At 62.1% G+C, this 56,750-nt stretch carries 52 protein-coding genes and 2 tRNA genes; 32 read left to right on the top strand and 22 right to left on the bottom strand.

Annotated features, from left to right (window positions below):
• Positions 1-63 precede the first annotated feature (63 nt).
• Positions 64-2,157 carry a TonB-dependent receptor gene (locus ABDZ98_RS13635; RefSeq protein ID WP_160591243.1) on the top strand — a complete coding sequence of 698 codons (2,094 nt, stop codon included), beginning with the start codon at positions 64-66 and terminating at the stop codon, positions 2,155-2,157.
• A gap of 150 nt (positions 2,158-2,307) precedes the next feature.
• Here ABDZ98_RS13635 and ABDZ98_RS13630 read toward each other — a convergent pair whose 3' ends face one another.
• Genes ABDZ98_RS13630 through ABDZ98_RS13620 form a run of 3 tightly spaced genes read right to left on the bottom strand, consistent with a single transcriptional unit; the run spans position 2,308 to position 3,866 of the window.
• Positions 2,308-2,856, bottom strand: coding sequence for a (2Fe-2S)-binding protein (locus tag ABDZ98_RS13630; protein ID WP_160591241.1), 549 nt, complete (start codon positions 2,854-2,856; stop codon positions 2,308-2,310).
• A 12-nt stretch (positions 2,857-2,868) separates the two neighbouring features.
• Complete coding sequence (locus ABDZ98_RS13625; protein ID WP_160591240.1) at positions 2,869-3,051, bottom strand: hypothetical protein; 183 nt, start codon at positions 3,049-3,051, stop codon at positions 2,869-2,871.
• A gap of 41 nt (positions 3,052-3,092) precedes the next feature.
• Positions 3,093-3,866: a class II aldolase/adducin family protein gene (locus tag ABDZ98_RS13620; protein WP_160591237.1), complete on the bottom strand. Its 774-nt coding sequence runs from the start codon at positions 3,864-3,866 to the stop codon at positions 3,093-3,095.
• Positions 3,867-3,942: 76 nt separating this feature from the next.
• Between ABDZ98_RS13620 and ABDZ98_RS13615 the strand changes: the two genes are divergently transcribed.
• From ABDZ98_RS13615 to ABDZ98_RS13555, 13 genes are all read left to right on the top strand, one after another.
• Positions 3,943-4,488, top strand: coding sequence for a VOC family protein (locus tag ABDZ98_RS13615; protein WP_160591235.1), 546 nt, complete (start codon positions 3,943-3,945; stop codon positions 4,486-4,488).
• A 116-nt stretch (positions 4,489-4,604) separates the two neighbouring features.
• A complete protein-coding gene (locus tag ABDZ98_RS13610; protein WP_160591233.1) occupies positions 4,605-5,150 on the top strand; it encodes a VOC family protein in 546 nt (181 codons plus the stop codon).
• A gap of 68 nt (positions 5,151-5,218) precedes the next feature.
• Complete coding sequence (locus ABDZ98_RS13605) at positions 5,219-6,511, top strand: MFS transporter (protein WP_160591231.1); 1,293 nt, start codon at positions 5,219-5,221, stop codon at positions 6,509-6,511.
• A gap of 44 nt (positions 6,512-6,555) precedes the next feature.
• Positions 6,556-7,485, top strand: coding sequence for a helix-turn-helix domain-containing protein (locus tag ABDZ98_RS13600; RefSeq protein WP_160591229.1), 930 nt, complete (start codon positions 6,556-6,558; stop codon positions 7,483-7,485).
• Positions 7,486-7,629: 144 nt separating this feature from the next.
• The gene (locus ABDZ98_RS13595; RefSeq protein ID WP_160591227.1) at positions 7,630-8,163 is read left to right on the top strand and encodes a 2,4'-dihydroxyacetophenone dioxygenase family protein; all 534 of its coding nucleotides are present in this window, start codon (positions 7,630-7,632) and stop codon (positions 8,161-8,163) included.
• A gap of 11 nt (positions 8,164-8,174) precedes the next feature.
• Positions 8,175-8,717, top strand: coding sequence for a 2,4'-dihydroxyacetophenone dioxygenase family protein (locus ABDZ98_RS13590; RefSeq protein WP_160591225.1), 543 nt, complete (start codon positions 8,175-8,177; stop codon positions 8,715-8,717).
• Between the two features lie 12 nt (positions 8,718-8,729).
• Complete coding sequence (locus tag ABDZ98_RS13585) at positions 8,730-9,287, top strand: 2,4'-dihydroxyacetophenone dioxygenase family protein (protein WP_237437475.1); 558 nt, start codon at positions 8,730-8,732, stop codon at positions 9,285-9,287.
• Positions 9,288-9,289: 2 nt separating this feature from the next.
• Positions 9,290-10,381, top strand: a complete 1,092-nt coding sequence (locus tag ABDZ98_RS13580) for an aromatic ring-hydroxylating oxygenase subunit alpha (RefSeq protein ID WP_160591223.1) — start codon at positions 9,290-9,292, stop codon at positions 10,379-10,381.
• The gene (locus ABDZ98_RS13575) at positions 10,378-11,229 is read left to right on the top strand and encodes an SDR family oxidoreductase (protein WP_160591221.1); all 852 of its coding nucleotides are present in this window, start codon (positions 10,378-10,380) and stop codon (positions 11,227-11,229) included. Before ABDZ98_RS13580 ends, ABDZ98_RS13575 begins: the two co-directional genes overlap by 4 nt.
• 24 nt (positions 11,230-11,253) lie before the next feature.
• Positions 11,254-12,372 carry an NAD(P)-dependent alcohol dehydrogenase gene (locus tag ABDZ98_RS13570; RefSeq protein WP_160591219.1) on the top strand — a complete coding sequence of 373 codons (1,119 nt, stop codon included), beginning with the start codon at positions 11,254-11,256 and terminating at the stop codon, positions 12,370-12,372.
• A 5-nt stretch (positions 12,373-12,377) separates the two neighbouring features.
• Positions 12,378-13,274: an MBL fold metallo-hydrolase gene (locus ABDZ98_RS13565; RefSeq protein WP_160591217.1), complete on the top strand. Its 897-nt coding sequence runs from the start codon at positions 12,378-12,380 to the stop codon at positions 13,272-13,274.
• Positions 13,275-13,286: 12 nt separating this feature from the next.
• On the top strand, positions 13,287-14,288 hold the full coding sequence (locus ABDZ98_RS13560) for an alcohol dehydrogenase catalytic domain-containing protein (protein WP_160591215.1): 1,002 nt from the start codon (positions 13,287-13,289) through the stop codon (positions 14,286-14,288).
• Between the two features lie 22 nt (positions 14,289-14,310).
• The gene (locus ABDZ98_RS13555) at positions 14,311-15,675 is read left to right on the top strand and encodes an MATE family efflux transporter (RefSeq protein WP_160591213.1); all 1,365 of its coding nucleotides are present in this window, start codon (positions 14,311-14,313) and stop codon (positions 15,673-15,675) included.
• Between the two features lie 14 nt (positions 15,676-15,689).
• On the opposite strand, the gene ABDZ98_RS13550 is transcribed toward ABDZ98_RS13555, so the two are convergent.
• The 4 genes from ABDZ98_RS13550 to ABDZ98_RS13535 all read right to left on the bottom strand — a co-directional run bounded on the left by ABDZ98_RS13550 (position 15,690) and on the right by ABDZ98_RS13535 (position 18,951).
• Entirely contained in the window at positions 15,690-16,058 is a 369-nt protein-coding gene (locus ABDZ98_RS13550; RefSeq protein WP_160591211.1) for a winged helix-turn-helix domain-containing protein, read from the bottom strand.
• Between the two features lie 17 nt (positions 16,059-16,075).
• Complete coding sequence (locus tag ABDZ98_RS13545) at positions 16,076-16,870, bottom strand: response regulator (protein WP_160591209.1); 795 nt, start codon at positions 16,868-16,870, stop codon at positions 16,076-16,078.
• Between the two features lie 362 nt (positions 16,871-17,232).
• A complete protein-coding gene (locus ABDZ98_RS13540) occupies positions 17,233-17,664 on the bottom strand; it encodes a response regulator (protein WP_160591207.1) in 432 nt (143 codons plus the stop codon).
• Positions 17,665-17,793: 129 nt separating this feature from the next.
• Positions 17,794-18,951 (bottom strand): N-acetyltransferase, encoded by a 1,158-nt coding sequence (locus ABDZ98_RS13535; protein ID WP_160591205.1) that lies wholly within the window; start codon positions 18,949-18,951, stop codon positions 17,794-17,796.
• A gap of 140 nt (positions 18,952-19,091) precedes the next feature.
• Here ABDZ98_RS13535 and ABDZ98_RS13530 point away from each other — a divergent pair, with 140 nt between their 5' ends.
• Positions 19,092-20,183 (top strand): fatty acid desaturase family protein, encoded by a 1,092-nt coding sequence (locus ABDZ98_RS13530; protein ID WP_160591203.1) that lies wholly within the window; start codon positions 19,092-19,094, stop codon positions 20,181-20,183.
• A 97-nt stretch (positions 20,184-20,280) separates the two neighbouring features.
• Here the strand turns inward: ABDZ98_RS13530 and ABDZ98_RS13525 are convergent, their stop codons facing one another.
• The 6 genes from ABDZ98_RS13525 to ABDZ98_RS13500 all read right to left on the bottom strand — a co-directional run bounded on the left by ABDZ98_RS13525 (position 20,281) and on the right by ABDZ98_RS13500 (position 26,661).
• On the bottom strand, positions 20,281-20,565 hold the full coding sequence (locus tag ABDZ98_RS13525; protein WP_160591201.1) for a hypothetical protein: 285 nt from the start codon (positions 20,563-20,565) through the stop codon (positions 20,281-20,283).
• Positions 20,566-20,676: 111 nt separating this feature from the next.
• Complete coding sequence (gene lptG, locus ABDZ98_RS13520) at positions 20,677-21,777, bottom strand: LPS export ABC transporter permease LptG (RefSeq protein WP_160591199.1); 1,101 nt, start codon at positions 21,775-21,777, stop codon at positions 20,677-20,679.
• The gene (locus tag ABDZ98_RS13515; protein WP_160591197.1) at positions 21,767-23,008 is read right to left on the bottom strand and encodes an LptF/LptG family permease; all 1,242 of its coding nucleotides are present in this window, start codon (positions 23,006-23,008) and stop codon (positions 21,767-21,769) included. The genes lptG and ABDZ98_RS13515 overlap by 11 nt, the downstream gene beginning before the upstream one ends.
• A gap of 122 nt (positions 23,009-23,130) precedes the next feature.
• Positions 23,131-23,544: an ATP-dependent Clp protease adapter ClpS gene (gene clpS / locus ABDZ98_RS13510; RefSeq protein WP_419866768.1), complete on the bottom strand. Its 414-nt coding sequence runs from the start codon at positions 23,542-23,544 to the stop codon at positions 23,131-23,133.
• 232 nt (positions 23,545-23,776) lie between these two features.
• Positions 23,777-24,622 carry a phasin family protein gene (locus ABDZ98_RS13505; protein WP_160591196.1) on the bottom strand — a complete coding sequence of 282 codons (846 nt, stop codon included), beginning with the start codon at positions 24,620-24,622 and terminating at the stop codon, positions 23,777-23,779.
• A 140-nt stretch (positions 24,623-24,762) separates the two neighbouring features.
• Positions 24,763-26,661 carry a PHA/PHB synthase family protein gene (locus ABDZ98_RS13500; protein ID WP_160591194.1) on the bottom strand — a complete coding sequence of 633 codons (1,899 nt, stop codon included), beginning with the start codon at positions 26,659-26,661 and terminating at the stop codon, positions 24,763-24,765.
• Between the two features lie 126 nt (positions 26,662-26,787).
• On the opposite strand from ABDZ98_RS13500, the gene ABDZ98_RS13495 reads away from it, so the two are divergent.
• From ABDZ98_RS13495 to ABDZ98_RS13465, 7 genes are all read left to right on the top strand, one after another.
• Positions 26,788-27,987, top strand: a complete 1,200-nt coding sequence (locus ABDZ98_RS13495; protein WP_160591192.1) for an LL-diaminopimelate aminotransferase — start codon at positions 26,788-26,790, stop codon at positions 27,985-27,987.
• 253 nt (positions 27,988-28,240) lie between these two features.
• Positions 28,241-28,852, top strand: a complete 612-nt coding sequence (locus tag ABDZ98_RS13490) for a winged helix-turn-helix domain-containing protein (protein WP_337190192.1) — start codon at positions 28,241-28,243, stop codon at positions 28,850-28,852.
• Between the two features lie 104 nt (positions 28,853-28,956).
• Positions 28,957-30,363: an MFS transporter gene (locus tag ABDZ98_RS13485; RefSeq protein ID WP_160591190.1), complete on the top strand. Its 1,407-nt coding sequence runs from the start codon at positions 28,957-28,959 to the stop codon at positions 30,361-30,363.
• 25 nt (positions 30,364-30,388) lie between these two features.
• Positions 30,389-32,047 carry a dihydroxy-acid dehydratase gene (locus ABDZ98_RS13480; RefSeq protein WP_160591188.1) on the top strand — a complete coding sequence of 553 codons (1,659 nt, stop codon included), beginning with the start codon at positions 30,389-30,391 and terminating at the stop codon, positions 32,045-32,047.
• 6 nt (positions 32,048-32,053) lie between these two features.
• Complete coding sequence (locus ABDZ98_RS13475; protein WP_160591186.1) at positions 32,054-32,899, top strand: alpha/beta fold hydrolase; 846 nt, start codon at positions 32,054-32,056, stop codon at positions 32,897-32,899.
• A gap of 384 nt (positions 32,900-33,283) precedes the next feature.
• Entirely contained in the window at positions 33,284-33,445 is a 162-nt protein-coding gene (locus tag ABDZ98_RS13470) for a hypothetical protein (RefSeq protein ID WP_160591184.1), read from the top strand.
• A 329-nt stretch (positions 33,446-33,774) separates the two neighbouring features.
• Positions 33,775-34,653, top strand: coding sequence for a GGDEF domain-containing protein (locus ABDZ98_RS13465; RefSeq protein ID WP_160591182.1), 879 nt, complete (start codon positions 33,775-33,777; stop codon positions 34,651-34,653).
• A gap of 123 nt (positions 34,654-34,776) precedes the next feature.
• Here the strand turns inward: ABDZ98_RS13465 and ABDZ98_RS13460 are convergent, their stop codons facing one another.
• Both ABDZ98_RS13460 and ABDZ98_RS13455 read right to left on the bottom strand, forming a co-directional pair.
• Entirely contained in the window at positions 34,777-36,255 is a 1,479-nt protein-coding gene (locus ABDZ98_RS13460) for an FAD-dependent oxidoreductase (RefSeq protein ID WP_160591180.1), read from the bottom strand.
• A gap of 94 nt (positions 36,256-36,349) precedes the next feature.
• Complete coding sequence (locus tag ABDZ98_RS13455) at positions 36,350-37,036, bottom strand: lysozyme (RefSeq protein ID WP_160591178.1); 687 nt, start codon at positions 37,034-37,036, stop codon at positions 36,350-36,352.
• A 189-nt stretch (positions 37,037-37,225) separates the two neighbouring features.
• On the opposite strand from ABDZ98_RS13455, the gene ABDZ98_RS13450 reads away from it, so the two are divergent.
• Positions 37,226-37,299, top strand: a tRNA-Cys gene (locus ABDZ98_RS13450).
• 53 nt (positions 37,300-37,352) lie between these two features.
• Positions 37,353-37,428, top strand: a tRNA-Thr gene (locus ABDZ98_RS13445).
• On the opposite strand, the gene ABDZ98_RS13440 is transcribed toward ABDZ98_RS13445, so the two are convergent.
• Positions 37,399-37,521: a hypothetical protein gene (locus tag ABDZ98_RS13440; protein WP_272916790.1), complete on the bottom strand. Its 123-nt coding sequence runs from the start codon at positions 37,519-37,521 to the stop codon at positions 37,399-37,401. The genes ABDZ98_RS13445 and ABDZ98_RS13440 overlap by 30 nt on opposite strands.
• 240 nt (positions 37,522-37,761) lie before the next feature.
• Between ABDZ98_RS13440 and ABDZ98_RS13435 the strand changes: the two genes are divergently transcribed.
• Positions 37,762-40,374 carry a G8 domain-containing protein gene (locus tag ABDZ98_RS13435; RefSeq protein WP_160591176.1) on the top strand — a complete coding sequence of 871 codons (2,613 nt, stop codon included), beginning with the start codon at positions 37,762-37,764 and terminating at the stop codon, positions 40,372-40,374.
• Positions 40,375-40,604: 230 nt separating this feature from the next.
• Positions 40,605-42,725 carry an ATP-binding protein gene (locus ABDZ98_RS13430; RefSeq protein ID WP_160591174.1) on the top strand — a complete coding sequence of 707 codons (2,121 nt, stop codon included), beginning with the start codon at positions 40,605-40,607 and terminating at the stop codon, positions 42,723-42,725.
• Positions 42,726-42,740: 15 nt separating this feature from the next.
• Here the strand turns inward: ABDZ98_RS13430 and ABDZ98_RS13425 are convergent, their stop codons facing one another.
• On the bottom strand, positions 42,741-44,171 hold the full coding sequence (locus tag ABDZ98_RS13425; RefSeq protein ID WP_237437474.1) for a WecB/TagA/CpsF family glycosyltransferase: 1,431 nt from the start codon (positions 44,169-44,171) through the stop codon (positions 42,741-42,743).
• An 81-nt stretch (positions 44,172-44,252) separates the two neighbouring features.
• A complete protein-coding gene (locus ABDZ98_RS13420) occupies positions 44,253-44,465 on the bottom strand; it encodes a hypothetical protein (protein ID WP_160591172.1) in 213 nt (70 codons plus the stop codon).
• Between the two features lie 43 nt (positions 44,466-44,508).
• On the opposite strand from ABDZ98_RS13420, the gene ABDZ98_RS13415 reads away from it, so the two are divergent.
• The 4 genes from ABDZ98_RS13415 to ABDZ98_RS13400 are packed head-to-tail and all read left to right on the top strand — an operon-like array spanning position 44,509 to position 48,760.
• Positions 44,509-45,747: an oligosaccharide flippase family protein gene (locus ABDZ98_RS13415; RefSeq protein ID WP_237437473.1), complete on the top strand. Its 1,239-nt coding sequence runs from the start codon at positions 44,509-44,511 to the stop codon at positions 45,745-45,747.
• On the top strand, positions 45,744-46,688 hold the full coding sequence (locus tag ABDZ98_RS13410) for a glycosyltransferase family 2 protein (RefSeq protein WP_160591168.1): 945 nt from the start codon (positions 45,744-45,746) through the stop codon (positions 46,686-46,688). Before ABDZ98_RS13415 ends, ABDZ98_RS13410 begins: the two co-directional genes overlap by 4 nt.
• Positions 46,689-46,712: 24 nt before the next feature.
• Entirely contained in the window at positions 46,713-47,708 is a 996-nt protein-coding gene (locus ABDZ98_RS13405; protein ID WP_160591166.1) for a glycosyltransferase, read from the top strand.
• The gene (locus ABDZ98_RS13400) at positions 47,705-48,760 is read left to right on the top strand and encodes a glycosyltransferase family 4 protein (protein ID WP_160591164.1); all 1,056 of its coding nucleotides are present in this window, start codon (positions 47,705-47,707) and stop codon (positions 48,758-48,760) included. The genes ABDZ98_RS13405 and ABDZ98_RS13400 overlap by 4 nt, the downstream gene beginning before the upstream one ends.
• A 163-nt stretch (positions 48,761-48,923) precedes the next feature.
• On the opposite strand, the gene ABDZ98_RS13395 is transcribed toward ABDZ98_RS13400, so the two are convergent.
• From ABDZ98_RS13395 to ABDZ98_RS13385, 3 genes are read right to left on the bottom strand one after another with little or no spacing between them, the layout of a single operon-like run.
• Positions 48,924-50,207 carry an O-antigen ligase domain-containing protein gene (locus ABDZ98_RS13395; protein WP_160591162.1) on the bottom strand — a complete coding sequence of 428 codons (1,284 nt, stop codon included), beginning with the start codon at positions 50,205-50,207 and terminating at the stop codon, positions 48,924-48,926.
• Positions 50,162-51,532, bottom strand: coding sequence for a GumC domain-containing protein (locus ABDZ98_RS13390; protein WP_237437472.1), 1,371 nt, complete (start codon positions 51,530-51,532; stop codon positions 50,162-50,164). Before ABDZ98_RS13390 ends, ABDZ98_RS13395 begins: the two co-directional genes overlap by 46 nt.
• Positions 51,533-51,567: 35 nt before the next feature.
• Positions 51,568-52,746, bottom strand: coding sequence for a polysaccharide biosynthesis/export family protein (locus ABDZ98_RS13385; RefSeq protein WP_160591158.1), 1,179 nt, complete (start codon positions 52,744-52,746; stop codon positions 51,568-51,570).
• Positions 52,747-53,021: 275 nt separating this feature from the next.
• Here ABDZ98_RS13385 and ABDZ98_RS13380 point away from each other — a divergent pair, with 275 nt between their 5' ends.
• Positions 53,022-53,558: a heme NO-binding domain-containing protein gene (locus ABDZ98_RS13380; RefSeq protein WP_160591156.1), complete on the top strand. Its 537-nt coding sequence runs from the start codon at positions 53,022-53,024 to the stop codon at positions 53,556-53,558.
• Positions 53,555-54,970, top strand: coding sequence for a sigma-54-dependent transcriptional regulator (locus tag ABDZ98_RS13375; RefSeq protein WP_202386005.1), 1,416 nt, complete (start codon positions 53,555-53,557; stop codon positions 54,968-54,970). The genes ABDZ98_RS13380 and ABDZ98_RS13375 overlap by 4 nt, the downstream gene beginning before the upstream one ends.
• Before the next feature lie 117 nt (positions 54,971-55,087).
• On the opposite strand, the gene ABDZ98_RS13370 is transcribed toward ABDZ98_RS13375, so the two are convergent.
• The gene (locus ABDZ98_RS13370; protein WP_160591154.1) at positions 55,088-56,515 is read right to left on the bottom strand and encodes an aldehyde dehydrogenase family protein; all 1,428 of its coding nucleotides are present in this window, start codon (positions 56,513-56,515) and stop codon (positions 55,088-55,090) included.
• Between the last annotated feature and the right edge of the window lie 235 nt (positions 56,516-56,750).

Genomic DNA, 56,750 nt, shown 5'->3' with positions numbered 1-56,750 from the left:
GATTGCAAATGACTCTCAATAGAGGCGCTTTTGCAAATCATTCGCAAGAAAATCGAGGGTCACTTGACACATTCCACCACTCTTCGCTCCGCCCTGTTGCTGTCCGCATCGTCCCTGTTCCTGGCAGTGCCGGCGCAGGCGAACGAAGCCGCCCAGCGCGATTACCTGCCGACCCACATCGTGGTGACAGCACAGGTCGACAGCTATGTGGGCGACGATGGATCGACCGCCACCAAGACCCCCACCCCGCTGATCGACGTGCCGCAGACCGTTACCGTGATCACCTCCGACCAGATTGAGGATCAGGGCGTGACCCAGCTGGGCAATGCCTTGCGCTATGTCCCCGGTGTCAGCCTGGAAAGCGGCGAGGGCCACCGCGATGAAGTGTTCATCCGCGGCCAGGAAACCACCGCCGACTTCTACCTCGACGGCCTGCGCGACGATGCGCAATATTACCGCTCGCTGTATAATGTTGACCGGATCGAGGTGCTCAAGGGCGCCAATGCGCTGATCTTCGGGCGCGGTGCGGGCGGCGGCGCGGTCAACCGCGTCAGCAAGATGGCCGAAACCGACATGGCCTTTGGCAGCGGCGCGGCCAGCATCGACAGCTTTGGTGCGTTCAGCGTTTCGGGCGATGTGAACACGCCCGTGTCATCCACTGCGGCGCTGCGCCTGAATGCCACCTATGAGGATTTCGCCAACCACCGCGATTTCTACAATGGCCGCTTCATCGGCGTTACCCCCACGCTGACGATCGAGCCGGGCGCCGACACGCGCTTCATCGCCAGCTACACCTATGACAATGACGAGCGCGTCACCGATCGCGGCATCCCCAGCCTGAACGGCCTGCCGCTGGCGGGCTATGACAAGACCTTCTTCGGCGATCCCGATTACAACAACAGCGAAGTTGAAGTACACATCGCCCGCGCCCGGGTGGAGCATGATTTCTCGCGCGCGATCAGCGTGAATGCCAGCCTGCAATATGCCGATTATGACAAGTTCTATGCCAATCTGGTCCCCAGCAGCGGCACCACCGCCACCACCACGCGGCTGGCCGGATATGAAAGCGCCACCACCCGCACCAATCTGATCGGTCAGGCCAATCTGGTCGGCAATTTCGACACCGGCTCCATTGCTCACACGATACTGGTGGGCGCGGAGTTCACCTCTGGCGATACCGATTCGGTGCGCAATCAGGCCCGGTTCAACAATGGCGCGGATACGTCGATCACCGTGCCGCTGGCCGATGTGATCGTGCCGCCCGCCTTCACCCTGGTGCCGCAGCGCGCCACCACATCCGACCTGTCCACCGTCTCCTTCTACATTCAGGAACAGATGGACCTGGGCATTGTCCAGCTGGTGGCGGGCGTTCGCTATGACGAGTTCGACCTGTCTTCGACCGATCTGGTCGCCAATTATGCCGCTGCCCGCAAGGACAGCCGCTTCAGCCCGCGGCTGGGCGTGATCGTCAAGCCGCAGGACAATATCTCGCTCTATGCCAGCTTCTCGGAGAGCTTCCTGCCGCAGTCGGGCGACCAGTTCACCGTGCTCGATTCGGTCGATGTGGCGCTCAAGCCGGAGACTTTCGAGAACTGGGAAGCCGGTATCAAATGGTCGATCCATCCCGAATTGTTCCTGACCGCAGCCATCTTCCGCCTGACGCGCGACAACACGCAGGCTCCCGATCCGGCCGGATCCGGCCTGACCGTGGCTGCCGGGGAAAGCCAGGTGGAAGGCTTTGAATTCGGCCTTGCGGGGGAACTGGTGGACAATCTGAATGTCAGCCTGGGCTATGCCTATCTGGACGGCGAGATCACCGAAACGACCAGCGCCGCCGTTGCCGGAACCACGCTGCAACAGGTGGCCAAGCACCACATCACCGCCTGGACGCGCTATGACGTGACGGACCGGCTGGGCTTTGGTGCAGGCGTGATCCACCAGTCGCGCCAGTTCGCCTCCATGTCCAACAACGTGGTGCTGCCCGCCTATACCCGGGTGGATGCGGCGATCTATTTCGACGTGACCGACAGCCTTGGCCTGCAGGTCAATATCGAGAACCTGTTCGACGAGGAATATTACCCCTCCGCCCACGGCGACAACAACATCCAGCCCGCCAAGCCGCTGACAGCCACGCTGGGCGCCCGGATGAAGTTCTAGGGCAACAGGCACTTCGTCATTGCGAGGACCTGTAAGGGCCGCGGCAATCCACGGCGATCAAGGGCCGAGGGCAGCGAACATATCCCGCCACTGCGGTTTGGCTTGCACTGCACTGGATTGCTTCGTCGCTGCGCTCCTCGCAATAACGAGTTATTCTTCCTCACCCAGCATCCTGAGTGCCGGCACCGCCTGCGCGGCATCGGCAGGATCGATGCCGGGTGCAGGCGCGGCGCTGATGGTTTCCCGGCGGCGGGCCACGCGCCCTGCCCGCTGGATGGCCCTGACCAGCCGCGGATAGACACCGCAGCGGCACAGATTGGGCACGGCCTGTTTGATATCGGCCTCGCTGGGATCGGGATTGCGGGCGATCAGTGCGGCGGCGGCAATGGCGATGCCCGGCGTGCAGAACCCGCACTGGATCGCCTGTTCGGCCACCAGCGCCTGTTGCACCGGATGGCTGCGATCGCGCGCCAGCCCTTCGATGGTGGTGATGAAGCGCCCCTCCGCCTCTGCCAGCGTGACCAGGCAGGACCGCAGCGCCTCCCCATCGATCAGCACCAGGCAGGCGCCGCAATCGCCCACGCCGCAGCCATATTTGGTGCCGGTGAGATTGGCGGCATCGCGCAGCGCCCACAGAAGGGGCGTTTGCGCGTCCATATCGAAACGGACCGGACGGTCATTGACGGTCATCTGGGTCATGGGAAGCGCCTGTCAGCCCTCAGCGTAATTTTCAAGCAGGCCGCATTTGCCGCAGCGATAGGTGGTGATGGGCAACAGCGATTTGCCCTTTGTCTTGTAACCCGTCCAGATGCTGCGTTCCAAAATGCCTTCGACCCAGTTGCCCACAACCCTGGCGCCGTTGGAATCCTTGGTCAGGGTTGTGCCCTTGGCCATTCTTCCAGCGCATTTGGGACAGGTCCGGGATTCCGGCGCCATCAGTTGCGCCAGCTGGAATCGATCTTGTCGATCCGCCGTGTCCAGGCTTCGAAATCAAGCTTGCCGAAATCATCCACCAGCATCAGGTCGCGGTCGCGCTGGTGCACTTCGATCACTTCGGGCGGCACCACGACCGGATCGCCCAGCGCCCCGGTCTTGACCTGCACCTCGCACGCGCGCTGGAACATGTAATACAGGAAGAACATCTCATAGATGGTCTTGCCCATCACCACCGGGCCGTGATTGCGCAGCATCAGCACCTGCCGGTTGCCCAGATTGCGGACCAGCCGCTCGCCTTCTTCGGCGCGCACGGTGATGCCTTCGAAATCGTGATAGCCGACCAGCCCTTCGAAGAAGCAGCTGTAGAAATTGGTCGGGGTCAGCCCTTCCTTCGAACAGCACACCGCCATCGTATCGGTCGTGTGCGTGTGAACAATGGCATGCGCCCAGTCGAGCGACTTGTGGAAGGTGCCATGCTGGGTGAAGCCCGCCAGATTGACCGGATAGGGGCTGGGCGACAACTTGTTGCCCTGGCCATCGATCTTGATCAGGTTGGAGGCTGTCACCTCATCCCACATCAGCCCGAACGGATTGATCAGGAAAGCATCGCGTTCACCCGGAACGCGCAGGGTGATGTGGTTATAGATCCCCTCGCACCAGCCCATGTGATCGAAAATGCGGTAACAGGCGGCCAGCTCCTGCCGGGCCGTCCATTCCTCATCGCTGCAATCAATCGGCGGCTTGGCCGCATCCGGCTTCAACTGCGTTGCCATCGTCATCTCCCACGCAAACTTTCCTCTTTCGTGCTTGTAGGGATAGGATAGTCTTTCGCCAATGGGGAGAGGCGTGATGCAGACTATGATGGGTTTCGGCCGTCCGACCAAGACGGTGATACAGACCGCCTTCGTGGTGGAGGACCTGGCGGCGGCGCTGCACTACTATACCCGCACGCTCAATATCGGCCCGTTCTTCACCCTGCCGCACCGCACGGCGCCGGGCCGCATCTATCGCGGGATGGAATCGCTTACCGAAAGCAGCCTGGCGATGGGCTTTGTCGGCAATATGCAGATCGAACTGATCCAGCAGCATGACGATGCGCCATCGCTGTTCAAGGAAGCGGTGGAGGCGGAGGGATACGGCTTCCACCATTACGGCGTGGTGCATGATGATGTGGAGGCGGTGCTGCCCGCCTATTATGGTGAGGGGTATGAGCTGGTCGGCTCCACGCCCGTGCCCACCGGCGGCACGGTGGTGTTCCTGCAATCGCCAGACCCTGTGCATCGCGGCTATCTGGAGCTGATCCCTTACACAGAAGCGATGGACGAGATGTTCACCCGCTACTGGCAGGCGGCGCAAGGGTGGGACGGAACCGACCCTGTCCGCGATTTCGGCTGACGCCTTGGCGCGCAATATTCCGGTTCGAGATTGACTTTGCCCCGCCAATTCGCGAGCCAATGCGCCGCGACCGGCCAAAGTCGGCGCACGGCCCGCATTTGGGGGGAGAGGATTCGATGGTAACGCAGCTTGGCTTTGGCCAGCCGATGGGGGGCGTGGCGCAGACGGCATTCATCGTGCCGAACCTGCAGGCGGCGATCCATCACTGGGTTGCCAACATGGGCACAGGCCCGTTCTTCGTGCTGCCCAACCTGCTCAGCCCCGGCCAGACCTATCGCGGCAGCGAAAGCACTGCCGATGTGACATTGGCGATGGGCTTTGCCGGTCACATGATGATCGAACTGATCCAGCCGCTGGATGAAAACCCGTCCGTATACCGAGAGACGATCGAGAAGCGCGGCTATGGCTATCACCACATGGGCATTGCCTGCGATGACGTGGAAGCCGCCAGCGCCGACTATCAGACACGCGGATACCATGAGGCTTACCGCGCCGCCGTGCCGACCGGCGGAGAGGTGATCTACCTCGACAACGGCACTGGTGCCGACATCGGATTTATCGAACTTCTGCCGGTCACCCCCGGCATGAATGAGACCTTCACCCGCTTCTGGGAGGCCTCCCGCAATTGGGATGGCAACGACCCGGCGCGGCCCTTCATGTGAGAGACTGACAGATTATGGCAACTGCAACAGATATTGCCGCTGAGGGCACGACACCCACCGGCAACTGGATGAAAAATTCGCCAAAATATCAGGCGCTGCTGGTATTTCTGCTCAGCCTGAATTTCGGTATCGTGTTCTTCGACCGGCAGGCGCTCAATGCCTTGATGCCGTTCGTTCAGCCCGAACTGGGCCTCACCGGCACGCAAGTCGGCCTGCTGGCCGCAGGGCTGAGCTTTTCCTGGGCCATTGCCGCATTCTTCGTCGGGCGGCTGTCCGATTCGATGGGCAAGCGCAAGATCCTGCTGGTGATTGCCACGGTGGCGTTTTCGCTGTGTTCGTTCCTTTCGGGCATTGCCACCAGCTTCCTGTTCCTGTTCGCCGCGCGCCTGCTGATGGGCGTGGCCGAAGGCGGCGTGATGCCGATCAGCCATGCGATGGTGGCCAGCGAGGTGAACCCGGAGCGGCGCGGACTGGCGCAGGGCGTGGCGCAGAACCTTGGTTCCAACCTTCTGGGCAGCTTTGCCGCGCCGGTGGTGCTGGTGGCCTTTGCGCAAATGTTCAGCTGGCGGGAGGCCTTTTATCTGGCCGCCATTCCCGGCCTGATCAGTGCCGCGCTCATCTGGTTCATGCTGGAAGAGCCGCAGATGCCCGCCAAGGAACCTGCTCCCAAGAAGACGATGGGCCAGACGGTAACAGATTTTCTGGCCGAAACGGGCAAGGCCCTGGCGGTTCGCAACATGTGGATCAGCGTGGTCGTGGGCGTGCTGATGGTGGGGCATTTTGTCACCACCTGGGCGTTTATGCCGCTGTTTCTGGTGCAGCAACGCGGCATGGATGAAACATCGATGAGCTGGCTGATGGGTTCGCTGGGCATTGCCGCAGCCATCTATTCGATCGTCGTGTCCGGCCTTTCGGACAAGATCGGGCGCAAGCCGGTGATGGTGTTCCTGCCATTCCTGTCCGTAGTCGGCCCGCTGGGCGTGCTGCTGCTCGATCCGGCCGGTTTTGCGGGCACGGGCCTGTTCGGCCTGTCCAATTATGCGCTTGTCCTGGTGCCGATCTTCTTCATCGGCTGGATGGTCAACGGCATTTTCCCGATCTTTATGGCCACCATTCCTTCCGAGAGCTTCAAGCCGATCCACCATGCCACCGTGCTGGGTCTGGCCATGGGCAGCTGCGAAGTGCTGGGCGGCGTGTTCGGACCGATTGTGGCGGGCTGGATCAACGATGGCTTTGGCGCTGACAGCTTCCTGTACCTGTTGATGGGGCTGGCCGTGGTCAGCGGATTTGTATCCATGGGCCTTCGCGAAACCGCGCCGGCCGCATTGCGCCGCAAGGGGATCACGCCAGAGTTCGCTTGACCGCACAAGGAGCGCGGCTCTAACTTCCGGTTTCGGAGGCCGTCTTGAGCACGATTGAGCAGTTCAATACCCTCGACGTCGCCCCGGACCAGCGGGCGCGTTACTGGAACGACCTGGCGCAGCAGCACTATGCTGGCAGCCAGGTCGATGCTGCCTATTCGGACTTCAATGGCGAGGTGTCATCGTGGAACCTGGGCCGGCTGCGCCTGCTGCGCCCGCGCACCAATGCGTGCCGCGTCACCCGCACGCCGATCCTCGATGGTGAGCCGCGCCTGATCATGCACCTGCAATGCCGCGGTGTGAGCGATCACGAACAGGGTGGCCGCCGCGTGCGGCTCAACCCCGGCGATGCGGTGCTGTGCCGCACCGATCGCAGCTATCGCATTGACCTGTCACGGCATGAAACGCTGGTGGTGGAATTTCCCCGCCACCTGCTGGCGGGCGAGATCGACGGGCTGAACCAATGGCTGGTCAGCAAGCTGCCCGGCACATCGCCATCGCTGCGCATCCTGCACGATTTCCTGCTGTCGCTGTGGCAGCAGGGCTACCGCGAAACCCACCATGAAGGGTGGGAAGACGAAGTCAGCAGCGTGTTCTCGCAATTGCTGGCGATGGCGTTGCGCGGGGCCGCGTTCGACCACAACCGGCGCAGCGAACCGGCGCTGCTGCAACGCGTGCGCGCGCTGGTGGAAGCGCGCCTGCAGGACCCGCAATTCAGCGGTTCGGCCATTGCGCTGGACTGCCAGATCTCCGTGCGTGCGGTGCAGATGATCTTTGCTGCGATGGGCACCACGCCCAGCGCCTATATCCAGGAACGCCGCCTTGTCCGCGCGGCGGAGAAGCTGGTCACCCATCCCGAGGCGACAATCACCCAGATCGCCTTCGATCACGGCTTCAATGACAGCGCCTATTTCACCCGCTGTTTCCGCCGGCGCAATGGCGTGACCCCGCGCGAGTTTCGCATTCGCAACTGATTGCCCCCAGTTGCGCTTGAGTCGTTGCGCTTGAGTCCCTGCCCGCTTTCGCTTCAGTCCTAGCGTTCGATCAAAGGGAGGCCTATTCTGCCGCGATAGGATGCGGCCAGCAAGGCTGCGCAATTATCGAGAGGACGCTGCATCATGCCTGAAGCACCCACCACAGAACCATGGGCCGGTACCAAGCCTGTTCCCCACGCGCTGCGCCCCGGCGCGAAGCCCGAAGCCTATATGGCCAAGATCGCCGAAGGGGATGAGCGGCTGTGGGTTCCGATCGTGGAAGACGTGTTCTCCAAGCCCGTTTGGATCAGCCCGTCGCTGAACATGTGGGCCGATGTGCTGATGGCCAAGAAGGCCTGCATCGTGAACCGGCATTACCACCCCAAGCCGATCTGGGCCTACACCATCAGCGGCAAATGGGCGTATCTGGAGCATGAATGGACCGCCACGGCAGGCGATTTCATCTTCGAGACTCCGGGAGAAAGCCACACGCTCGTCTCCTATGAGCATCCCGACCCGATGAAGGTATTCTTCGTCGTCTCCGGTCCGCTGATGTGGCTGGATGAAGAGGGCAACACTGTCGGCCATTATGACGTGTTTGACTACATGAAGGCCGCCCGCGAACATTATGACAAGGTCGGCATCGGTGCCGATTATGTCGACACTCTGATCCGTTAAGAGGAAAAACAATGGCTACCAACAAGATGAAAGCCCCCGCGTCCGACACCAAGGAAATCGTCGATGTGCCATGGGCCTACCGCGAAACCGTGGACCGGCTGAGCCCGGGCGGGCGCTATATCGACATGGGCACCGACGTGGACAGCCCGTGGGTTCCGTTTGGCGATGGCGCGGCGATCAAGCACCTGATGTTCGACGTGCGCACCAACACCTATTCCAACATCCTGTGGATGAAGGGCCCCGGCACCATCGGCACGCATCTTCACCGCGGCACGGTGACGATGGTCACGCTGACGGGCAGTGTTCGCTATCTGGAATATGACTGGGTCGGCACGCCGGGCGGGCTGATCCTGGAAGTTCCGGGCGAGGCGCATACGCTGGTGACCGAGCATCCCGAAGGCTGCAAGCTGTTCGGCTGGATGAACGGCCCGATCGATTTCTTCGATGCCGAAGGCGTCTATGCAGACACGGTCGACGTGTGGTGGATGATCACCCACTATGAGACCTACTGCAAGGAAAACGGCATCCCCCTCAATCCCAAGCTGTACCTGTAAGGAGAGACCATCATGGCCACACAGGAAAAATCCAGGCTGGGCGGTATTAAGGCACCCCCATCCGGCGCATTCAAGATCGTTTCCGTGCCGGAACCGCACAGCAACATGCTCGACAAATATTGCGTGTCGGGCACGTATGTCGGCCTGTCGGAGGAGGAGAGCCCGTGGGTTCCCTTTGGCGACAATGCCGCCATCCGCCACCTGGCCTTCGACGTGCGCAACAACGTCTATGCCAATGTGCTGTGGATCAAGTCCAAGGGCGTGATCGGCACGCACAAGCATCGCGGCATGGTGTGGGCCATCGGGCTGGAAGGCACCTTCCGCTATCTGGAATATGACTGGGTCTGCCATCCCGGCGAATTCATCACCGAATTCCCCGGCCATGCGCACACGCTGGTGACCGATGAGGAAGACGGCATGAAGGCCTTCTTCTGGATGCAGGGCGCCAACGAGTTCTATGACGAGAACGGTGAGTTCGTCGAAACGCTCGACGTGTGGTGGTTCATGAACCACTATGAAACCTACTGCAAAGAGAACGGCCTCGAGATCAACAAGCAGCTGTATCTGTAGGGATGACGACCGAAGCCTTCATAGACGCGGTGGGTTGGCAGCACCCGCGCGATGCCTGGTACATGGCCGGGTGGGACAAGGATGTTCCGCCCGGCGAGATTACCGCGATCACCATGCTCGGCCAGCCGCTGGCGCTGGCCCGCGACGAAGCAGGCACGGTGTTCGCGCTGGAAGACCGCTGCCCGCACCGCGCCGCGCCGCTGTCGCTTGGCCGGTGCGAAGGCGGCGGCCTGCGCTGCCTGTATCACGGCATCCGCTTCGCCAGCGATGGACGCGCGGTGGAAGTGCCCGGCCAGGATGTGATCCCGCCCGCCTTGCGCGCCCGCGCCTACCCGGTGGTGGAACGCCACGCCGCGATCTGGGTGTGGATGGGCGATCCGGCGCTGGCTGACGCCGGGCAGATTCCCGAATTTATCGGTTACCGCCATCCCGACTGGGCGATGACGCCCGGACGGCTGGATTACGAAGCGCCCGCAAGGCTGATTCACGACAATTTGCTCGACCTTTCGCACATTGCCTATGTCCACGCGGCGACCTTTGCCGGGGGCAGCGAGGAATCGGCTGATGGCTGGTTGGCGGCGAAGATTTCCAACATCACCCTGCCCAACGGCGTGGCGGTGGAACGCGCCATGGCCGGGATGCCGCCCAACCCGGCCGGTGGCCGTCATGTGGATGAGGCCGACGTGTGGAGCCGCTATGACTTCACCGTGCCGGGCGTGTTCATCCTGCGCACCGAAACCTATCCCCACGGCACGATGGACCGCGCCAGTCAGGGCCGCTGCGAAGGTCTTTCGCAGTTCACCACGTTCACTTGTCAGGCGGTCACCCCGCTGACCGCCGACACCACCTGCTATTTCTTCGCTTTCGGCCCATGGGCGGCAGAAGCCGAAAAGCAGGATTTTTTCGCCGACCTTGGCCTCAGGGCATTCCACGAGGACAAGCGCATGATCGAGGCGCAGTGGCGCACCATGCAGGCAACCGGTACACGTATCATGCCGCTGGCGATGGACCAGGCGGTGCTGAAATATGAAGCGGTAAACAAGCGGCTGCTGGCCGCGCGCAAAGCCGCCATGCAGGAGAAGGAAACAGCGTGAAAACACTCGACCAGTTCGACCTGACCGGACGGTCCGGCATCGTCACCGGCGCAGCTTCGGGCATTGGCCTGGCCTATGCCGAAGTGCTGGCCGAGGCCGGCGCAAAGGTTACGCTGACCGATGTCGATGCGGCGGGCGCAGAGCGGGAGGCGAAGCGGCTGGCGGATCAGGGCTATCAGACGCGCTGGGATGTCTGCGACGTGTCCGATCTGGCGCAGGTGGCGCAGGCGTTTGACAATCACGTGGCAGCATTTGGCGGATGCGATGTCGCCTTTGCCAATGCCGGGCTTGATGTGGGCAATGGCTTCTGGACACCGGAGGGCAACCGCAACCCCGAAGGCCAGATCGACGTCTATGATCCCGAGCGCTGGTACAAGTCCATCGGCATCAACCTCAATGGCTGCTTCCACACCGTGCGCGAAGCAGCGCGGGTGATGAAGGCGAATGAAGCCAACGGCTATCGCCGCGGCGGCTCCATCGTCATCACCAGCTCCAACGCTGCCGAAGTGAATGAGGCCATCGTCGGCGTGCCCTATATGGCTGCCAAGGCGGGGGTGAAGCATTTCATGCGCCATTCGGCCTATGAACTGGCCGCCTATGGCATCCGTGTGAACGCCATCGCGCCCGGCCCGTTCGTCACCAACATCGGCGATGGCTGGGTGAAGAAGAACCCGGCGGCGAAGAAGGCGTGGGACGAGCTGGTGCCGGTTGGCCGCATGGCCGAAACCTACCAGATCAAGCCGCTCGCCCTGCTGCTGGCCAGCGATGCCGGCAGTTACATGACCGGCAGCCACGTGATGATCGATGGCGGCATGCAATTGGGACCGATCAAGCCGCTGAACGACTGACAAGACACATCTCCGGGAGAGACCATGACCACACAGGCACGCGCCGCCATTTGCCAGGGACCGGGCAAGGACTTCACGCTTGAGCATGTGCAGCTGGATGATTTGCGCGGGGACGAAATCCTGGTGCGGATGGTCGCCAGCGGCATCTGCCACACCGATATGGCGGTGCGCGACCGGCAATTGCCCACCCCGCTGCCAGCCGTGCTGGGCCATGAAGGGGCCGGTATTGTCGAGGCGGTGGGCAGCAATGTCACCTCCGTGGCGGCAGGGGACCGTGTGCTGATGAGCTTCAACAGCTGCGGCCATTGCCCCAGCTGCGATGTTTCCGCGCCGACCTATTGCTACAATTTCTTCCCGCATAATTTTGCCGGAGCGCGCGCCGATGGCAGCGCCACCATCACGCAAGGCGGGGAGACGGTGAGCGGCAACTTCTTCGGCCAGTCCAGCTTTGCCAGCCACGCCATCGCGCATCAGCGCAACGTGGTGAAAATTCCCGACAGCGCGAGCGATATCCCGCTCGAACGCCTCGCCCCGATCGGTTGCGGGCTGATGACCGGCGCGGGCGCTGTGCTGCGCAGCATGGACGTGCGCGCGGGCATGCCGATTGCCATTTTCGGCGTCGGCACGGTGGGGCTTGCCGCGGTGATGGCGGCCAAGATTGCCGGCGCAAACCCGATCATCGCGGTCGACATGCATGACAGCCGCCTCGATCTGGCGAAGGAACTGGGCGCCACGCACACGATCAGCGCTCGCGGGGATGCCATGGGGCAGATCGCGCAGCTGGTGCCGCAGGGGCTGGCCTATGCGTTTGACACCACGGGTGTGAAAAAGGTCATCGAAGGCGTGTTCCCGCTGATCGCGCCCAAGGGCATTCTCGGCCTTGTCGGTGCCTCTGCCCCCACGGACGATCTGGTGCTCAACGAAAGCTCGCTGATGGGCGGCGGCAAGCGGGTGATCGGCATTCTGGGCGGGGACAGCGATGTCGGAGCCTTCCTGTGCGAGCTGATCGCCTATCACGCGCGCGGCGAGTTCCCGTTCGACCGGCTGATCCGCTATTTCCCGTTCGAAAAGATCAATGAAGCGATCGAAGCCAGCGAGAGCGGCGAAGTGGTCAAGCCTGTCCTGCGCATATCGGCAGAGTGAAGGCGATGATCCGCAAACTCCTCGCCCTGATCGCGCTCACTCTGGCAACGTCGCTGGCAACGCCGCTGGCCGCACAGGATGAACCCCCGCTGCGGGTGGAAGTGCTGCGCACCAGCGCCGGATCGCTGCATGTCAATTCCGCCCTGATCATGGGCGCGCATGATGCGGTGCTGGTCGATCCGCCCTTTACGCTGGCCGATGCTCACCGGGTGGCGGCAATGGTGCTGGATAGCGGCAAGACGCTGACGCATATTTTCGTCACGCACGATCACCCCGATCATTTCTTCGCGATGGAAGTGCTGGAACAGGCCTTTCCCGATGCGGAGATTGTCGCCCATCCCACGGTGGTGGCCGATATCTGGCGATCCCTGCCGTTCAAGGTCATCCGCTGGAGCCCCGGCCTGGCCGAAAATGGCCCCTCCTACCCCAGCGCCCCGCATGCACTGACCAGCGATGTCATCATGCTGGAAGGGCATGAACTGCGCGTGCTGGGGCCAATGCAAGGCGATCATGTCCACTCCACCGCGCTGTGGGTGCCGGAAATCCGCGCGCTGCTGCCGGGCGACCTGGTGTTCAACGAAGTGCATCTGTGGCTGGGCGAACACGATCCCGCAGCCGTGGCCGAATGGGGCGCTTCGGTGGACCGCCTGATCGCGCTGGACCCTGCCATCGTGGTGGCCGGCCATGCCCGCCCCGGCCTGCCCGATGATGCCAGCGGCCTGGCGTTCACCGCACGCTATCTGGACCAGTGGCCGCAGCTGGTCGCCCGCGCCGCCGATGCCGCCGATCTGCAGCAACTGGTGCGCGCTGAATTTCCCACCACGATAGACGTGCTGGACAATTTCATCCTCGTCAATTCCACCCAGGTGGCAATGGGCGAGCAGCCGATCTGGACCGAATAGGAATATGCCCGCATGAAAGCCGTTACCTTCCAGGGCCTGCACAAGAAGCTCGCCTATGAGGACATTCCCGACCCCACGCCCGGCGAGGGCGAGCTGGTGGTGAAAGTGGGCCGCTGCGGCATTTGCGGCAGCGACCTGCACATGACCGAGGATGCGGCCTACGGCTGCAAGCACGGCGATGTGCTGGGCCATGAATTCGCCGGAGAAGTGATGGCGCTGGGCAAGGGCACCACGCAGTTCAGGCCCGGCGATCTGGTCTCCGTCATCCCGCTGAAGAGCTGCGGGCACTGCGAGCATTGCCGCAAGGGCGCGGTGCAGTGGTGCGCCGAGTTCGGCCTGCAGGGCGGCGGCTATTCCGAATATGCCGTGACCCGCCCCAACCAGTGCATCCCCCTGCCCACCGATCTGACGCTGGCCGATGGCGCGATTATAGAGCCGATGGCGGTGGCGCTGCACGGCGTGAACCTTGCGGCCATGAAGACCGGCGACAAGGTGCTGGTGCTGGGCGCAGGCCCCATCGGGCTGGCGGTCGCCTTCTGGGCCAAGCGTTTTGGCGCAGGCAAGGTGGCGGTGCAGGACATCGCCGATTTTCAGGAGATGCGCGCGCTGGAGATGGGCGCGGACGTGTTCGTGGTCGATCCGCAGGACCCGGTCGGCAGCGCCGAACAGGGGCTGGGCGGCAAGGCGGACATCGTGTTCGAATGCGTGGGCATTCCCGGTCTGATCGATCAGGCAGTCAGCCAGGTGCGCGGCGATGGCACCATCGTGCTGCTGGGCCTGTGCACAAAGCCCGATACGCTCAACACCTTCGCCATGCTGTCAAAGCAGGTGCGGCTGGTGACCAGCGCGTTCTTCACCCGACAGGAATATGTCGCATCGCTGGCCGCGCTGGAAGCGGGCGCAATCGAGCCCCGCCGGCTGATCACCGACACGATCTCCCTGGCGAACACCCCCGATGTGTTCGAAAGCCTCAAGCATCGCACCACCCAGTGCAAGGTGATGATCGCGCCCTGACCTCGGGGCTGCGCATCCATTCATGGCCAAGAACGCCAAACTGATCACCGGCTCGATCGCCGGCCATCTGGTCAACCAGACAGCGCCGCTGATCGTGGGCGTGGCGGCGATCATGTCCATCGGCATTATCGATGCCTATTTCGTCGGCCGCCTTGGCGCCACGGAGCTGGCGGCGATGAGCTTTATCTTCCCGGTCAGCACGGCGCTTTCCTGCCTTGGCGTGGGGGTGATGGCGGGCACCAGCTCTGTTGTCAGCCGCGCGCTGGGGGCAGGCAAGGATGACCGCGCCAGCCAGTGCGCCAGCCTGGGCATAGCCCTTGGCCTGCTGACCGGAATTGCCGTGGCCGTGCTGCTGGCGCTGTTTCACGATCAACTGTTCGGCCTGATGCGGGCAGAGGGCGAGATGCTGCGGCTGATCGGCCTGTACATGCTGCCGTTCGCGCTGGGCTTTCCGCTGCTGCTGACAGTGTCGGGCATCAATGGAGTGCTGCGCGCGCAGGGTGCCGCGCGGCGCAGCACCGTGGTCTCGCTCAGCTTTGCCATCGCCAACTGGGTGCTCGATCCGATCCTGATCGATGGCGCGTTCGGCTTTGCGGGCTTCGGCATTGCCGGGGCCGCCTATGCCACCATCGGCGGCTGGGTGCTGGGGGTGATCGTCGGCTTTGTGATGCTGCAAAAGGGCCAGATACCCTTTGCCCTGTCATCATTGCTGCATGCCGACTGGGTCCACGGCATCCGCGATGTGCTGCGCGTGGCGGTGCCCGCCGCGCTGACCAATTCGATCAACCCTGTGGGCCTTGCCGTGATGACCACTTTCCTGGCCCATGAGGGAGAGGCGGCGGTCGGCGGCTTTGGCGTGGGCGGACGATTGCAGATGTTTGCCGTGGTTCCGCTGCTCGGCCTGTCCGGCTCCATCGGCGCGATCGTGGGGCAGAACTGGGGCGCGAAGCGATATGACCGCGCGCGCTTGGCCATGTTGCAGGCGGGCGGTTTCTGCCTGTTGTACGGATTGCTGGCGGGCGGCCTGCTGTATTTCGGGCGCGGCTGGTTTGCCGGCATCTTCAGCGAGGATGCAGCCACGGTGGATGCCGCCATGCGCTATCTGGAAATCGCCGTGTGGGGATACTGGGCCTATGGCCTATTCATCATGGGCAATGGCGCGTTCAATGCCATCGATCAGGCCTCCACCGCGCTGATGCTGTCACTCGCCCGCGTGGCGCTGGTGATGGTGCCGTTCGCGCTGATACTGCAAGGCGCCTGGGGCGCGGACGCGGTCTATGGCGGCGAATTGCTCGCCAATCTGGCGGGCGGCGCAGTATCGATGGCGATTGCCTGGTGGATATTCTCGCACCGGCGCATGGACCGGGCAGAGCCGCAGGCCGCCTGATCGGCAGGAAATTCTCAGTCGGCAGGCGGCAGCGGCACTTTGCGCAAGCCTTGCGCCAGAGTGTCGAAATCCTCGCCGCCGGTATGGCCTTCCACCTGCGCGGACAACGCACGATAGGCCGCCAGCATCTGCGTGCCGGCATCGGTCAGCCGGGCACCGGCACTTCCGCCGCCACCGGGCTGCGTTTCCACCAGCTTTTCAGCGAAACAGCGGTTCATCACATCCACCAGCTGCCAAGCCCGGCGATAGCTCATCCCCAGCGCGCGCGCGGCCGCGGAGATGGAGCCGGTATCCCGGATCGCATCGAGCAGGTCTGCCTTGCCCGGACCGATGGCGATTTGGTCCGCGCACAGCAACTGGATCTTCAGCTTGAGGCGGTCCATCGCTGGCGCCCCGGCAATCAGCTGAGCGGACGGCTGGAACCGAAGAACAACGCCTGACTGATCGCCGCACGCACCGTGTCTTCCTGGAAAGGCTTGGTGATCAGATAGGTCGGCTCTGGCCGGTTACCCGTCAGCAGCCGCTCGGGATAGGCGGTGATGAAGATCACCGGCATGCTGCCCGTGGCCAGGATATCGTCCACCGCATCAAGCCCGGAGGAGCCATCTGCCAGCTGGATATCGGCCAGCACCAAGCCCGGCATTTCTCCGGCGACCACTTCCTGCGCCTGCGTCCGCGTGGCGGCGGTGCCGCAAATGTCATGGCCAAGCGATCGCACGAGGTCTTCCAGCTGCATGGAGATCAGCGGCTCATCCTCGATGATCAGCACGTTGGTGGTGCTCTCGCGGTCGATTTCCTCCACCGCCTCACGCACCAGCGATTCCACGTCGGCCTCGTCGATCTCCATGATCTGGGCTGCTTCGGCCGGGGTGAAATCCTCCACCGTGGTCAGCAACAGCGCCTGCCGGTTGAGCGGGGTGATCTTCTTGAGCTGATCCTGCGCTGCCACTTCATGCAGGCTGGCCCCGCCATTGCCCTCTCCATCGTCGAGATAGGCGCTGGACCATAATTTGTTGAATGCGCGGTACAGCGGCACACGTCCGCCGCGCAGGCTGTCTGCCACGTCCTGATCGGCCAGCGCGGCCTCCAGCGTGGCCTTTACAAAGGCATCGCCGGTTGTCTGCGAGCCGGTAAGCGCGCGGGCATAGCGGCGGAGAAACGGAAGATGAGCGGCAACTTCAGCACCAATGGACATAGGACCCTTCCCGATGATTGCTTGGGGCTTGAACGCGCCGGATCAAAGCTGGTTCCGGCGGCGGAAAATTTGGCGTTATATGCAGCCAGACATGCTCTGGTCCGCAATGGCAACCCCCTGATTGCAAAGCGCTTTTGAAAAGGCGCGAAAATTATTTTGCGGCCGCCGGAACCGCGCAATGATTGGCGCATTTTATCCTATGTCACCGCCGAGACCCCCCCTCCCGTCCAAACGGCTGGTGACATGATCCCGAAGGGCCTCCGCTCCATTGAGCGGAGGCCTTTTAACTTTGGGGCCGGGTTAATTTGCCACTGCGGGAAAATGTGGAGTGGAAGAGTGGTTGTGGCTCAGCGCAGCTCGGATCAGCGCAGCGCGCTGCGCAGGCGGGCGATAAGGCCGGTCTTGTTGCCGCTCATCAGGACTTCAACCAGCTGCGCGGGATCGTAAGGCTTTTCGAACACCGCGCCCATCTCCTTGACCGAGGCGGGAATATCTTCCGGCGATCCGGTGGAAAAGGCGATGCGCGGGCGTTTTGGGCCAAGCAGGCTGACCAGTTCGGCCAGCGCCCAGCCATCATCGCGATCGGTCAGGTGGACGTCGAGGATAATGGCATCGGGGCGCGCTTTCTCCAGTTCGGCCACGGTGGCCGCCATGCTGGAACAGATGATAACCTCACCCGCGCCGCCATCGATCAGCGCCGCTTCCAGTGAAAGCGCCAGTACCGGATCATCCTCCACCAGCAGAACGCGCTGCATCGGATTCTTCTTCGGCTTTGCAGGCTTGTTCTTTGCCATAGTGTCCCCAGCAGATGGCCCACGCCATCCGGACAGCTAACGTGGTCAGTGGCTTGGTGGTTCCCGGCGCTGCACAAAAAGCACTCTTATGGGCGCAACTGTTGCAATACTGCCAACAATTGCTGCCCGTCAGAGCGGCTTGCCATAGATCCGGTACTCCCGGTTCATCTTGGCCTGGATGGCTTCGGCAATGGCCACCATCCCCTGATTATCTTCCAGCACCCAGCCCACTTCGGCGCGTTTCACGCCGTGTTCGGCAACCGCATAGCGGCGGATATATTCGATCATCATGAAGGCCAGCTGGCTGGCCAGGCGGCTGTTCTGGTATTTGCGCACCACGCCCATCAACGGCACGCGGAAGTTCGCGCCCCTGGGTTTGCGCAGCCACCACAGCAGTCGCGCCCAGTTGAACGGGAACAGCCTGCCGCGCATGGTAATCAGCTTCTCATTCATGTCCGGCAGAGACATCATGAAGGCGACCGGTTCCCCATCGACCTCCGCAATCATGTTTGCGCCTTCAATGATGATCGGCTTCAGCTTCTTGGCGGCATAGGCCTTCTCGGCCTCGGTAAAGGGCACGAAGCCCCAGTTGTTCGACCATGCCTCGTTCAGGATATCGATGAAGATGGCCGCGTCGCGATCGAAATGCTTCAGGTCGACCGTGCGCACGGTGATGTTTTCATTGCGCTCACCCGATTTCACGATGCGGTTGACGATCGGCGGGAAACCTTCGTGAACCTCCAGGTCATAGGTGTAGAGCTTCTTCGCCACTTCATAACCGGCGCTTTCCACCCATGCCTGATAGGCGGCATTGTCATGGCCCATCATGAACATTGGCGGATGGTCATGGCCGTGGGTCAGCAGCCCCGGCTCCTCCCACACGGACAGGCTGATCGGGGCCAGCACGCGGGTCATTCCCTCCGCGCGCAGCCAGTCTTCCGCGGCGGCGATCAGCGCGTGGGCGACTGCCTCATCCTCGGCCTCCAGCAGGCCCCAGTTACCGGTGCCCGGACCCATGCCCTGCTTCTCCGGCTGGGTCAGCGCCAGCTCGTCTATATGTGCGGAAATGCGGCCCACATCGCGGCCATCGCGCCGGGCGAGGAACAATTGCATCCGCGCATGTTCGTGAAACGGGTTCTTGCCCGGCGTCAGCAGTTCCACCATGTCGGCCCGCAGCGGCGGCACCCAGTTGGGATCATCGGCATTGAGGCGATAGGCCAGTTCTATGAAGGCCTTCAGCCCACCCTTGCCGGATACCGGTACAATATCTATTTTACTGCCAGACACGATCCATTGCCCTTGTTCATTCTGCCTTCGCTCTGCTTATGCTTTGCCGGCGATGTCAAGCGGCCCCGCGCCGTGCCGAAGATTGATCTTTGGCAATGGCAAGCCGCACAAGGCAAGATAAGAACTGGCGAAGACTGGATATGACCGCGACCCAATCTCTCGGCCCCGCAGGTGCCATGGCAACCGATGGCAGCACGCGCGTGCGCAAGTCGCAGATCGCTGACGACAAGGCGATGCTGCGCGCCGCGGCGGAGCTGACGCGCGATATCAACGTGGCGCGGCCCGCGATCTACTGGCCGGACATGATCCTTTCGGCGCTGGTGGGCTATGGCGCGCTGGCGGGCGCGATCCTGGCCACGGACACGTGGGTGGCGGTGGCATTTGGCCTGTTGTCCTTCATGGCGCTGTACCGCGCGCTGCTGTTCATTCACGAAATCACCCATCTGCATCGCAACGCCTTGCCCGGCTTTCGCACCGCGTGGAACATGCTGGTGGGCATCCCCATGCTCACCCCCAGCCTGATGTATGAGCAGGTGCACACGCTGCACCATTCGCGCATGCGCTATGGCACGCCGGAGGACCCGGAATATCTGCCGCTGGCGCTGATGAAGCCGTGGTCGCTGCCGCTGTTCATCCTGGTGGCGCTACTGGCCCCTGTGGGCCTGCTGATCCGCTGGGGCGTGCTGGCGCCGCTGGGGCTGATCTTCCCGGCCGTGCGCAAATTCACGTGGGAGCGGGCATCCTCGCTCTCCATCAATCCCGATTTCCGTCGCCGCCCACCCGAAAATGACGAGCAGCGCCGCTGGTTCGCGTGGCAGCAGATCGGCGCCAGCATCTGGGCGCTGTTCCTGATCTCCACACCGTTCTGGCTGGGGTGGAAGCCGCTGCTGGTGGCGATGGCCATCGCATCGGCGGTCGCCACCTTCAACCAGCTGCGCACGCTGGTCGCCCATCTGTGGGAGAATGACGGGGAGGCGATGACGGTGACCGCGCAATATCTGGATTCGGTCAACGTTCCGACCTTCATTGCCGGCCTGTGGGCGCCTGTAGGCCTGCGCTATCACGCGCTGCATCACCTGCTGCCAAGCCTGCCCTATCACTCGCTGCACACAGCCCATCACCGCATTGCCGCGCATCTGGGGGTGGAATCGACCTATCAGGGCGCGGTGCACAAGGGCATGTGGCCGCTGGTCTGGCGGATCGGCCGCAGCACCATGGGGCGGCGCGGCTAAGGCCCGCGCAGACGACACAAAGCAACCAGCAGCCAGAACGAAAAAGGCCCCCGCCATCGGGCGAGGGCCTTCCTGCCTGGTGGCTAAACCTGTCGCTTCAGTTGCGTTCAACGGAGAATGAGGGGTTGCCGTCAATATCTGCGCTAATGGTGGTGCCGCCATCATTCATGGTGGCGCTGATACCCTTTTCGCTAATCGAAAGACTGTCACCAGCCGAGCTGTTGTCGGCATCGGCAGGCGCAGCAGATGGCGCAGGCACATAGGCCGGCTCGGGGGTATTGGCTTCGACAACGGTGGTATCGCCTTCTTCCACCGTGTCGCCGCATGCCGCCAGGCCCAGAATGGCCAGGGCGGAAAGGGCTGTCAGACTACGCTTGATCATACCAATACTCCTTGGTGGTTACTGGCAGAGAGACTCCTGGGCGATGCAGCTGTTCCCAAAAAGGGCAAAAACAAGGCAAGATAGATCAGGCACGACCGTCGGCGGGCAATCCTATTCCTCGGTCCGCACCAGCACCGTCTCTCCCAGGAGGAAGAAGAGTATGAAGGGCGCCCATGCGGCCAGCAGCGGCGGATATCCGCCGAAACTGCCCAGCGCCAGCGCGGCATTCTCGACCACGAAATAGGCAAAGCCCAGCGCCATTCCGATCACCGCGCGGGCGAACAGATGGCCCGAACGCGCCAGGCCAAAACCCGCCACTGCGCCCAGCAAGGGCATCAGCATGGCGGACAGCGGGCCGGATATCTTGTGCCACCATTTGCCTTCCAGCTCCGCCGTGCGGCGTCCGGCGGCCTTCAGCGCATCGATAGACCGTGACAGCTGCGCCAGCGTTTCCGCATCGGGATCGACCTTGCGCAGCTCCACCTGACTGATGGTGGTGCCGGGCGCGACAACCAGCGGCTCCGTCGCGGCGGTGCTCTGCGCGGTGACCACATCGAACACCTGCGCATCGTCCAGCAGCCAGCCGGGATTGGCAAAAGTGGCGCGGCTGCCGGTGATCTGGCGGGTGATCATGCCTGCATCGTCGCGTTCATAGAAAGTCACACCGGTCAGCACGGCATCATCGCCAAGCCCGCTCAGCTCGCGCGCCATCAGCACATCATTGCCATCGTTGAAATAGACGTTGAGCCTCGTGTCGGGATCGACCGGGACCACGCCATATTCCACGTTCTCCCACGCCTTCAGCGTGGCGGTGGCGCGGGTGACGACGCGTTCGTTGAAGCTGAAACTGGCGAGCGCCACGAACGCCGCCGTCAGCAGCAGCGGAGCCAGGATCTGGTGCGCGGAGAGGCCTGCCGCCTTCATCGCCACCACTTCGCTGTTCTGGTTGAGACCTGCCAGCGTGAGGATGGTGGCCAGCAGCACCGAATAGGGAAGGAAGCGCTGGATCAGCTGCGGAACACGCAGGCTGACATAGGTGAACAGCTCGCTCTCCCCATTGCCCTCAAAGGCGAGGATATCGGCCGTGCGGCTGAGCAGGTCGAGCATCATCAGCACCAGCACCAGCATCGCCAGCACGGCAACGATGCGCACGGCGAACATCTTGGCCAGATAAATGGTCAGGCGGCGCGAGGGGAAGAAATCAAGCAGCAATGATTGTCTCTTCCTCTGGCTCTGCGGACCGTTCTCCGCGATGGCGGCGGCGCAGCAGGGCCTTTATCTGCCGTGCCAGCTTGGCATAGATATTCTCCAGCCCGCCAATCGGCTGTCCGCCGGGCACAAAGGCGACCTGATAATACATCCACCCGATCAGCGCGAACAGCAGGGCAAACGGCCCCCACAGCGCCAGGAACGGATCGATCCGGCCCAGCTCCGCCACGCTTTCCCCATACTGGTTGACCTTGTGATAGGCGACCACGATCACGATCGAGAGGAAGATGCCCAGAGACGAGGTGGAGCGCTTGGGCGGAATGGCCAGCGCCACCGCCATCAGCGGCAACATGATCATCATCACCACTTCCACCATGCGATAGTTGAAATTGGCGCGGCTGCCCTGCCGGTCCTGCACGCTGGCTTCACGGCTCCAGCCGATCTCCAGCAGCTCGGGCAGGACATATTCGCGCTCCGCATCGCCGCGCGCGCGGAATCTTTCCAGCGCGGGCAGGTCTATCGGCAGGTCATGCTGGCTGAAGCTGAGCACGCGTGAGCGGCCACTGGGCACGGTATGGATGATGGTGCCGTCGATCAGCCGCAGGATGATGGTGTTGCGATCCTCCCGATTGGCGAGGAAGCGCCCCTCGCGCGCGGAGATGGACAGCACCTGCCCCTTGTCATTGGCGACGCGGGCGAAAATGCCCATCAGGTCGCGCCCCTCATCCTGGCTGGCTTCGATGCGCAGCGCCATGCGATCCTCGATAGTGTTGAATTCGCCCACCTTGATCGATGCGCCCAGCGCGCCCGATCGCAGCTCGAACTCCATTTCCTCATAGGCATAGCGCGCCAGCGGCTGGAGATAGCCGACGATGGCGAAATTGAGCGCCATCAGCGCAAAGGTCATCAGGTAGGGCACGCGCAGCAGGCGGGTGTAGGACATGCCCACCGCGCGCATCACGTCCAGCTCGCTGGAAATGGCCAGCTTGCGAAAGGCGAACAGGATACCCAGCATCAGCCCCAGCGGAATCGCCAGACCGGCATATTCGGGAATGAGGTTGACCAGCATCCGGAAGACCACGTTCACCGGCCCGCCTTCTGTCGATACGAACTCAAACAGGCGGAGCATTTTTTCCAGCAGCAGCAGGCTGGCGGCAAGCACGAAGATGCCGATCATCGGCACCAGCACAAGCCGGAAAATGTAGCGATCAATTGCGGTGATGAAGTGCGACAAGGAATGGACCCAGCGGTTCAGTGCGGATTGCTACCCAAGGCCTTAGCGAAGAATGTGGGCGCGGTCATGCCCTGATATACCGGTGGAGAAATGCGCGCAAATCTGCGCACGAGCCGAAACGGTCAGGCCTTTTCCAGCGTGCACTGCAACGGGTGCTGGTTCTCGCGGGCGAAATCCATCACCTGATTGACCTTGGTCTCGGCCACTTCATAGGGGAAGATGCCACACACGCCCACGCCGCGCTGGTGGACATGCAGCATCACCCGCGTCGCCTGTTCCAGATCCATGCGGAAGAAGCGCTTGAGCACCATCACCACGAATTCCATCGGGGTGTAGTCATCGTTGAGCATCAGCACCTTGTACTGGCTGGGCTTCTTGGATTTGGTGCGGGTCCGGGTGGCAACGCCAAGCTGGCCGTCGCCGGGACCCTTGTCGCCGTCCCCTGCTCCGCCGCCATCATCGCCGCCATCACCCCCGTCATGACTCCTGTTTCCGGCGCGCTGGCCAACGGCAAGCGTCAGCGGACACGCACCCATGCACGCATCAGTGTGGTTCGGTTCAAGGGGTTCGAAATCGCGGATCATGGAAGAGCCAAATATCGTATCGAAGTGTTCAGGTGCAAGATGCCCGGTGAAATTCATCACCAAGTGGCTTGTCCGGCGGGGGCTGGAGTCCGGGCCAACAGATGCAAATGGGCCGGGCAGTCTGACTGCCCGGCCCATTCAGAACGCCGGCGGGAGAGGAGAGACCGGCGGTAGATCGTGTCGCTTATGCGACCTTGGAAAGCTTCTCGACAGCGATGGTCACGCGGCCGGAAATCGGCGCCATGACATCATTCGCCAGCTTCATGGCGGCTTCGCTGCTCTTCGAGGAAGTGGCGACCATGGCATCGAAATTGCGACGCAGGATCTTGCCCTGAAGCTGGAACAGCTCGGTCGGGCTCTTCACGGCAGCCATTTCCTTCATGTCGGCGGTGATGGTTTCATAGGCAGACTTCGCTTCATCAGCATAGGTCTTGCCCAGATCCTGAATGGCGCCGGCCATGATCTTGCTGCTCTCGACGATCGCTTCGACATTGCCCTTGGCAACTTCGGTCATTTCCGAAACCATGCCGGTACCCTTGTCGTAAGCTTCCTGAGCCTTGGTCTGCATTTCAGAGACGGCTTCAGTCATCGACTTGCTCATCATCTCGGTTACGTCGGCGGTCTTGGTAGCCATTATCTTTTCCTTCAATTCGGTGACACTGGGTGTCTTGTGGGGGGTGGTAACTGGTGTGGTCGCGGGCTTGGCTGCGGTCTTGACCGGAACCTTTCTTGCGGCCGGAGGAGATTTCTTTTTTGCTGCCGGTTTGGCCGGCTTGGCCGCTGGCCTGGTCTTGGCAGCCGGAGCTGCCTTCCTCGTCACAGCCACCTTCTTGACCGGTGCGGCCTTGGCAGGTGCCTTCTTCGCTGCGGGGACCGCGGCGACAGGAGCAACCGCCGGCTTTACAGCTGCCGGTTCAACAGCAGCAGGCGCGGGCGTTGCCACTTTGTCTGCCTTCACCGCAGCAGATGACACTGCATTGGTTTTGGCATTTTCAGCTTCACTGGCTTTGGACTCTTTCGGGTCGGCCATGTTTCCTCGCTTGTTGCATTGGTGTCCGGACAGCTAATTGCTGCAATGCACAAATAGCAATCGCAGGTGCGAAGTCAAGGAAAAATGTTGCAGTGCACCATAAGTGAGGATGCGCGTCCCTTGCGGGCGGTTTCGTGCCCTCAGCGCATCGCCACATAACGGCCCGGAGCATCCTCCAGTGCCGGATTGTTCTTGCCGCCCGGCTTGCGCCTGCCGGTGGCTTTGACGCGGTCCGATCCCAGCGATTCAATCCAGCCGATCCAGTCCGTCCACCAGCTGCCGGGGTGTTCCTTCGCCCGGGCCTCGAAATCCTCGAGCGACGAACTGTCCGCTGCACCGGTCCAGTACTGGTACTTGTGGGCGGACGGCGGATTGATCACCCCGGCGATATGGCCGCTGCCCGCCAGCACGAAGCGCACTGGCCCTGACAGCTGGCCGATCATGCGGAACACGCTTTCGGGCGGAGCGATGTGATCCTCCCGCCCGGCCTGCACATAGGCGGGCGTGGTGATCCGGCTCAGGTCTATCGGCGTGCCATCGGCGGACATCTCGTCCGGCTTCACCAGCCGATTGTCGCGGTAGAGATCGCGCAGATAGGATTCGTGCCATTTGGCCGGCAGGTTGGTGACATCGCCGTTCCAGTACAGCAGGTCGAAAGCCGGGTAGTTCTCACCCAGCAGATAGTGGTTGACCACATAGTTCCAGATCAGGTCCGTCCCGCGCAGCATGTTGAACGTGGCCGCCATATAGCGCCCGTCCAGAAACCCGCCCTGGCTCGCCTGCCGGATCATTTCCAGCTTGGTATCGTCGATGAACATTTTCAGCTCACCCGCGCGTTCGAAATCGACCTGCGCGGTCAGGAAGGTGGCGCTGGCCACCCTGTCCGCCTGCTCACGCCGCGCAAGGACCGCCAGCGTCGCGGCCAGCGTGGTGCCCGCCACGCAATAGCCGATGGTGTGCACGCTTGGCACTTTCAGCCGCTCGCGCACGACGTCAATCGCTTCCACCTGCGCGCGGATGTAATCGTCCCATGTCACATCGGCCATGCTCTCGTCAGCGGATCGCCAGCTGACCATGATCACGCTCAGCCCCTGATCCACCGCCCATTTGACGAAGCTCTTCTTCGGGTTGAGATCGAGGATGTAGAAGCGGTTGATCCACGGCGGGAAGATTACCAGCGGGGTTTCCAGCACCGTCTCGGTGGTGGGCGTGTACTGGATCAGCTGGAAAAGCCGCGTTTCATAGATCACCTTGCCCGGCGTGCAGGCGATGTTCTCGCCCAATTTGAACTGGCTGGTATCGGTGTGGGTCAGCTGGCCCTTTTCGATATCGGCGGTCAACCGCTCCATGCCCTTCACCAGATTCTCGCCATGGGTTTCGATCGTGCGTTGCAGCACCACCGGATTCATCATCGGGAAATTGGACGGGCTCATCGCGTCGAGGATATTCCTGGTGGCGAAGCGCAACTGCTCGCGCTCCTCCGGCTCCAGCCCGTCGACCTCGTCCACCGCCTCTGCCACGCGCTCTGCCAGCAGCAGATAGGTCTGGTGGATCAGCGCGAACACCGGCTGCTGGCGCCATGCCGGATCGGCAAAGCGCCGGTCCTTGCGCGGGAAATGCGGATCATCGGTGGCGCTGGCGGCGGCATCTTCCTGCTCGCCCTCCGGCCCGTAATGGGTGAGGATCTTCTCCCACAATTGCACGCCCTCTTCCCACAGCTCGGCCTGCTCTTCGGGATCGAGGAACGGCATCTGGTCATACCAGGCCTGCATCATCGCCATCCACTGCGCCGGATCGGCCATGAACGGCGCGGGCATCACCCCGCCCTTGCCATCGCTCTTGCTGTTCATGTCGAACCAGCTTTGCTGGAAGGCCATGATCGATGCGCCCAGCTCATCCACATCGTGCTGGTCGGGCATGTGGCGGGCCACTTCGGGCGCGAAGGTCTGCATGACCTGCCGTGCCGCCTCGCCCTGCATGCGCAGCATTTCGGTGAATATGTCTGCCGCTTTATCGGCTTCGCCCGTTTTCTTGCTCATTTAATCATCATAGAAGGAAATATGTGATTTGGGAGACAATACCGCCCGATGTATCGACCTGCGTTGCGCGACGCGGTCGATTCGGCCACACTCGCGCAGCACCATCAACCTGATGAAACGGAAATCATGGATACCGAATTCTACCGCATCAAGCGCCTGCCGCCATATGTCATCGCCGAAGTCAACGCGATGCGAGCGGCCGCGCGAGCGGAAGGGCGCGATATCATCGACCTTGGCATGGGCAATCCCGATCTGCCCCCGCCTGCCCATGTGATCGACAAATTGTGCGAAGTTGCGCGCGATCCCTCGTCGCACGGCTATTCGCAATCCAAGGGCATTCCCGGCCTGCGCAAGGCTCAGGCCAATTACTACCAGACCCGCTTCGGGGTGGAAGTCGATCCTGAAAAGGAAGTGGTCGTCACGCTGGGGTCCAAGGAAGGTCTGGCCAGCCTGGCCACGGCGATCACCGCGCCGGGCGATACCATTCTTGCGCCCAATCCGTCCTATCCGATCCACACTTTCGGCTTCATCATTGCCGGGGCATCGATCCGCTCTGTCCCCACAACGCCCGACGACCGCTATTGGGCGGAGCTGGAAAAGGCGATGAACTTCACCGTCCCGCGCCCCACGGTGCTGGTGGTCAATTTCCCCTCCAACCCCACCGCCGAAGTGGTCGATCTGGCGTTTTATGAGCAGCTGGTGGACTGGGCCAAGTTCCACAAGGTGTGGCTGCTGTCCGACCTCGCCTATTCGGAGCTGTATTTCAACGGCAAGCCCACTCCCTCGATCCTGCAGGCCAAGGGTGCAAAGGATGTGGCGGTGGAATTCACCAGCCTGTCCAAAACCTATTCCATGGCTGGCTGGCGGATCGGATTTGCCGTGGGCAATCCGACGCTGATCTCCGCCCTCACGCGGGTGAAGTCCTATATCGATTACGGCGCCTTCACCCCGATTCAGGCGGCCGCCTGCGCCGCGCTGAACGGGCCGCAGGACATCGTCGAAAAGAACCGCCTGCTGTATCACAAGCGACGCGACGTGATGGTCGAGGCGTTTGGCCGCGCCGGCTGGGAAATTCCCCCGCCCCCCGCCAGCATGTTCGCCTGGGCGCCCTTGCCGCCGCAACTGAAGGAAATGGGCAGCCTGGAATTTTCCAAGCAGTTGCTGATCCACGCCGAAGTCGCCGTGGCGCCGGGCGTGGGCTATGGCGAGGATGGCGAAGGGTTCGTGCGCATCGCCATGGTCGAAAACGAACAGAGGCTGCGGCAGGCAGCGCGCAATATCAAACGCTACCTGCAAAGCATGGGGGTAAACTCTTCCGCCGCCTGAGGTGCCGAAAAGCAAATCATGTAGGCCCATGGGCAGTCCGAGCAATCGTGCATAATACTGAATTGCATGTTTGTCCGTTTGGCTGTGCCATGCACAGCTGAAATGGGGCAGGAGTGGAGTTGTGGCATACTTCGGCTGGGTAGCCGATACATCTGAACCGCCCGAAAAGTGGGACCTGCGGCTGGGGGGCTGGCAATTGTGCAGGGGTCGTGATGGCTGTCGGGCCGACTGCAAGCATGTCCTGATCTGCGATGTGCGGAGCCTTACCCCGGCGCAGCGCTGTGGCCTGGCCGAGGCTGACCGTCCGGCGTGGCGGCTGATCCTGGTGGGCGTGGCCGATGCCGCCGAACGCGCCAGTCTGCTGTCCATGGGGTGCGCGGAAGTCCTGCCCGATTGCGCCAGCATGCGCGAACTTTCCGCCAGATCGCAGCGCGTGGCGGAAATGTTCGGCCTGTTGCCGCGCTGGCGCACGCTGGGGCCGATCACGCTGGACCTGTTTCACCGCGATGCACGGCGCGGAGCGCGCTGGCTCAGCCTGCATCCGCGCGAATTCGGCGTATTGTGGCGTCTGGCCGATAATCCCGGCGAACGGGTCACGCGCGGGCAATTGCTGAAAGACGTGTGGCGCATCAGCCACGAGCCGGAAACCAACAGCGTGGAAGTGCATGTATCGCGCCTGCGGGCCAAGCTGGCGGCAGCGGATTGCGAAACGCTGATCCAGACCGCGCCCGAAGGTGGCTACCGGATCGTCAACCACACGCCGTTCATGTTCGCGCAAACGCCGACGCAGGCCGATGCCCTGGACAATTATCTGCGCGATCTGGATTGGCATGAAGGCGAAAAGGTCAAGGCATCCCAATTCTGAACTTTTTCAGCCAATACAATTTTTGACCAATTGCCACCTAGCGGACTTGCCCGCCTGCCTCTATCGTCATCGCCATAAAAGGGGATCTGGGGAGAGGATCGATCATGGCCAGTACGCAGGCCACTACACCGGCCAATACGCTGGACGTCGCGAAATTCCTGGAAGATCGCGGGATGACGCGCTTCCATATCTATCTGCTTGTCATTTCCAGCTGCGTCACATTCTTCGACGGGCTGGACTTCTCGCTGATCTCCTTCACCCTGCCCTATCTGCGCGAGGAAATGGCGCTGACCGATACTATGACCGGCCTGGTCAGTTCGGCAGCGTTCCTGGGGCAGATGATCGGATCGCTGGTCGGCTCCTATATCGCCGATATCGTCGGGCGGCGCCCGGTCATCATCTGGTGCACGTTGCTCAGCGCGGTGCTGACTTTCATCACCGGCTTTGCCGACGGGCCGTGGATGCTGATCGTGCTGCGTCTGCTGGGCGGGCTGGCGATTGGCGGCCTGCTGGCTCCGGCATGGTCGATCAATATCGAAAGCATGCCCGCGGGCAAGAAGGCGCGCGCTGTCACCATCATCATGCTGGGCTTCAGCTTTGGCGGTGCGGCGGCAGGTCAGGTGACCAATTTCCTCGCCCCGGTCTATGGCTGGGAAGGCGTGTTCTTTGCCTGCGGTGCCGCCACCGGCGTGCTGGCGCTGATCCTGCTGTTCACCATGCCTGAAAGCGCCCGCTGGCTGGCCGCCAAGGGCAAGCCGGCAGACCGCATAGTGCCGCTGCTCAACCGCTTCGATCCTGCTGCCGACCTCAAGCGCTTTACCCATTTCGTGCTGTCGGATGAGCGCAAGGCCAATGCCCGGCAGGACCCGCTGGCCAATCTGGCGGAGCTGTTCCGTGGCTGGCTGATCTATATCACCCCGCTGATCTGGTTCGCCTATTTCTGCTCCAGCTTTGCGATCTATCTCAAATCCAGCTTTGGCGTGCTGTTCCTGGAGGAGCTGGGGATAGAGCGCACGATGGCCGCCGATCTCAGCTCCATCGGCGGGATGATCGGCGCCATTGCCGGTGTGCTGCTGCTGGTGTTCACCGAAAAGCGCGGACCTGCATGGATTGCCGCCGCGCCGTTGCTGGGGATTCCGCTGGCCATGCTGATCGGATCGGGAGCGCTGCTGGAAGGCGCGCTGTTCATTCCCGTGGTGCTGGCCGGATCGATCATGATCAGCGCCGGACATGCGGCGGTGATTTCCATCACCAGCATCTATTACCCCAGCGCCGTGCGCGCCACCGGGGGTGGCTGGGCCAGCTTCATGGCCAAGTTCGCCGCCGTGGCCGCGCCCAATGTGGGTGCCGCCTGGTTCCTTTCCAGCAAGTCCGCCGTGCTCGATGGCTATATGTTCACGGCACTGTGCCTGGTGGGTGTGGTGATCGGACTGATGGCGCTGGCCTATTTCGCGCGCAAGCTGGCGGCAGATCGCCTGCTGGAAGATGCGCAGCCCCAACCGGCCGAATAGAAGGCCACCCAAGCAGGATTTACCCATGCCAGAACTACGCAGCCTCGCCGCGAACTCTCCGTCTCGCCGGGCGAACTGGAAGGCGCTCGGCCTGTCGCAGGAGGACATGCTCAAGCCCAAGATCGCGGTGGTCAATTCCTCCAGCGAGCTGGCGATCTGCTATGCCCACCTCGATGGCATCGCCAGGATCGTGAAGGAGGAAATCCGCAAGGCTGGCGGCATACCATTCGAAGTGCGCACCGCCGCCCCGTCGGACTTCATCACCGGCGCCAACAAGGCCGGGTCCTATATCCTGGCCGGGCGTGACATCATCGCCAATGACATTGAGGTGCAGGTGGAAGCCGCGCTGCTGGATGGCATGATCTGCCTGACCAGCTGCGACAAGACGCCGCCGGGCCACCTGATGGCCGCAGCGCGCCTCAACATTCCCACCATCCTTGTCATCGGCGGCTACCAGCAGGCAGGCCAGATCGATGGTGAGCCGGTGGACGTGGAGGATGTGTGGTCGGGCCAGATTGGTGAGCGGTTCGGCAAGAAGCCCAAGTTCCCCATCGCCGACCTGGCTGAAAATGCCATCATGGGGCCCGGTGTTTGCGCGGGCATGGCCACGGCCAACACCATGCATTCGGTGGTCGAAGCGCTGGGCATGGCACTGCCCGGCCATGCGCCCGTGCGCGGCAATTCGCCCAAGATGCAGGAAAACGCCCGCGCCGCCGCCCGCCGCATCGTGGAAATGGTGGGTGAGGACCTCAAGCCGCGCTCGATCCTGACCGAAGGCGCATTCCGCAATGCGATCGCCACCGTGCTGGCCGTCAGCGGCTCAATCAATGCCATCAAGCATTTGCAGGCGACCGCCATCGAGGCGGAAAACGGCCTCGATATCTTCGCCATGTGGGAGGAGATGGCCGATGTGCCGGTGCTTTCCGCCGTGCGGCCAACGGGCGAAGTGCGGATCGAACAGTTTGAGGATGCCGGCGGCGCGCGCGCCATATTGAAGCGCCTGCTGCCGATGATCGAAGGTTCCGCGCTCACCTGCACCGGCAAGACGCTGGCGGAAAATCTTGAAGGCTATGAGGTTGAGGGACCGGACGTGATCCGCCCGCTGGACAATCCCATCGGCCCCGGCCCCGCCATCGCCATTCTCGGCGGCAATTTCGCCGATACAGCGGTGGTCCGGCTGGGCATTCGCGATGGCTCCCGGCCAGAGGAATTTGAAGGCCCTGCCCGCGTGTTCGAAAGTTCCATGGAGTGCCTGCAGGGGATCGAGGACGGCGTGGTCAAGCCGGGCGACGTGGTGATCGCCCGCAATCAGGGGCTGAAAGGCGGCCCGGCGATGGGCGGCAGCGCCAGCCTGGTGCTGTTTGCGCTCGACGCGGCAGGCCTTGCCAAGACCACCGCCTTCGTCACCGATGGCCAGCTTTCGGGCCTGTGCCTGAAGGGCCTGACCGTGGCCGAAGTGGCGCCCGAGGCAGCCATCGGCGGTCCCATCGGGCTGGTGCAGGATGGCGATATCATCCGCATCTCTGTCCAGAACCGCAGCATCGATATTGACCTGACAGCCGAGGAGATGGCCACCCGCACCGGCCCGGGCTTCCGCATTCCCGCCACCGGCTACCTCAGCACCTTCCGCCAGGACGTGCAGCCGATGCGCACCGGAGGCGTGTTGCTGCCAGCCAAGGAATAGACCACCATGTTCATCCAGCTGGACCGCGCGCGCATCTTCTTCGACACCGCCGGATCGCAGCTGATGCCGGGGCCGGAGGGCATGGAGCCGCGCCCCACCCTGCTGGTGCTGCATGGCGGGCCAGGGTTCGATCACTCGACCTTGCGCCCCTATTTCGATCGTTTCGCCGATACGCATCAGGTGATCTATCTGGACCACCGGGGCAACGGCCGTTCCACCGGCGATTTTGCTGACATGCATCTGGACCGCTGGGCCGATGACATTGCCGATTTCTGCGCCGCACTGGGGATCGAAAAGCCGGTGGTGCTGGGGCAGAGCTTTGGCGGCATGGTGGCGATGCATTATGCCGCGCGGCACCCGCATGGACCATCAAAACTGATCCTCTCCTCTACCGCTGCGCGCATGCGCTATGACCATACGCTGGCGATATTCGAGAAGCTGGGCGGCGCCGAGGCCGTGGAAGTGGCCCGGGCCAACTGGGAGCAGCCCAGCAAGGAGAGCTTCGCGCGCTATACCAGTGTCTGCCTGCCGCTCTACAACCGCAACCCCGCGACCGATCCCGCTGCGGCAATGAATCGCGCAATCCGCAAGGATGAGGTGACGATCCACTTCTTCAAGGGCGAATTACAGGACATGGACCTGCGCCCGCAGCTGGCCGCCATCACCTGCCCCACGCTGATCCTGGCCGGAACCGAAGATCCGATCACTCCGGTGATCTGTGCGCAGGAACTGGCCGAAGCATTTGCCGGACGCGCGCAGCTGGAAGTGTTCGAAGGCTGCGGCCACGGCAGCTACCGCGATGATCCCGAAGGCAGCGAGCGCGTGCTGCGCGCATTTCTGGCTGGTGCGTGAGCAGGGTGCGGCCCATGGCAGTGAGGCGCACACTGATCAAAAAGACTACATTCGCCTGACTGGTCAGCCGTGCGGTATTCACAATATCGGCTTCCATCGTATGGTAATCCGATCCGGGACGAGCGTCCATCAGCCATATAAAACCGCCATCCGCTCCGCGTTTGAATAGTGAATTGACAAGGAAAACGGAATATTATTCATATATTTTGTGATAATATTCTAAATAAGTAACATTGCGTATCTCCAACTACTATTATTGACTCCATTTCTTATATTCATATCCTTCGCTTGCGACTACTGGAGTCGCGTACAGAGGAGATGGATATGTTGAACTTCCGCCGTAAGCGGCTCGCAGCCGCGGGACTTGCTCTGGCCGCCCTCGGGATGGCAGCCCCCGCACAGGCAATGTACGTCGTGACCTGGTTCAATTCCTATGGGAATGGCGTCCAGTATGTCTGCGATGACAACCTGACAATCTTCTATCAACAGGGCACAATTTCGGGCACGCCGATGGTCACCGAATGGTATCCCGGTCAGGTTTGCTGATCCGGAATCGAAAGTGAGGCGCGCCGCCAGACCGATTGGCGGCGCGCTCTTTCCTGCACCGAGCAGATTGAGCTATAGCTCCGCCAGTTGTTTGCGATGTCTGAAAAATCCCGGCCAATTGCACGGACATGGTGAGAATGCGTCCAGCTAGCTTCACGAAACCCAGATAGCTTCACGAAACAGGGCAATTCGATAAGCGCAAATTTACCTTTTTGGCCGAAAAGAGGGCCATGCAAGCGCCGCCTTCACTGAATGCTTTCAGCCACATATCGAGCTGGGCATACACAACCCAACGCCTGCGGCGGGCAACTGCCTGGATCATAGTTCTGTTGCTGGTCGATCTTGCCCTGCTGGCAGATGTGATCACCGGGGCAAACGTCTGGTTTGGGCCGGTCTATCTGTTTGTGATGTGCGGTGCCACGTGGCTGCTGGGCCTGACGCGGGGCTACGCAGTTGCGGTCTGCTGCATGTTGCTGACATTCTGGATCAATGGATTTGAACTCTACCCCTATGGTTCAGCGGCTCTTTCGTGGGACCTTGGGCTGCGATTTGTCGCTCTTTCAATGCTCATAATTGTCATCGCGGCGGTGCGCGGTGCCTTCCTGAGAGAGTGGTGGCTGGCACGGATCGAACCGCTGACCGGAGCACTGAACAGGCAGGCGTTTTTTGAATTTGCCGAGTCCTTGTGCAGCAGCCGACAATGGCGCCTTCTCATATATGCCGATCTTGATGGACTGAAGGCCGTAAATGACCGGCACGGCCACGCCGCCGGAGACAAGCGGCTGAAGGATTTCTCTTCTCTTGTCAGAAAATCAATCCGGCGCGGAGACGTCTTTGCCCGGATGGGCGGGGACGAATTCGTCATCTTCATGCCGGTGAAAAGTGAGGACGCAGCGCGCGGCCTCGCCAGACGACTGGATACAACATTGAACGACAGGCGAACCGGGCCGGAGGGCAATTTTCTGTGTAGCCTGGGTGCCTTGCTGGTCCCACCCGGAAGCGCTTCGCTGGAGCTGTTGGTGGGCGAAGCGGATCACCTGATGTACGAAGCCAAGGTGAAGGGTTCCTGCATGCAGGTTGGAATGGCGGGCGTGGCCGTCTCGCCGATCAGGACTGGAAGTGCGCGGGGCGGCGTGCGGCCCCTGATAAGTGCCATATCGACAAGGCAGGTCACCAAGCACGACAGGCGGGCTCCTCACTCGCCATAGATGGTGAGGGCTCTGGCCAAGCTGGCCGTGCGCGCCGCCAGCCTGCCGCCAGCGCCAGCAGAGCGCGCGCCTGCCGGCAGGCCGCACCTTTGCCCCCTTGTTCTCCGCTGCATCAGGTGTGATTTATTGCGCCGGAACAGCCTCCGCCCGCACCGCCGCCACCGCTGCATCGTCGGTCAGATGCGCACCTTGCGCCCGCAGGACCTTGCGAATCTGGTCCACATTCACATCGCGCGGCTGCACGCCGCCATCGGCAGCCAGCGCGGCGCCCACGCCTGCCGCGTGGCCGGTCAGCCAGCATTGCGGAATCTCGCGCATGAAGCCGTGGGAATTGGCATCGCAGCTGATGTGCCGTCCGCCCACCAGCAGCCCGTCCAGCGCGCGCGGGACGAGCGATCCGTATGGCACGGACACGACCGGAAACTTGGGGCTGATCGAGGGGGAAATGCCCACTTCATCCGTTGCGGGAATATCCTCGCCCCAGTCCTTGCGCTCTATCCGGCCAAGCCCTGCCAGCCGCCGCGTGTGGCGCACGCCCAGCTGGCTGGCGCTTTGCAGCGAATAGGCGCTTTCGAAGCCCGGCGCATGTTTGCGGAAGAACTGGCAATGGCCCTCCATCAGACGGTGGCTGCGAATCTCGACCTCGGTCATGTCATCCACGTCGAGCGCCGACAGGCCAGACTGGCGCGGCCCCAGGAACAGCGCGATATCGGGCCGCCAGCTGACATAAGGAGTCTGGAAATATCCCAGCTCCTCACGTCCGCGCGCCATGAATTCGCGCAGGCCGTCCGGGTCATGCACCTTCCAGTCGATCCAGCGATCCATGTTCACGCCGCCCAGCACCCAGCCGGTGTTCATCGAATGGTGGACGTCGCCTTCCTCGATATCGGTGTCGAATTCGGCCCCGGCGCGGGCGAACATGTCGCCATCGCCGGTGGTATCCACCACCACCTTGGCCAGCAGTGCGTTGCGCCCGGCCTTGCTTTCGAAGATCACGCCCTTTGCCGCACCATCCTCCACCAGCGGGCGCGCGGCCCATGCGTGGAAGACGATGCGCACGCCCGCCTCCAGCAGCATTTCCTGCGCGTTGAGCTTCATCCGTTCGGGATCGAGCGTGGGCGCCCATTGCACGATGCCGTGAAAGGCAGTGGTGCGATTGCCCCAATAGCCCGCCTTCACCGGGTCGCGGCTGCCCCAGTCCGCTCGCGGAGGACCGGCCACGGCCTCGGGCGGCATGCGCTCGATGAATTCGCGGGCAAAGCCCTGGATCACATGGTTGCCCTGCCAGTCTGTCATGCGGTCAATCCACATCACCAGACCGCCGGTGGAAAGCCCGCCCAGGCAGTTGTAGCGCTCCACCAAGGTGACATCGGCGCCCGCCCTGGCCGCAGCCCACGCCGCCGCGCAACCAGCCGGTCCGCCGCCGATCACCGCCACATCGCACTGGTGGTAGATATCGATATCGCGCGCATCCTCACGGATGGTACCGGAGCCATTGGGCGGCGGCAGGTTGCGCCGGTCACTCTCGAACACGTCGGAGCCGAGGAAGCGCTCCTCGCTATGCCCCGCGATCCGCTGCAATTTGGGTTTGTCGTCGGCCATCTGCACCATATCCTGTTGCGCTGTGGCCCCGTGGCTAGAGCCTGCGCGCAGCCTCGACAAGTGTGATGGACCCAATGTGACAGGCCCGGAGCCGCTAAGGTTTCAACGCCTCGCGCGCCGCTGCGGTGATATCGGTGTTGACCGCACCCTTGGGATGATAGCTCGGCTTGGCGACGCCATAGACCAGCGCCTTGCCGTCGCCTGCCCATTTGCCATCGAAGAACAGGTCCCGCTCCGCTTTGCGGCGACCGAGAATCTCCGGCGGCTTGTTCCAGTTGAGGATCGACACACGCGCCTCTGCAAGCTGGCCGGCAACCACCTGCTTGACCCACGTCGCCCGCGCAATTCCGCCGGTGTTGTACTGGAAGGAAAGCGCCGCACCCAGCTCGTTCTCGGTCAGATTACAGTCCTCGAACGCCGCCAGCACAGGGGGCAGATACTTCTGCCGCATCAGCCACACGGCGACCTTCAGCGTATAGGGAAGCGTCTGCGGATTGTCCTTGTATCGCGGATAGACCTGGTGCCCGCTGGCGTTGGTGACGCCAATCCCCCAGGTCCACACGCCCACGCTATCCTTATAGGCTTCGGGCACGATTCCTTCGTGCTTAGCGATTTCCAGCAGGATCTTGAGCGTCACATCGGTGACCGCAGGTTCCGATTTCGGGATGCCGAAATCGTCCAGCAGCGCATCAAGAGCAGTGATCTTCGCGCTGTCATTGAACAGGCCGGACTTGCCCGCTGCGCGCACGGCATCGAATATTGGCTTGCGTATATCCGTCATGGCACCCCCTCCGCTCCGGCGACCGGAGCGAGGCAAAAAATACCACTTTTTTCAGGCGGCCGCGGCGAAATTATTGTCACCGCATCCGGCCGGCCTGTAACCAGCCCGGCAGGGGGCAGGAAAGGAAGCATTGCCATGATGGCAATTCCCCGCTAGTCCGCCGCCTCCCCCGCGAATAGCGAGGGTTCCGGCCCGATGGCGGAGTGGTTACGCAGAGGACTGCAAATCCTTGCACGCCGGTTCGATTCCGGCTCGGGCCTCCATATTTTCGCCCATTGCGCTTGCCCAAGGCCAGCGATAATGGCGCGAGTGCAGTGCCGCTTTAGCTCAGTTGGTAGAGCACATCATTCGTAATGATGGGGTCAGGTGTTCGAGTCACCTAAGCGGCACCACTCACCTGAAAATATCGGATAGAGATCGATCCCGATCGATTGCCGCCCGTCGCTGGTGGCCACTTTCCAGGCGTCATCGCTGTATCGGTCCATCTCACAGGGGTGGGCCAGAGGTGCGGGCAACTGCAAAGATGCGAAAACTGTTACAATCAATTACAACCAGTCTCGGCGCAGGCCTGATATCGTCTTGGCAAATCCGGCCATCCGTTGCAAAGTCATGGCCAATTATAAAAAGCGGGGCTCAAAGTCCCGGTTGAGGGGATAATCGTCATGCGCATGCAATCTCGCCTGCTCCTTGTGTCTTTGCTTCTTCCTGTGTCCGTTTTGCTTGGCATGGGTGCACAGGCTGATGCTCAGGAAGCCCACCAGCATATGGACGCGGGCACTGATGCGCCTCCTGCGGTGGTCCGGACAGTGCAGTGGTCCGATCCTGCCGCATGGCCGGACGGCAAGGTGCCGGGCGCAGGCGAAGAGGTCATGATTGGCCGGGACATGGAAGTTGTCCTGGACGTCAGCCCGCCTGCGCTGCGCAGCCTTACCATCGACGGCAAGCTGCGCTTTGCGGACGATCACGATATCGCGCTGGAGACCGAGTGGATCTATTTGCGCCGGGGCGAATTGCAGATCGGCAGCGAGGAGCGGCCCTTCACGCATAATGCGACCATTACCCTGACAGACAATGTCCCCGATGAAGACATCAACACCATGGGGGACCGCGGCATTCTGATCATGGGCGGCACGCTGAACCTGCATGGCAACCGGGAGCACACCTGGACCAAGCTTGCCAGAACGGCGCAGGCCGGCAGCGCCGAAATCGAAGTGCTGGATGCCAGTGACTGGCGACAGGGCGATCAGATCGTGCTGGCATCAACCGACTTCAACCCGCGTCAGGCAGAGAGGCGAACCATCGCCGCCGTCAACGGGAACGTGATCACGCTCGATCGCGCGCTGGAATACATGCATTTCGGTGAAATCACCTTCGGCGTGGACGAGCGCGGCGAAGTGGGCCTGCTGACGCGCAATATCGTGATCCAGGCTTCGGAAGACGCGGACAACAACTACTTCGGCGGGCACATCATGGCGATGCTCGCATCGACCGTGCGCGTCTCCGGCGTGGAGCTGAACCGCATGGGGCAGAACATGCATCTGGCCCGCTACCCGATGCACTGGCACCTCGTTGGCGAAGGCCAGGGGCAGTACATCCAGAACTCCGCAATCCACGATACCTACAGCCGCTGCGTAACGGTGCATGGCACCAATAATGTGCGGGTGGAAAACAACGTCACCTTCAACACCGTGGGTCACTGCTTCTTCCTGGAAGACGCGGTGGAGACGGGCAACCAGTTCGTCCACAATCTGGGGATCATGACCAAGTGTCACCCCACCCTGCCCTGTCAGCCGACCAACCTGGGACCGGCAGGATCGGCCGATACATCGACTTTTGCATCGAGTGCCGCTGGTCAGAGCTCCGACCATGTCCTGATTGCCTCGGACAACACGGCGTCAACGTTCTGGATCACCAATCCGGACAATATCTATCGTGACAACGTGGCTGCAGGTTCCGACCAGATAGGTTTCTGGTTCGCCTTGCCGGTTCATCCTACGGGCCAGTTTGAAGGTACGGAGACCAGTGCCAACACATGGCCGCGCCGCACTGCGGTGCGCGAGTTCAGCGGCAACACCGCCCACTCCAATTACGACGGGTTCATGTTCGACCGTGGTCCCAATCCCGACAACACCTTCAGTGTCGGTGGCAGCAACTACCATTTCGCCCATGCCGATCCGGCCGACACGAATAGCGAGAAGCTGGTGTCGCACTTCGAGAATTTCACCAGCTACAAGAACCGGCACGGCGGCGTATGGGGTCGCGGTGAACTGCATCTGTTCACCAACCTGAGAGTGGCCGACAATGCTGTCGGCTTTACCCACGCGGCTGCCGCAGTTGGTCAGGCCGCCTATACGTCAAAGGTGGTCGATTCGGTGTTCGTGGGTGAATCCGGCAATATCGGAAATCCCAGCACGCCGCAGGAAATCGCCTATGGTCGCAGCATGCCGAACGACCTCACGGATTTCCCGATCCGCGGTTACGAGTATTACGACATGCGGCACGATGTGGTGAACACCACTTTCGTCAACTTCATGCCCAACGATACGCGCGATGCGGGAGCGATCTCCTACCTGATGTATACCAGCTTCGGGATGAGCACCGAAAACGCCATTGAGGGCGCACAGTTCGTCAATTCCAAGCCGGTCAGTTTCCCGCCATATGTGCGCAGCTGGGCCTCCGATCTGGGGCGTGCCAATGCCTGGAGGGGCGCGGCGATCCATGACCGGGATGGCTCTGTCGGCGGTGTGCCCAATTCCTATATCGTGCTCGACAACGGCATCGCGTCCGATGACGAAGCCTGTGACATCAGGCCGGACTGGGGCGCTGCTGTGTGCCGCGGTGACTTCGGCCACTTTGGCGTGGGCGGCAATTTCGGATTTGGCGGTGGTCCCATCACCGATCCGGTCATGCTCAGCCGTAACGGCAGGCGGTGGGAGTACACCGGGCAGACCACGATCCGCAGCGGAGCCGACGTCAGGGTGGAGACCAGCAGGGAAGCCCTGTCACTGTCCCTGCGGGAAATGGACAACGGCTCCTCGGTAATCTTTGAACTGCCCGGATTCAGCACCACTGCCGGGGGTGCAGAGCAAGCCAGCCTGGCCGCGCTGCGCGCTGCCGGTGAGACCTCCTGGTTCAGGGATGACAACAGCTTGTGGGTCAAGCTTGTGGTCGACAACAATGCCGGCCAGAGCGTTTCCATCGGCAGGGTTGGTGCCGGCGTGAGCACGGTCGGCCCCGGTCCCGGTGGCGCTTTCGATGCAGGCGCCAGCCTCGACGTCAGCAGGTCGGTTCAGGTCAGTTCAGCCGCGCAGAATGAAGGAGCACCCCGGCGCGAATAACGCGCCGGGATTGGCGGCTGCCGCGGTTTCAGACAATCCGGCTGGCACTGGGCCAGCGGCCTTACCCGGGGGGCCCGGCCGGACCATCTCGCTGCGCCCGGGCAATATCCCCTGACGGCCTGAGGTATCAACAATGCGCTACTGTACCGGTGAGAATTTCGCAATCTGTCCTGGGTAAGATAGACCATACCTCGACAGCAACTTCCATGAGCGAATGCCTGTAGACTGTGGTGAGTATCGAAGAAGCACTGGGCAAACTGACGCCCGAAGAGCAAGTGAACCTGCTCAAGCGCAGGTTGCAACGCTCCGAAAAAGCGCGGCTTGACGCAGAAGCGCTGCTGGAAAGGCGTGCGCGCGAACTCGACAGAATCAATCGTGAACTGCTCGAACGGGAAGAAGTGCTGCAAAGCCGTCTGGAGCTGGGGAACCGGGAATTGCTGGCAGCCCAGCGCACCGCCCGGATTGCCACCGTATTCAGGCCTCGCGGGGGGAAGTTCATCTACTCTCCCGAATTGCGCCAGATCCTCGGCCTGCCTTCCGGTTGCGACCTGAATCCCGAACTGCTGCAGACCAGAATTCATCGGCTGGACCGCAAGCGCGTGGCTACTGACGAGATAAAATTCTACACTGAAATGCCAACCGACATTGATCACATCTACGAACACCGCATCATAAGGCCGGTGGATCAGGAGGTGCGCTGGATCAGGTGGACGTTGCGCCGGGAAACTGATGATCGGGGCCGTTTTCAATCAGTCTTTGGTACCGTTCAGGACATCACCTTGCAGCGCCACACGGAAAGGCATGCACGCGCACTCAGCCTTATTGCCGGGCGGCGGGTCAAGACCCTGAGCAAGCTTTCAGACGAGCTGGCCCTGTCCCATGCCGAAGCCGAGGAAGCCAATCGGTCGAAGTCCCAGTTCCTTGCCATGATGAGCCATGACATCCGCACACCGATGAATGGTATTCTGGGACTGCTCGAAACCTTGTCTCACAGCGATCTGGATGATGCGCAGCGCCACAAGCTCAACCTAGCGCGCAGTTCCGGCCTCCAGCTCAACATCCTGCTGAATGACATTATCGAATTCGTGCGCGCCGAAACCGGCAAGATCGAGCTGCAACCCGAAGCGGTGGACCTGCATATGGCCCTGGGCAATATCGTGGAGTTCTGGCAGGTGGCCAATCCCAATCCGAATGTCGTGCTTACCAGCCGCATCGATCCGGACATACCCAAAACCGTACTCGTCGATCCGACCCGTTTCCGGCAATTGATCGACAATCTCGTGTCCAATGCACTGAAATATACACCCGGCGGCACGGTCCAGGTCATCGCACAGAACAAGGGCGCAACCCTGCGGATCGAGGTCGAGGATGACGGCCCCGGAATCAGGGAGGAACTGCAGCGAAGGCTGTTCACCGATTTCACCCGGCTGCGGACGATGACCGCAGGGTCCGGATATAGCGCAGGCCTGGGCCTGGCGATCTGCAAGCGGCTGGTCAGGGCAATGGAAGGCACGATCGGCGTTGTAAGCGAAGTCGGCAAGGGAAGTCGTTTCTGGTTCGAGATTCCGCTGGTTCGCATCCTCTCTTTCGACAGGACCGGCCATGTGCCCAGGCAGCCGGTTGCCAGTCCGCCCGTCAAGCTGGCCGCACATGTGCTGATCGCAGAAGACATCGCCACCAATCGGCAAGTACTGGCCTCCATGCTGGAACTCACAGGGTGCACGTTCGAGTTTGCCGAAGATGGCCGGGAAGCGATTGTCGCTGTTCAGAATGGTGATTTCGATATTATCCTGATGGACGTGAACATGCCGCTGCTGGATGGCAAGGAAGCAACACGCCTGATCAGGCAATTGCCCGGCGCGAAAGGTCAGGTTCCCGTGGTTGGAGTGACCGCGCATGTCATGCAATCGGACCATGATGAGCTGCTGGAAGCGGGAATGAACGCGCTGGTCTCCAAACCCGTCGATCTGGCGTCCCTGACCGCGCGCATGGAGGAAGTGTTGCGCCAGAGCGCGGGCACCGCCGCCGACCCGGCCACCATCCCGTTGATTGATGAAGAGGCCACGCGGCAATTGTTCGATGCATTGCCCGAAGATCGGCGCAACACGGTGCTGGCACTGTCGCTGCGCGATATGGCCAGTCTGGGCAAGAAGCTGTCTGCCGCGATCCGGTCTGGCGACCACGGGAAGGCCCGGCGGGAGGCGCACAGCCTGCGCGGCGTTGGCGGCAATATCGGCGCGATGAGGCTGGCTTCGCTGCTGGCCGAAGGTGCGCAAATCGATGCCGGGGTGCTCGATCAGGTGGTGACGGATACGATTGCCGATATCCGTCACCGTTTCAGCGTCGAGTGAACCGCCGGCAATGGATCAGTAGGCGCCGCGCGCGGTAACCACCGCCGGGATCGTGCGCAGCAGCAGCCCCAGGTCGCGCATCATGCCCTGGCTTTCGACATAATCGATATCCATCTCCACCTGCTGGCTGAAGGGAATTTCTGCCCGTCCCGATACCTGCCAGATGCAGGTGATACCTGGGCGGGTATCAAGCCGCCGCAGCGCGCGCTGCCAATAGGCTGTCACCTCATGCGGCAGGGCAGGACGCGGACCAACCAGCGACATATCCCCCAGCAACACATTGAACAGCTGTGGCAATTCATCCAGCGACGTGCGGCGCAGCAGGGACCCGACCCGCGTGATCCGGGGATCTCTCTTCATCTTGAAACAGATCGAATCCCTGTCTGACTGCGCCAGCAGGCGGGCGCGAATTGCCTCGGCATTGACCACCATACTGCGGAATTTCAGCACCTTGAACGGCCTGCCGCGCTTGCCGATCCGGGTCTGGCTGAAGAACACCGGGCCACCATCCTCAAGCCTGATGGCCAGGGCAATGGCCGCGAACAGCGGGGCGAGCAGCGCAAGACCCAGCGTAACGGCGATCAGGTCTCCGGCCCGCTTGAGAGCCGCACCGCAATCGATCCCGCTGCGGATGGCAAACGCATGTGCCAGGGCATGCATGATGAAAATACCATTCCCGGCGATATAGCGACCGGCAAGGCGCCGCGGTTCCTGCGCCAGACGCCAGATCCACTCGCAACCGACTTTGCGGATCGGCATGGGCGCCCGCGGAATTCGGCCCGAATAATAATCGAACAATCCACCGACCGAGAGCTGCACAGGGGCATCAATGCTGGCGCCGTGATCGGCCAGCCAGCATTCCTGCAACGGCACGCCAAATCCGACAAAGACCATGTCGGCTCCGCTGGCGTTGATATCGGCGATGACGCGCGCGGTTTCATACTGTTCGAAATAGCCGTTTTGCGTTCCGGCAATGTTGAGATCGGGATAGCGGCGCTGCATCGCCCGTCCGGCCGCTTCGGCAATGCCTTCCCCGCCGCCGAGCAGGTAGATCGACACTCCCTTGCGGGCGGCCTCCTCGCAGATGAGCGGGAAAAGATCCGTGCCGTTGAGATTGTCGCGATAGCTCGTCCCGGCAAGTCTGGCGGCAAGGCGCATTCCCGATCCATCAGGCAGAAGGTGATCGCAGGACTTCAGGGCAGCGCGATACCTGCTGTCGCGGGCAGCCACATTGACGCAGTGCGCATTGATGAAACCGATCGTCGCGCGGCGACCCTTGGCGGCAAGATCCACCAGCTTTTGCGCGGTCTCGTTTCGATCGGCGTCGACAAGGTCGAGGTTGAACAGCCTGACCGCACTTGCCGCCGCAGCCACACGGCCCGATGAACGCGGCCCACGCTCGTAATCCTGCATCAGAGCGCTGTCGAAATTGAAATCCTGGTACATTGCATATCCTCCGCTTGAGTTGGGAGGACAGGCGCAGAGATCGTGCCAGTTTTAGAAAACCGCTATATTTCCGTCTTTTAGTTAGTTTCTAACCGCCCGGCGGGCGTCTTGGCACAGTCCATTTTCGCAAAATGCAATTTCTGAATTGCGAATTGCGAAGTGCTGCTGGCCATTATGCAAATCGGCGCGATCCTGACTGCCGAAATCGGGCAACAATGGCGGGAAACCGCGTTTGGCACGGATATTGAACAGTGTTTGGCGACACCATGCCAGGAACACGCCAATGCCGCTCATCGTCAGACTTGAAAGACTGTTGCCAGAGGGGCTGAGACCCGTCTTGCACGGCCTTCTTGCCTATGGCCTGGCAGAGGCTGGCACGCGCGTGTTGCGGGTGTTCACGATCATCGTGATCGCCCGTCAGATTGCGCCCGCCCAGATCGGCATTGCCGCCCTTGCGCTTGCCCTGTTCGAATTTGTTCGGGTGCTCGCAAACAGCGGCATTGGCCAAAGGATCATCGCCGCCACCGATGCCGAGCTCGCATCGATCTGCAACGCCGCACACCGGCTGTTCTATCTGTGGTGCGGCGGCGTCGCGCTGGTTCAGCTGGCTTGCGCTGCAATCATGTGGCGTGTCTTCGGGCAGGCAGAGATCGCAGCAATGCTGGCCATGCTTACCGGCGTTTACGCGCTGATGCCGGCCGGCCTGGTGCAGGTCTTCCTGTTGATGCGCAGCGGACGGCTGGCAACAACCGCCCGGATCGCCGCCACGCAAACGACAGCTGACCATTTCCTGTGCCTGGCACTCGCGCTGGTCTGGCCATCGGCCTGGGCGCTTGTCCTGCCCAAGCTGCTGACCGCTCCGGTATGGCTTGTTCTGGTCCGGCGCGCCCAATGCTGGTCTCCTATTGTCGGAGTGGCTGCGGCGCCCTTGCACGAATTCACCCGCTTGAGTGCGGGGGTTCTGGTCACTGAATTTACCAATGTGGCGCGCCAGCAGCTCGACAAGATCATTGTCGGCGCCATGCTCGGCACGGAGGCTCTGGGATTCTATTTCTTCGCGTTCAACGCCGGACTTGGCATCACCAGCAGTTTTGTCAGCGCCTTGTCGATCGTGCTGTTTCCCTATCTGTGCGCCGCCAGATCGGCGCTGGATCGCATGCGCCGGCTGAAGCATTCGATTATGCTGGGTCTGGGCCTTTTCACACCGGTTGTGATCGCCCAGGTCCTGCTGGCCGATATCTACGTGCCGATCCTGTTTGGCGAGCAATGGGCCGATATTGCCCCGCTGGTCGCAATACTCTGCCTGGCCGCGATACCGGCGATAACCGCATCGGTGTCCACCGCATGGCTGCGCGCCACCGGCGGGGCTGATCGCGATGCGATGATCTCCATCGTGGTCTGCATCGCCGCGCTGGGAGCGCTGGCTCTGGGCTGCACCATCGGCCTTCACGGAGCGGCCTGGGCCTATGTCCTCGCGCTTTGGGCAGTGCAGCTGCCGATCACCGCATTCGTCCTTTTTCGCGGACTCGGCCTGTCCGCCATCAACAACCAGACACCAAAGGGAGTGGTCATATGAACCGCAACGCACAAACTCGTCCGCATTTCTCGGTCATCGTGCCTGTCTACAACGCGCAGGATACGATCGAGGCGACCATCGCCTCTATCCGTGAGCAGGACGACGAAGATTTCGAACTGATTCTGATCGATGACGGCTCAACCGATGACAGCCTGCTGCGGATGTTGCGGCAGGCAGGCCGCGATCCGCGCATCAGGCTGGTGGCACAGCAGAATGCCGGCGTTTCCGCCGCGCGCAATCACGGTCTCCAGCTGGCCAGCGGCAGGTTGATGGCTTTCTGCGATGCCGACGATCTGTGGCATCCGGCCAAGCTGGCATGGCACCGTGCGGCACATGAAGCCGATCGCACGCTGGCCATCAGCTACGCCAGGATCGCCTTTCTCGAAGCCACTGCCCATGATCGGCCGCGCAGCCGCACCATGTCGAGCGTGCCCCGCGGCGACCTGACCATGCAGCAGATCATCTCCGAGAATCCGGTCTGCACAGCCTCCAATCTCGTCACCACAAGGGAAGCGTTCGATCGTATCGGCGCATTCGATGTCGGCATGGATTATGCGGAAGACCAGGAATGGCTTGCCCGCGCCGTCGCACTGGGTGAGCGTGCCCGCGGGATTGACGAATTGCTTGTTGGCTATCGCCTGTCGCCCGGCGGTCTCTCGGTCAATCTTGGCGCCATGTATGCCGGCTGGCGCAGGGTGGTGGAACTGCACGCAAGCGATGCGGACTCAGCTTCTGCCGAGGCGATATATTGCCGGTATCTGGCGCGCCGGTCCCTGCGCAGCGGCAATCCACCAGCTGAAGCGCGCTACTACGCGATGCGCGGAATAGCCCTGTCTCCCCGCGCCTTCCTGTCTGATCTGAAACGCGGAGGCTCCACTCTGCTTGCAGCCATCACCGCTCCTGCAATCCCGATGACGCTGCGCCAGCGCATCTTCGCCTGACCCCTGCTCCAAGGAGAAATAGCCGTGACCAGCCCTGAAAAAATTTCCGTCATCATGCCTGTCTATAATGTCGAGCTCTATGTTGCAGAGGCGATCCGCTCGGTTCTGGACCAGAGCCACGATTGCCTCGAACTGATCGTCGTCGATGATGGCGGGCAGGATGGCAGCATGGATATCGTGCGCAGTTTCGACGATCCGCGCATCCGCATCATCCGGCAGAAAAACCGCGGCCTGGCAGGGGCGCGCAACACCGGGATTGCCCATGCAACCGGCACCTATATCGCACTGCTCGATTCAGATGATCGCTGGGCGCCCGAAAAGCTCATGCTGCATGCGATTCACCTGCGCAGCAATCCCGATGTGGCCGTCAGCTATGCCGGTTCACGCCTGATTGACGCCGATGGCCGCCCGCTCGCGGTTGCCATGCGGCCAAGGCTCGAAGCTGTTGATGCAGCGCATATCCTCAAGCGCAACCCGGTGGGCAATGGCTCGGCCGCGGTGATACGTCGCAGTGCGCTGGACGATGTGGGTTTTGCCCATCCCGATGAACCCGCACGCACCTGCTGGTTCGACGAGAGTTTCCGCCAATCCGAGGATATCGAAATGTGGCTGCGAATGTCCGCTGGGCATAATTGCCGCTTCGAGGGCATTGGTGGGCTGCTGACCGATTATCGCATTATCGGTGGCGGACTTTCGGCCAATATCGTGCGCCAGTTTGAAACCTGGGAGCGGGCGATCGACAAGGCCCGAACCTATGCGCCAGCGCTGATCGCCCGCCATGGCAACGCCGCCGCGGCATATCAGCTGCGCTATCTGGCGCGCCGCGCCATACAGCTGGGCGATTATGCCTTTGCCCGCGCGCTGACATCGCAGGCGATTGCCCGTTACCCGGCGATTTTCATGGAAGAACCGGTCAAGTCGCTTGGAACGGCGGGGGCCGCCCTGGCCAGCGCGCTGCTGCCCGGAACGATGATGGCATGTCTGCTGCGGAACCGCCTGGGCAAGGCGGCTGCGGCATGACCCGGCTGCGCTGCGTTCACCTGAACGATGATTTCGCCATGGGCGGGGTGGTCAAGGGTCTGCGTATCTACGATCATCCGGATCTGACCCGCATGGTCGATAGCCGTGTCCGGCCCGTCAATCCGCGCGGCAGAATGGCACCTCGCCTGAATGCCCATGTCATCGTCACGCATTTCCCGCCCAGCTGGTCCAGCCTGCCGTTTCTGGCATCGCTGCGGCTGCGCAATCCGCATGCCCGGCTGATCCATATAGAGCATTCCTATACCGGAAACTGGGAGGCCCGGACGGTCAGGTCACAAGCCCGTTTCCGGCTTATGCTGAAACTGGCCTACCGCATGTATGACGAGGTTGTTGCGGTATCCAACGGTCAGGCCGGATGGCTCCGCGCAATCGAGGCGGTCGACCCCGTGAAGCTGAAAGTGCTCCATCCGTGGAGCGGCAGCCAGGGCCTCGACAAGCTGCCCGGTCCGAAATTCTCTCAAGGCCAGCCGATCAGGCTGGGCGCCATCGGCCGCTTTGACCATGTGAAGGGCTTCGACGTGCTGATTGAGGCCATGAAGGCTTTGCCTGCATCACGTTTCGAACTGGTGATTGGCGGATTTGGCGATCAGGAGCAGGCCTTGCGCAAGGCAGCAGGCGACATGGCCAATATCGCGTTCGCTGGCCGTATCGAAGATGTGGCCAGCTTTTATGCCCGCTGCGATGTCGTGGTCGTTCCCTCTCGCTGCGAAGCCTTTGGCCAGGTGGCTGCGGAGGCGCGCATGGCCGGGCGTCCGGTGATCGTGTCGCAGGCCGATGGCCTTCCCGAACAGGTGGGCCGCGCAGGCATTGTAGTTGATTGCAGCGACCCGGCCATGCTGGCCAGCGCGCTTGCCGGGCTGAGCACCGCCCAGCTGAAGGAAATGTCGGTCGCCGCCCGCATGTCCATGGCCGGCGCCGAATTCTCCCGCATCAAGGCATGGCAGGCGCTGTTTCACCGGGCGGGCAAGGCACTGGCGGGCAGGAAGTCCCGGTCAGAAAGCCTGTCCGGCACGCTCGCCATATCAGCCTGACCGGACAATGCCTGCTGGAGCGCTCCCCCTTCGCTCCCCAGGCAGATGCCCCGGCGTCCTGCCAAGGGCGACCGGGGCATTGTCATGTCAGGATGCAGCCAGCCGCGGCCACAGGCGAGGCGCCTGAAGCATGTGCGGAACGGGAATGGGGCCGCAGCGCCGTTCACCTCTGGCTTGCGCGCAGCTCCACGGCGCGGCGTGCGGCAATGCCGATGACCACCAGCGCCGGCCAGTACAGATAAGCCAGTATCTCCAGATTCTCTCCAAAGCTGTAGAGACACATGACCAGGACCATGGATAGTCCGATACGGCCCAGAGGATCGCGAACCGCCAGCCACGCCATCGCAGCCAGCGCCATGATCAGCGGAATCGCCAGCGCCAGCAGGCCCATCGTGCCTTTGACGAACAGCAGCCCATACCAGCTGTGGTGGCTGCCGATCGGCATGAATTCAACCAGATGCGGGCCTTGTTCGACTATCCCGTGGCCGAACCACGGCGCTTCGGTTTGCCAACGTTCGATAGCGATGCGGCCAAGTATCTCGCGAACGCGCGAGCTGTCCGCACGGGCACTGGAAAAGTCCGAGGCCGCCTGTTCGGCCAGTGCAACCAGGCTCGGCGCCAGCAATCCAAGACCCAGCACAACCGGCGCTGCTGCCCACCACAGCCACGCCTTGCCCAGCCGGGAAATCCCGAAGCTCAGTGGCCAGATGACCACCAACGCCACCAGAGCCAGGCGGGATTGTGAAAGCAGGGCGATCAGCAAGGCGGCGGCAAGGCCGGTGATCTTCCAGCGCAGATCCCTCTCCTCGGCAGCGCAAACAGCATGGACCAGCGCGATCATCCCGGCTGCCGGCGACCACGGAGCAAAAAACTGCCAGCGTGCGGTCCCGGCGCCCGGTTCAATCGTGTAGAGGGTAGCCGCGAAATATTCCGGTCCGGAACCGCCAATGATCTTGAGCGGCGAGACCCACAGTGTCTCGGGAAGTCCGACAAACGGTGCCACAAGGAACAGCGGCAAGATTAAAAGTGTTTGCCTGCCCAGCCTGCAAACCGCGCGGCAGATCACCTCTGGCCGTGGATTGAGAACCGATCCTGCCAGCGGAAACAGGCCGATCAGGGCCCAGCCCTTAGCCCAGCCGACGGAAGACTTGATTGTCTGGCCAATGCCAAGGTCATTGGTTGTGTGGCCCACAAGCAGGATGATCTCCATCGCCGCCATTGCCAGCACGAATGTCCAGATGATCGGTCCCAGCGGAGCCGGTCTTTGTGCAGCCGGCAAGGCTGGCGCGGCATAGAGCTTCCACGCGGCCAGCGCGGCCAGGCTCCAGCCGAGGACCGGCCCGGCGATATACAGACCGCCAACCAGCCACAGCGCCCAGGTCGCGCCGATAGTGCCTGCTATCAGACGTTCGGCAGCAGCTTGCGCAGGATCGGTTGGCGTAGCCATGCGAGGGCAAATCCCATGAGAATGAAGAAGGACGCAGCCACAGCGGCGGCGAGTGCGATCAGCAGCGAGGGGGTTGCCCTGGACGTGGGCAGGGACGGTTCCTCGAAGGTCTGGACCAGCGGGTAAGAGGCGAAGGGATCGGACTTGTTGGTATCGAGCCGCGCCAGGGCGGAGGAAAAGACCGCTTCGGCCACCCGGTGTGCCCGCAGCAGTTCAACCAGTTCGCTTGCCTGCGCGACCAGCGGCCCGGACTGCGCCGCCTGCTCGTCGATCTGGCCGCGTATCTCCGCCAGCATCGCATTGGCGCCGGCATTCATCCCCTCGGCGGAGATGAGCGATTCAAACATCCGTTCACGCCCTTCGCTGACGGACAGATCGGCGAAAGCGAGCAACGCATCGGCCCGCAATCCGGCAACCGAGCTGCCGCGTGCGACAATCTGTCCGCGCAAGGCATTGCGCTCGGCCTCCAGTTCCTCACGCACGGCGTGGGCGCTGCCCAGCGTAGCGCTGGCTTCGCTCGCGTCGGTATTGATGCTGGCATACCGATCCAGCAGTGAGCGGAAGACAGGATCGGCCTTGAGTTGCAGGGCCCGGCGAACATTGTCCGGGGTGATCTGCAGAACCTGACCAAGCCGCCCGCGAATTGCTGCAAGACGAGCGCGATCGGCCCGTGCGTTTCTTTCAAGCCCGCGCAGACCGTCCAGCGCGCCGATGCGGCCATTGAACTGCTCAAGACTTACCAGGCCAGTGCGCCCCTGAAAGTCCAGCAGGGCCAGCTGGGCCTCCTGAACCTTGCCCTCAAGCTCGGAGATATGCTGACGATCGGCGCTTTCACGCGTTTGCGCCTCGTTCTCGCGCAGGTCATCGAGGATGGCGAGGAACGCATTGCGCAAAGCCTCGCCGCGCGCCCGGGCATGCTCGGGACTCTCACCTGTCACCTTCACTTCGATCAGATTCGTTTGATCCAGCAGTTTGATGGATGGCTCGGGAAATGCCCCGCCATCTTCACCCAACAGGCCGGCGGCCCGGCGGCGGGTCGTGTCAGCCATCAGCAGGCGCTTGTAATTCTCGGTCGGGCTGAGTGTGGTGCTGGAAAAGGCCGATGCGGTGACCGAACTTGCCTGACCAAGCGAATCCAGATTCATCGATCCGCCAACACCGGACCCCGGAAGGATCAGGGTCATCGAACTGCTGAAGCGAACAGGCGCAAGAACCAGATAGGCCGCAGTTATGCCCCAGACCAGCAGGAGGGCTGGCGCGATTGCCATGATATAGCGGCGATAGCGGTGGATGGAGGGCAGTCCGTCACGAATGACAAACCACAATCGGACAAGGCGCCGGGGCCGGGGCGTGGAAGCCATCACTTGGTCACCGCCTGTTCGAGCAGCAGGGCAGGAGTGACCGCACTCGCCACATCGGTGACCATGCCGATGGCATCGCGCAAATTCATCCAGCGGCTGTCATAACAGGCCAGGGCATCACCCGGCATCAGATAGGGATCGTCCAGGTCGCGGTCTGCCGCGCGAACCAGATCCTCCACGGCACGCTCCACCACCACGGACTGGCCGGTCATCGGATTGCGCGAAATCAGCACGGCGAGGCGCCCGGCATTCATCCGCGAACCACCCACGCAGTTCATTGCCACCAGCCCCTGAAGAAAGCGCGTCCCATATGGCAGGCTGGCGGTCTGCTGGCCGACCGCAGCGCCGGCATTGTTGTTGGCCGGGCGCGTCAGGTTGGACATGTGCACGCGGATGCCCGGCGCCGTCACCAGCGACGGGCGGACGAGCCGCGCATCGAAACAGCCGCTGGTTGGCACAATAATGCTGTCGCCATTTGCCAGCGCGACGTCCTGAAACGCGGTGCCGTCATGCCCGCTGCGCAGATCATGGACCGAGAGCGTGCCGTTGCGGACCAGTCCAATGCGCGAGATATCCGCATCGGGCCGAACGCCGCCCGCGGCGCGCAGCGCGGTGGACAAGGTGCGGCCGACATTGGCATCGCCAAACGCCTCGCCCTCGCGCTGCCCCACGCGATCGTCAGGCGCCCGCTCACCGGCCCTGACACTGCCGGGAATGAAGACCGCGCCGCTTACGGCAACGGAAACGCCGGCGCTTTCCAGCAGGCTGAGGCGAACGGCATTGCGCAGACGCTGGACAATGTCCCGCGCGACCAGCTCATCGGCAAGATTGCGTTCCAGCTCTGGCAGGGAGAGCCCCGCAGCAGCAATCGATCCGATGCCGTTCAGGCCAATGTCGCCATTGGCGCCGATCACATAAGTGCCGGAAATCCGGTCTGCATCGCCGATGATCCGAAGTTGCAGCCGATCACCCGGAGCAAGCAGGGGCTCTGCGCCATCGGGCCGCGACATCTGCGGGAGATCCGGCAGCATGCCAGCAGCCTGAGAACAGCCGCTCTGTAATACCGATGCCTGCTGCTCCGGCATCCACAGTGCACCAGCAATATTGGCTGGCTGCGGGCCGGTGGTACAGCCGGCCAGAAGCGCGGCACTGGCAATGGCTGGAACGATGATACGCATGTGATGGGACTCCGGAAACAGTTGCCGGAGACGTTTCAAGGACCGTGCCAACTGGCGATTGGACGGGATTGCAGCGATTTTGGCGCAGATACCGCCGCAAATTCGCATTCTGCAAAGCGCCTGTTTGCATTTTGCAAAGCATTTGCTGCAATATGCAACGACTGCGGGCGATCAATTGGGGATTTGCAGTACTACCCGCCCGATCTTCGCATTTTGGCACGTAATATGCTTAGTTGCCCGGACGCAGATTTGCATTTCGCAAAAAGGGACAAGAAATGAAGGGCATCATCTTCACCGAACTCGTTAACTTCATGGAAGAGGGATTCGGACTGGTTTTCGCCGACGAGGTGCTGGTGGAAGCGGACTTGCCCGATGGCGGAGCCTTCACCTCAGTCGGCAGCTATCCGGCGACCAATGCGCTGAAAATGGTCTCGATCGCATCCGTAAAGTCGGGCGTGCCGGTCGATGAACTGTGCCAGAAATATGGCTCCTATCTCTTCCAGCGCTTCACCGTCCTGTTCCCGGATATCATGAAGCTTTATACGTCTGTCGACGAATTGCTCGATCATGTCGGTCCGCACATTCACGAGGAAGTCCGCATCCTCTATCCCGGGGCCAAGCCGCCCAGCGTGACGACCAGGCGTGAAAACGGTGTTCTGGTGGTATCCTATCAGTCGCACCGGCCGCTGGCGCATATCGCCTATGGCCTGATCAGGCAGAGCATCGAGCATTACGGCGATGAACGCGAACTGACCTGGGAATCCAGCAAACTTGGCGATCGGGCCGAATTCCGGCTGGTCAAAGCCCTATGAGCAGACCGGCAACGCACATACTGGTGATAGAGGATTCCCCTTCGCTGGCACAAACCTACGCCGGAATCCTAGAAGGGGCCGGCCATTCGGTTGTGGTGGTGGAGAACGGCGCCGAAGCAGACAGTGCAATTGCCAGCATGCCAAAGCCGTTCGACGCTATCCTGCTCGACCTGCAATTGCCCGATTACGATGGGCTGGACTGGCTCGAACAGCGCCCCCAATTGGCGCAGGAAAGCGCAGTGGTGGTGGTCACCGCCGATGGATCGATCAACCGCGCAATCAGCGCCATGCGGCTGGGCGCCTATGACTTCCTGGTCAAGCCCATCGCCCCGCCAAGATTGCTGACCACCGCGCGCAATGCGCTGGAACGCCAGAAGCTGTACGAAAAAGCCGAAGTCATCAGCAGGATTGTCGGCCGTGAGAGCTTTCAAGGCTTCATCGGCAAATCCACGCCCATGCAGGCAGTCTATAGCGCCATCGAGAATGTCGCGACGTCCAAGGCGACGGTTTTCATTACCGGCGAAAGCGGCACCGGCAAGGAAGTGGCCGCCGAAGCGATCCACCAGACAGGTCCGCGCGCGCGCAAGCGGTTCGTGGCGATCAATTGCGGAGCGATCCCGGAAAACCTGCTTGAATCGGAACTGTTCGGCCATGTGAAAGGCTCCTTCACCGGAGCGATTGCAGACCGGAAGGGGGCCGCGCGCGAAGCCGATGGCGGTACGCTTTTCCTCGACGAAATCTGCGAGATGGATCTTTCGCTGCAGGTGAAACTGCTGCGCTTCCTGCAGTCCGGCATGGTGCAGCCGGTTGGGTCAAGCCGGCCCGAACCGGTCAACGTGCGGGTTATCTGTGCCACCAATCGCGATCCATCGCGCGAAGTTGCCGAAGGCCGCTTTCGCGAGGACCTGTTCTATCGCCTTGCGGTGATCCCGCTTGAATTGCCGCCACTCAGGGACCGGCCCGGCGATGTCAGCCTGATAGCGCAGAGTTTCCTTGAACGCTTCGGGGAGGAGGAAGCCAAGCACTTCGAGCCGCTTTCCGCGCAAGTGAGCGCTGCGCTGGAACAGCGCCAGTGGCCTGGCAATGTCCGCGAACTGCAAAACCTTATCCGGCGTGCAGTGGTGATGAGCGCCGGACCGGTTATCGGCCTGGACGATCTGCCGCTCGAACGCACCCATCCCGCACCAGCCAGAGCCGCTGACCCTGCACCGGCTGCATTCATGGCGGACCCCGCTGCAACCGCCTCCCCGGACTTTGCCCAAAGCGGTCCCACCACGCTCGCCGATATCGAGCGGCTGGCCGTTGAGGCCGCAATCCACAGGGCTGGCGGCAGCATCCCCAAGGCTGCGGGCGAACTGGGCGTCAGCGCATCAACAATCTATCGGATGAAAAGCCGTTGGCAGTCCGCCTGACCCGCAACACGGGTTCTGCAGACTGCCAAGGCGAACGAACAAGGCCCGCAGCCGCGGCGGGCATAATGTTCAGCGGCCATTGGGCCGGGCCACTGCGCCCGCCCCCTTCGCGCTGCATCAATAGCCAAGGATGGCCTTCACCTCGAGGTATTCCTCCAGCCCGAAGACCCCGTATTCGCGGCCATTGCCGGACTGTTTGTAGCCCCCGAACGGGGCAAAGCCGGACCATGCCGGATAGTTGATGTGCACCTGGCCTGCGCGGATCTGGCGGGCGACCCGGCGTGCGCTTTCCTGATCGGCAGACTGGACGTGAGAGCTGAGGCCATAGACCGTATCATTGGCAATACGGATCGCATCCGCCTCATCCAGATAGGGCATGATCACCACCACCGGGCCGAAAATCTCCTCCTGCGCGATGCGCATGTCCGGCGTGACTTCGGAAAACACCGTGGGGCGGGCGAAAAAGCCGTGGTTGAGGCCGCCGGGAAGTCCCGTGCCGCCGCAGATCAGCTTTGCGCCCTCGTCGATACCGGCCTGGATCAGTTCCTGCACCTTGGCGAATTGCGGCGCATTGGCGAGCGGGCCGATAACGCATGCCTCGTCCAGCGGATTGCCGACGATGATGTCGTTCGCAGTGCTGGCCGCAAGCGCCTCCACTTCGGCCAGGCGCGATGCGGGCACCACCATTCGGGTAGGCGCAGCGCAGGACTGGCCGACGTTGCGCATGGCCCCCAGAATGCCCTTGGGCACCGCCTCTTCGAAATTGGCATCTTCCAGGAACACATTGGGCGACTTGCCGCCCAGTTCCTGCACCACGCGCTTGATGGTCTTTGCTGCGGACTGGGCCACCAGCACGCCCGCGCGGGTGGAGCCGGTGAAGGTGACCATGTCGACATCGGGGTGCGATGACATGGCATTGCCCACCACTTCGCCGGTCCCGCCAACCAGGTTGAACACGCCCGGAGGCGTTCCGGCATCATGCATCACCTGGGCAAACATCTGCGCGGTGAAGGGTGACATCTCGCTGGGCTTGAGCACCACGGTGCAGCCCGCCGCGATGGCCGGGGCAACCTTGGCGGTGATCTGGTACAGCGGCCAGTTCCACGGCGTGATCAGCGCGCACACGCCGATCGGTTCCCGCACAATGGTGATCCCGTCGCGCTCCGTCTGGAAAGCGAACTTCTCCAGCACATCGATCATCGTATTGACGTGCGCGATGCCGAACGCGACCTGTCCGCCGCGTGAGAAGGTGATCGCCGCGCCCATTTCCGCAGTGATGGCCTGCGCGAATTCTTCCGTCCGCTCCTCCAGCAAGGCCTTGATCCGCTTCAGCAGCGCCAGCCTTTCTGCAACCGGGGTCTGCGAGAAATCGGGAAAAGCGCGGCGCGCGGCGGCAACCGCCAGATCGACATCGGCGGCGGAGCCAGCGGCGATATGGCCGATCACCTCCTCCGAATAAGGATTGAGAACCGCAATCCTGGGAGCATCGGGACGGTCCACCCATGCGCCGTCCAGATAGAAGCGCGTATCGTTGATCAATTGCATCCTGAACCCTTTTTGATTGTTGCGGCGAACGTGCAGAAGCGCGGGCCTGCGGTCAATATGGCATGGGTCGCCAATCGCAAGTGCCAGCGGCCACCGGTCGATGTTTCGGCCGGACCGGCACATGAAAAAAGGGCCGGAGGTTTCCCTCCGGCCCCTTTTTTGTGACCTTGCGGTCTTCGCTTAGCGACCCGAACCCGGACCGTAAGTGATTTCCACGCGGCGGTTCTGCAGTTCG

The organism is Alteraurantiacibacter aestuarii (assembly GCF_039523595.1).
Lineage (GTDB): Bacteria > Pseudomonadota > Alphaproteobacteria > Sphingomonadales > Sphingomonadaceae > Alteraurantiacibacter > Alteraurantiacibacter aestuarii.
This window is presented reverse-complemented; position numbering and strand designations above follow the sequence as displayed.

What these genes read in the sequence shown, in the direction of transcription:
- ABDZ98_RS13630 (WP_160591241.1), bottom strand. Translation starts at nt 2,856, where the DNA reads ATGACCCAGATGACCGTCAATGACCGTCCGGTCCGTTTCGATATGGAC.
- ABDZ98_RS13625 (WP_160591240.1), bottom strand. Translation starts at nt 3,051, where the DNA reads ATGGCCAAGGGCACAACCCTGACCAAGGATTCCAACGGCGCCAGGGTT.
- ABDZ98_RS13620 (WP_160591237.1), bottom strand. Translation starts at nt 3,866, where the DNA reads ATGGCAACGCAGTTGAAGCCGGATGCGGCCAAGCCGCCGATTGATTGC.
- ABDZ98_RS13615 (WP_160591235.1), top strand. Translation starts at nt 3,943, where the DNA reads ATGCAGACTATGATGGGTTTCGGCCGTCCGACCAAGACGGTGATACAG.
- ABDZ98_RS13610 (WP_160591233.1), top strand. Translation starts at nt 4,605, where the DNA reads ATGGTAACGCAGCTTGGCTTTGGCCAGCCGATGGGGGGCGTGGCGCAG.
- ABDZ98_RS13605 (WP_160591231.1), top strand. Translation starts at nt 5,219, where the DNA reads ATGAAAAATTCGCCAAAATATCAGGCGCTGCTGGTATTTCTGCTCAGC.
- ABDZ98_RS13595 (WP_160591227.1), top strand. Translation starts at nt 7,630, where the DNA reads ATGCCTGAAGCACCCACCACAGAACCATGGGCCGGTACCAAGCCTGTT.
- ABDZ98_RS13590 (WP_160591225.1), top strand. Translation starts at nt 8,175, where the DNA reads ATGGCTACCAACAAGATGAAAGCCCCCGCGTCCGACACCAAGGAAATC.
- ABDZ98_RS13585 (WP_237437475.1), top strand. Translation starts at nt 8,730, where the DNA reads ATGGCCACACAGGAAAAATCCAGGCTGGGCGGTATTAAGGCACCCCCA.
- ABDZ98_RS13580 (WP_160591223.1), top strand. Translation starts at nt 9,290, where the DNA reads ATGACGACCGAAGCCTTCATAGACGCGGTGGGTTGGCAGCACCCGCGC.
- ABDZ98_RS13570 (WP_160591219.1), top strand. Translation starts at nt 11,254, where the DNA reads ATGACCACACAGGCACGCGCCGCCATTTGCCAGGGACCGGGCAAGGAC.
- ABDZ98_RS13565 (WP_160591217.1), top strand. Translation starts at nt 12,378, where the DNA reads ATGATCCGCAAACTCCTCGCCCTGATCGCGCTCACTCTGGCAACGTCG.
- ABDZ98_RS13560 (WP_160591215.1), top strand. Translation starts at nt 13,287, where the DNA reads ATGAAAGCCGTTACCTTCCAGGGCCTGCACAAGAAGCTCGCCTATGAG.
- ABDZ98_RS13555 (WP_160591213.1), top strand. Translation starts at nt 14,311, where the DNA reads ATGGCCAAGAACGCCAAACTGATCACCGGCTCGATCGCCGGCCATCTG.
- ABDZ98_RS13550 (WP_160591211.1), bottom strand. Translation starts at nt 16,058, where the DNA reads ATGGACCGCCTCAAGCTGAAGATCCAGTTGCTGTGCGCGGACCAAATC.
- ABDZ98_RS13545 (WP_160591209.1), bottom strand. Translation starts at nt 16,870, where the DNA reads ATGTCCATTGGTGCTGAAGTTGCCGCTCATCTTCCGTTTCTCCGCCGC.
- ABDZ98_RS13540 (WP_160591207.1), bottom strand. Translation starts at nt 17,664, where the DNA reads ATGGCAAAGAACAAGCCTGCAAAGCCGAAGAAGAATCCGATGCAGCGC.
- ABDZ98_RS13530 (WP_160591203.1), top strand. Translation starts at nt 19,092, where the DNA reads ATGACCGCGACCCAATCTCTCGGCCCCGCAGGTGCCATGGCAACCGAT.
- ABDZ98_RS13525 (WP_160591201.1), bottom strand. Translation starts at nt 20,565, where the DNA reads ATGATCAAGCGTAGTCTGACAGCCCTTTCCGCCCTGGCCATTCTGGGC.
- clpS (WP_419866768.1), bottom strand. Translation starts at nt 23,544, where the DNA reads ATGGGTGCGTGTCCGCTGACGCTTGCCGTTGGCCAGCGCGCCGGAAAC.
- ABDZ98_RS13505 (WP_160591196.1), bottom strand. Translation starts at nt 24,622, where the DNA reads ATGGCCGACCCGAAAGAGTCCAAAGCCAGTGAAGCTGAAAATGCCAAA.
- ABDZ98_RS13500 (WP_160591194.1), bottom strand. Translation starts at nt 26,661, where the DNA reads ATGAGCAAGAAAACGGGCGAAGCCGATAAAGCGGCAGACATATTCACC.
- ABDZ98_RS13495 (WP_160591192.1), top strand. Translation starts at nt 26,788, where the DNA reads ATGGATACCGAATTCTACCGCATCAAGCGCCTGCCGCCATATGTCATC.
- ABDZ98_RS13485 (WP_160591190.1), top strand. Translation starts at nt 28,957, where the DNA reads ATGGCCAGTACGCAGGCCACTACACCGGCCAATACGCTGGACGTCGCG.
- ABDZ98_RS13480 (WP_160591188.1), top strand. Translation starts at nt 30,389, where the DNA reads ATGCCAGAACTACGCAGCCTCGCCGCGAACTCTCCGTCTCGCCGGGCG.
- ABDZ98_RS13475 (WP_160591186.1), top strand. Translation starts at nt 32,054, where the DNA reads ATGTTCATCCAGCTGGACCGCGCGCGCATCTTCTTCGACACCGCCGGA.
- ABDZ98_RS13470 (WP_160591184.1), top strand. Translation starts at nt 33,284, where the DNA reads ATGGCAGCCCCCGCACAGGCAATGTACGTCGTGACCTGGTTCAATTCC.
- ABDZ98_RS13460 (WP_160591180.1), bottom strand. Translation starts at nt 36,255, where the DNA reads ATGGCCGACGACAAACCCAAATTGCAGCGGATCGCGGGGCATAGCGAG.
- ABDZ98_RS13455 (WP_160591178.1), bottom strand. Translation starts at nt 37,036, where the DNA reads ATGACGGATATACGCAAGCCAATATTCGATGCCGTGCGCGCAGCGGGC.
- ABDZ98_RS13440 (WP_272916790.1), bottom strand. Translation starts at nt 37,521, where the DNA reads ATGGACCGATACAGCGATGACGCCTGGAAAGTGGCCACCAGCGACGGG.
- ABDZ98_RS13435 (WP_160591176.1), top strand. Translation starts at nt 37,762, where the DNA reads ATGGGTGCACAGGCTGATGCTCAGGAAGCCCACCAGCATATGGACGCG.
- ABDZ98_RS13425 (WP_237437474.1), bottom strand. Translation starts at nt 44,171, where the DNA reads ATGTACCAGGATTTCAATTTCGACAGCGCTCTGATGCAGGATTACGAG.
- ABDZ98_RS13420 (WP_160591172.1), bottom strand. Translation starts at nt 44,465, where the DNA reads ATGAGCGGCATTGGCGTGTTCCTGGCATGGTGTCGCCAAACACTGTTC.
- ABDZ98_RS13410 (WP_160591168.1), top strand. Translation starts at nt 45,744, where the DNA reads ATGAACCGCAACGCACAAACTCGTCCGCATTTCTCGGTCATCGTGCCT.
- ABDZ98_RS13400 (WP_160591164.1), top strand. Translation starts at nt 47,705, where the DNA reads ATGACCCGGCTGCGCTGCGTTCACCTGAACGATGATTTCGCCATGGGC.
- ABDZ98_RS13395 (WP_160591162.1), bottom strand. Translation starts at nt 50,207, where the DNA reads ATGGCTACGCCAACCGATCCTGCGCAAGCTGCTGCCGAACGTCTGATA.
- ABDZ98_RS13385 (WP_160591158.1), bottom strand. Translation starts at nt 52,746, where the DNA reads ATGCGTATCATCGTTCCAGCCATTGCCAGTGCCGCGCTTCTGGCCGGC.
- ABDZ98_RS13380 (WP_160591156.1), top strand. Translation starts at nt 53,022, where the DNA reads ATGAAGGGCATCATCTTCACCGAACTCGTTAACTTCATGGAAGAGGGA.
- ABDZ98_RS13375 (WP_202386005.1), top strand. Translation starts at nt 53,555, where the DNA reads ATGAGCAGACCGGCAACGCACATACTGGTGATAGAGGATTCCCCTTCG.
- ABDZ98_RS13370 (WP_160591154.1), bottom strand. Translation starts at nt 56,515, where the DNA reads ATGCAATTGATCAACGATACGCGCTTCTATCTGGACGGCGCATGGGTG.